Source organism: Microbacterium sp. DWRC1-3, assembly GCF_049896645.1.
Taxonomy (GTDB): Bacteria; Actinomycetota; Actinomycetes; order Actinomycetales; family Microbacteriaceae; genus Microbacterium; species Microbacterium maritypicum.
Window position 1 is genome coordinate 739832 of sequence record NZ_JAFCUS010000001.1, and the last position, 56973, is coordinate 796804.

Sequence of the window (56973 nt, forward strand, 5' to 3'; positions counted from 1 at the left end):
ATCGAAGAGGGAGAGCGTGCCGCCACCCTCGAAGCCACCGCCAAGGCGGCCGGCGTCTCGAAGGGCGGATTGCTGTACCACTTCGGGTCGAAGGATGAGCTCGAGGCCGGGCTCGTCGAGCGGCTGGACCGCCTCACGACCCTCGACCTCGAGCGCATGACAACTGCCGACGAGGGCCCCGTCGCCTACTACGTGCGCACCTCGGTGATGGAGGACGACGCGCTCGATCGGGTGCTGATCGCCACGACCCGCCTCGCACAGGGCGGCTCGATCCCCGCGGCGGACATGCTCCGCGACACGAGGCGTCGCTGGGCGGAGACGATTCGCCCGCACGTGCGCGACAGTGCGAGCCTCGATCTCGTGATGCTCGTCAGCGACGGGCTCTACTTCAACAACTCGCTCGATGTGCACGGACCGGAGCGACTGGTCCCTCGCAGCGATGAACTCGCCGAGCTGATCGCACTGGTGCTGAAGGCGACGGCCTGAACCCGTCGAAACGCGAAGGAGGGCGGGAGCATCGCGCTCCCGCCCTCCTTCGACTGTCGCCGATCAGACCTCGGTGATCTCGATCTGGCGGAAGAGGTCGGCGTCGATCGCGGCGCTCACGTCTTCGAGCAGCTCCTCCGACACGGGCGAGTCGAGCGTCAGCACGCTGAGCGCCTGCGCGCCGGCCGCCTGACGGGCGATCTGCATGCCCGCGATGTTGATGCCGGCTTCGCCGAACTTCTGGCCGTAGACGGCCACGATGCCGGGACGGTCGGTGTAGAGCATCACGACATGGTTCGTCTCGATCGGCAGCTCGAGGGTGTGGTCGTTGATGCCGACCAGCTTCTCGGTCTGCTTCGGCCCGGTCAGCGTTCCGGAGACCGAGAGCTGCGAGCCGTCGGAGAGGGCACCGCTGAGCGTGATCACGTTGCGGTACTCGTCGCTCACATCGTCCTTGAGCAGCCGCACCGCGATGCCGCGCTGCTCGGCGAGCAGCGGAGCGTTCACGTACGAGACGGTCTCGCTGACGATGTTCGTGAAGACGCCCTTGAGCGCCGCGAGCTTCAGCACGCTCACGTCGTAGTCGTTCAGCTCACCGTGCACCTCGACGTCGAGGCTGGTGAGCGGCGAGGTCGCGAGCGCTGCGAAGATCTGTCCGAGCTTCTCGACGAGCGAGATGCCGGGGCGCACGTAGGGATCGATCACACCTCCGGCGACGTTCACCGCGTCCGGCACCAGATCGCCGCCGAGCGCGAGGCGCACGGACTTCGCGACCGAGACGCCCGCCTTCTCCTGCGCCTCTTCCGTGCTGGCACCGAGGTGCGGGGTGACGACGACGTTGGGAAGGTCCAGGAGCGGGCGGGCGGTGCCCCCCTCTGCCGGGGGCTCGGAGGTGAAGACGTCGAGGCCGGCACCCGCGATCTCGCCCGCGACGAGAGCCGCGTGCAGCGCCTCCTCGTCGATAAGCCCACCGCGCGCCACGTTGACCACGAAGGCGGTCGGCTTCATGGCCTTGAACTGCTCGGCGCCGATCATGCCCGTCGTCTCAGGCGTCTTGGGCATGTGGATGGTCAGGAAGTCGGACTCGGCCACGAGCTCGTCGAGCGAGAGCAGCTGCACGCCCAGCTGCTGGGCACGTGCCGAGGTGACGTAAGGGTCGTAGGCGACGACGCGCATGTCGAACGCCGCGAGTCGGGCGGCGACGAGGGCACCGATGCGGCCGAGGCCGACGATGCCCACGGTCTTCTCGAACAGTTCGGCGCCGGTGAACGAGCTGCGCTTCCACGCGCCGGCGGACAGCGAGGCGTGCGCGGCGGGAATACGGCGAGCGAGGCTGAGGATGTGGCCGACCGTGAGCTCGGCGGCCGAGACGATGTTCGAGGTCGGCGCGTTCACGACCATGACACCGGCCGCGGTGGCCGCCTTGATGTCGACGTTGTCGAGGCCCACGCCGGCGCGGGCGACGACCTTCAGCTTCGGGGCGTGAGTCAGAGCCTCCTCGTCGATGCGGGTCGCCGAGCGGACCAGCACGGCGTCCGCGTCCGCGAGCGCCGCGAACAGCGCCTCCCGGTCGGTGCCGTCGACGTCGCGGACGTCGAAGTCGGGACCGAGAGCGTCGATCGTGGCGGGAGAGAGTACTTCGGCGATAAGCACGACAGGCTTCGGCACAGTGGATCCTTCGGGGCAGCGCGGCAGGGGCCGATGCGCCGCACACCATGGGGGCGCGATCGCGTCAACTCTACCGGAGCGGACGCGGGCCTCCGTGCCGTATGACGCGGCAGGACAGGCGGCTCAGGCGCTGGGCATGGTGAGGCTCAGCGCGATGAGACTCATCCAGAACACCGCGACCACACCGAGTCCTGCGAGGAAGACGAGCGCGAGCTCGCCCACTCGCCGCCGCCGACCGATCACATACGCGAAGGCGAACACGATGGCGGGGAAAGCGACGCCGAACAACAGGGTCGCCCAGCCGCCGCCGGTCAGCCCGGTCTGCGCCATCGTGATCAGATGCGCCACGGCATTCCAGACGGCATAGGCGTAGAAGAGTCCCGCCAGGCCGATGACGAGCCCGACGAGCCAGCGCGGAGAACCTGCAGACACCTGCGCCTCGGTCGACGACGTGGTCATGATCCGATCACCCCCACGGTGACGAAGGGCCAGGGAACGAGCAGCACGACTCCCGCGAGCAGCACGACGACGCGGATCCACGCCGCCCTCCCCCGTGTGAGCACCCAGCTCGCCAGGAACCACAGTGCGGGCGCGGCGATCGCGAGGACGAACCACGGCAGGAACATCACGTCGGAGACCAGGAACGACGCCAGCGGCTGAAGTCGCAGCCCGCCGACGATCCAGCCGATCGTGTAGAGGAGGTACACCCCGCCGACCACTCCGACCAGGAGCAGCATCGGCGTGCTCAAGCCGACCGGTTCGTCGACGGGCGCAGGAGTCACGGTGCCGTCGTCCTCGATCGTTCCCACGTCGTCGCTGCCCTTGCCGACGGCGTTCCAGCCGTGCGGGAGAGCGCGGTCCTTCGGCGTCGGGGCCTCGTCGCCGTCCCAGTTGAGGGCGTCGTCGGAATCGGAAGTCATGTCCCCCAGCGTAGGACACCAGGTCCACTAGGATCGGGGTTGCCTTGAGCCGGAACGGCGGGCACCGGAGGGGAAGGGAACACCGTGGCTGCGAGCGAGAACGCCCAGAGCGACAACACCGACACCGGCGTCGCACGGTCCGCGAAGAGCACAGCCGCGGAACCGCCCGCCGGCTGGGTCCCCACTCCCGAAGCCAAGGCCAGGGCCACGCGTTTCCGTTGGATCGCCGGCATCCTCTGGGCGGTCGCGATCGTCGGCGAGGGCGTCGGCATCTTCTGGCTCCTGCGTCAGCGCGTGTTCGTCGGCGAGGACGGCGAACTCCTCCGCAACCCCGACACCGGCCTGCTCGAAGAGCAGGGCGTCACCGCGACGTTCCCCCAGTGGGCGTTTATCGCCCTCCTCGTGCTGCTCGTCGTGATCGCGGCCCTGTCGATCACCGGCTCGGTGCTGTGGAAGAAGGCGAACCGTCTCGACCCCGCGCGCAAGGCGGACAAGACGCGGTTCTTCGTGCAGAACCAGCTCGGGGCGATCATCGCGGTCGTCGCGTTCCTTCCTCTGGTCATCCTGATCTTCCTCAACAAGGACATGGACAAGGGCCAGAAGACCACCGCCGGAATCGTCGGCGTGGTCCTCGCGGCACTGGCCGTCTTCGTCGGCGTCGACTTCACGCCGCCCTCCGTCGAGCAGTACACGGCCGACCAGTCAGCCGTGATCCAGCTCCTGGGCAAGGACGAGGTCGTCTGGGTCGACGGCGGCAAGGTCTATCACGTCTGCGATGAGGTCTCGGCCATCCAGACCGGGAGCGAGATCCGCACCGGAACGACCGCTCAGGCCGTCGAGGCCGGGAAGATCCGTCTGACACTGCAGTTCGCTTCCGAGCTGCGCGCGTGCGATCTTCCGGTGCCGGAGAACGACGAGGCGATCGCAGAGGCCCTGCGCGCGATCCAGGCCGGCCAGGTCGACACGGTGCTCCCCGCCCCGGTGTGGGCTGACCCCGCCGAGGCGCCCATCGTGGTCGAGGAAGCACCGGCCGAGTGACGACGGCTCGACGCTAGTCCGCGTCGAGCGCCTCCACGAGCCGCTCCTCCGCCGACGACAGATGCGCATCGAGGAGGGCGGCGGCGCGCTCCCCGTCTCCCGAGGCGACGGCAGCGAGGATGTCGGCGTGTTGAGCCGCGATGGCCGCCGCGTCGAGAAGGCGGCGCCCCTGCACCTGCGCCATGCACAACCGCACCTCGTCGAGGACGCTGCGGTACATGCGTCCGGTGCGCTCGCTGTCGAGCGCATCGATGAGAGCGGTGTGGAACCGCAGGTCCGGATCCACGGTCGCCGGGTCGGGGCCGGGGGGCATCGCGAGGATCTCCGCATTCGCCTCGAGCGCGGCACGCGGAACCGTCCTGGTCACGGCGAGGTCGCGAAGTGCGGCGCTCTCGAGGCGGGTCCTGGTCCGGTAGACGTCGCGCACGGCCTCGGGATCGATCCCGACCACACGCGCGCTCCGATGCGCAGTACGCACCAGGAGCCCGCTCGCCACGAGCTGCTCGATCGCCGCCTTCGCGCTCGGGCGGGCGACGCCGAACGACTGTGACACCGCGGCTTCCGTCAGCGGATCTCCCGAACGGATCTCGCCGCTGAGGATACGACCGCGCAGCTGGGCCGTCACCGCATCCACGACGCCGACGACTCCCAGCGGTGTCTCCGGTGTGCTGGTCATCCGGTCAGCCTATCGAAGCCACGCCATGTCGGTACACTTGTCAGACAATCTTCCGACGGAGCAGAGGAGCACCGTGACGACCACCCTCGCCGAGCCGCTGGATCCCGCACTGCTGGGTTCCACGACACAGGTCCACTCGCGCTCCATCGATCGTTTCGCCCGCGCTCATGATGCCTCGCACTACCTGCTGATCCCCGACGCCGTGCTCTCCCCCGCGGATGCCGAGGGCGTCGCCCGCGCCTTCGGCGCCGTCCGCGCCGCCGGACGCACCATGACGTTCCGCTCCGGGGGTACCAGCCTGTCCGGGCAGAGCGTGAGCGGCGACATCCTCGTCGACACACGCAGCAACTTCCGCGACATCCGCGTGGAGGACGACGGTGCCATGGTGCGCGTCGGACCCGGCGCGACCGTGCGCCAGGTCAACACCAGGCTCACGCGGTATCGCCGCAAGCTCGGCCCCGACCCGGCGAGCGAGATCGCCTGCACGATCGGCGGAGTCGTCGCGAACAACTCCAGCGGCATGGCGTGCGGTATCACCGAGAACTCGTACCAGACCATCGAGTCGATGACGATCGTGCTGCCGAGCGGGACGATCCTCGACACGGGTCGCCCGGATGCGAACGAGGTGCTGCGCGCGGCAGAGCCCGCGATCGCCGACGGCCTTCTCGATCTGCGGGCACGTCTGCTCGCCTCGCCCGAGCACGTCGCGTTCCTCCGCCAGCAGTTCTCGATGAAGAACACCATGGGCTACGGCCTGAACGCACTGCTCGACTTCGACGATCCGGTGCGCATCCTCGAGCACCTCATCATCGGATCCGAGGGCACGCTCGCGTTCGTGGCCGAGGCCCGTTTCCGCACGATCGAGGTGCGCCCCTCGATCGCCACCGGTCTGCTGGTGTTCGAGACGCTCTCCGCGGCCATGACCGCTCTTCCCGACCTGACCCGGCTCGGTCTCGCCACCATCGAACTGATGGATGCCGCGTCGCTGCGCGTCGCGCAGGGGCTGAGCGACGTCCCGGCGGCCATCGCCGAGATCGAGGTCCGCGGACACGCCGCTCTCCTGGTCGAGGTCCACGCCGCCGACGCGGAGGCCCTCGTCGAGGCGAGCGCTGCGGCCCAGACGCACTTCGAGGCACTGCCGCTGGCGGTGGCACCCCGCCTCACCACGGATGCGAGCGAGCGCGCCGCGCTGTGGCACGTGCGAAAAGGCCTCTACACCGCTGTGGCGGGTGCGCGTCCCTCCGGTACGACCGCGCTTCTGGAGGACATCGTGGTGCCGGTGCCACGACTTCTGCACACCTGCGAGCGCCTGATCGAGCTGTTCGCCGCGCACGGCTACGAGGGCTCGGTGATCTTCGGGCACGCCAAGGACGGCAACATCCATTTCCTGCTCAACGAGCGCTTCGACGATCCCGACAGCGTCGCGCGCTACCGGCGCTTCACCGACGACCTGGTCGACCTCGTGCTCTCCCAGCAGGGATCCCTGAAGGCCGAGCACGGCACCGGACGCATCATGGCGCCGTTCGTGCGACGCCAGTACGGTGACGAACTCACCGACATGATGTGGGAGATCAAGCACCTGCTCGACCCCGACCGCATCCTGAACCCCGGAGTGGTCCTCTCCGATGACCCCGATTCGTACCTGCACGACCTGAAGCGGGTGCCGACGGTCGAGAAGGAAGTCGACCGCTGTGTCGAATGCGGCTACTGCGAGCCGACCTGTCCGAGCAAGAGCATCACCCTCACGCCGCGGCAGCGCATCGTGATCCGCCGCGACATGGCGTGGGCCGAGGAGCAGGGCGACACCGAACTGCTCCGCGATCTGCAGAAGGACTACGACTACGACGGCGTGCAGACCTGCGCGGTCGACGGCATGTGCGGTGTGGCGTGCCCCGTCGACATCAACACCGGTGATCTCGTGCGCCGGCTCAGGGCAGAGCAGTCGAATGCGCTCGAGGGAGCCGTGTGGGGCACCGCGGCCAAGCATTGGAGCACGGTCACCCGCGCCGGAGGTGTCGCGCTCACCGTCGCCGATGCGCTCCCCGCTCCGCTCGTGCGCGGAGTGACGCACCTCGGCCGGGCGGTGCTCGGCGCCGACACCGTGCCGCTCTACGACGGCGGACTCCCCCACGGCGGCTCGAAGCCACCGCGCCCTGTGTCACCGGCCGATGCGCAGGCGGTCTTCTTCGGCGCCTGCATCGGCACCATGTTCGGCGCGGAAGGCGAGGGCCAGGGCTCTCGAGACGCGCTGCGCGAGCTGCTCGACCGCGCAGGCATCCCCGTCGTCATCCCGGAGGAGAACGGCGGCCTCTGCTGCGGCACCCCATGGAAGTCGAAGGGCCACCTCGACGGTTACGCCCTCATGTCGGACCGGGTGCTCGACTCGCTCTGGGAGGCCAGCCGCCACGGCGAGCTTCCCGTGGTGTGCGACGCCGCGTCGTGCACCGAGGGTCTGGATGTGATGCTCGCCCAGTCCGTCGCGAAGAACCCGCGCTACGCCGGGCTTCGCATCGAGGATGCCACGACGTTCGTGGCCCGTGAGGTGCTCCCCCGGCTGAGCGTGTCGGCGAAGCTCCCCACCGTCGCGGTGCATCCGACCTGCTCCACGACCGCGCTCGGAGCGACAGGGGCGCTGACGGCGATCGCCGGGGCCGTCGCCGATGACGTGTTCATTCCCGAGGGCTGGGGCTGCTGCGCCTTCGCGGGAGATCGCGGCATGCTGCATCCGGAACTCACCGCCAGTGCGACCGCCCAGGAGTCCGCGGAGATCGCCGAGGCCGAGAGCGCACGCGGCGGCTTCGATGCGTTCGTCTCGGCGAACCGCACGTGCGAGATCGGCATGACCCGCGCCACCGGCCGGCCGTACCGCCACGTGATCGAGGTGCTCGAGGAGCTCACCCGCCCCTGAGTGCCGGCGAACACAGCGAGGGCCCTCCCGAATCGTCTTCGGGAGGGCCCTCGCCTCGTCGCGGTCCGATCCGTCTCAGCCTGCGGACAGGACCGCGACAGCCTCCTCGCGCAGCCCGGCCGGGATCACCGCGACCGTCTGGTCGTGCGCCTGCCTCTCGACCACGCTGCCGTCGGTCCAGCGCAGGTCGGAGCCCAGGAGCTCCTCGGGCAGCTCGAGCGTGCCCGTGCTCGGGTCGAGGGCGTGCACGTGCACGGTCGCCCCGGTGGTCGTGTATCGACGCGGGGCGCCGGTGCGCTCCCCCATGCGGATCCACGGACGTGTGCCGTAGATCGCGTCGCCGTTCGCCTCCAGCCACGTGCCCAGCTCGCGCATCGCGCGACGCTGCAGCTCGGGGATCGAGCCGTCGGCCGCCGGGCCCACGTTGATCAGCAGGTTGCCGTTCTTCGCCACGACGTCGACGAGCAGGCGGATCAGGGCAGCGCCCGACAGCGAGTGCCGCTCGTCCTCGGCCTGGTTGAAGCCGAACGAGAAGCCGAGGCCGCGCGTCGACTCCCACGGCTGCGGGATGATCTCGGGGATGTCCGTGTACTCGCGGGTGAGGAAGCCGTGGTACGGCACACCCCAGCGGTCGTTGACGACGCCGTCCGGCACCGCGGCGAAGTAGCGCTCCATCAGGGCCGCCACCGCGTATTCGTCTCGCCCCTTTCCGCCGTCGGGCCACTCGATGTCGTTCCACAGGACGTCGGGCGAAAAGCGCGAGACGAGTTCGTCGAGCTGCGCGGCCGAGTAGCGCGCGAAGTGCTCGTCGTTGCGGCGGAAGCGGAAGAGGTCGGTGTCCGACTCGATCGGCGGGAAGTCGCTCACGTGCCAATCGAGCGCACCCGAGTAGTACACGCCGAACTTCGCCCCCGCCCGCCGGGTGGCGTCGTGGAACTCGGCGATCAGGTCGCGGCGCGGACCGCGAGCGGCCGCGTTGAAGCCGGTCGTCGCTGTGTCCCACAAGCAGAAACCCTCGTGGTGCTTCGTGGTGGGGACGATGTACTTCGCCCCCGCACCGACCAGTTCGCCCACGAAGGCGTCGGCGTCGAAGGCTGAGGCGTCCCACTGATCCGCGAGGTCCTCGTAGGAGGTCCCCGGGCCGAACAGCTGCTGATGACGCTCCCAGGTGGGGCTCCCCGCGATCCGCACGGTGTTCCCGTACCACTCGGCGTACTGGTGCCAGGCGTAGGCATCCTCGGTGGGGATGTTCACGCCTTCGCCGTGCTGCACCGCCCATGCCGGCACGGAGTAGAGCCCCCAGTGCACGAAGAAGCCGAGCTTCGCATCGCGGTACCACTCGGGCACATCCTTGGCCGGGTACACCGGAGCGTCAGCTCCGAAGTCCGGACCGGTGCGCTTCTCGAAGTTCATCATGCGTTCTGCTCCTCGGAGACTCCGCGGCGGACGACCACCGCTTTCAGGTCGGGATTCCCGTCCGTCTCGAACGGGAAGACACCCGGCTGCAGGCGGTGGTGCCCCAGACGCAGGAGGTCCTGGTCGACGCCGCCGGGTGTCAGTGCGAGGGTCCAGCCCTCGGCGAGCTCGTACAGCTCGGGTTCCAGATAGCCGATCTTCACCACGACGATGTCGGCGGTCGTGGGCTCCAGCCCCAGCATCCGGAAGTCCGAGAGGTGATGGAACGGCTTGCGACGCTCGGTGATGATGGCGTGCAACCCGCCCACCGCGATCACGACCTGCGTGCCCGCATCCGGGTCGCCGTCGGTGATGGAGAACACGGTCCCGGTGATCCTCGCAGGGCCGTGCGGGCCCGCGTCTACCCCTGCACCGGCGTCGAGGGTGACGGTGGCGCCGATTCCGGCGGCGACCGCCCGCGCGACGGCCTCGCGGTCGAAGATCGAGGCGACCAGGGTCGTGCGGCTGCCGTCGGTGAGCTCCGCACGCTGCAGCAGGTGCGCGAGCGTCCAGGTCACGTCGCCCGCACCGCCCGCTGTCGGGTTGTCCCCCGAGTCGGAGATCAGGTACGGATGCGGCGCTCCCGGGGCGAGCGCCTTCTCGAGCGCCTCATCGAGGGATCCGGTCTCGGCCACGAAGACGAAGTCCTCGCGGGCGTCCCAGAACATCCGCGCCACGCGCTCGGCCTCACGGGCGATCAGCTCCTCATCGTCACCGGTGACCACCACGTACGCCTGACAGCGCGGCTCGTCCGCCCAGGCATAGCCGATCCACACCGAGGCGTCGACGACGCCGGGGAGCACCTCGATCTCGGGAAGCTGGGCGTAGATGCTGCGCGCCGGCTCCAGCCGGGTGCTGGTCTTCTCCCCCGGCAGCAGCACGGGAACGGGCACCCATGCGGAGAACGGACGACGACGCAGCGGGTCGGCGCCGTGCGGACCCCGCAGTCGCGCGAGCAGGTTCCACACGGCCCGCTCCTTGGTGTTCATCCAGTCCTCGTGGGGCGCCATCCGATAACAGGTCAGCAGATCGACCGCGTCACGCAGCACCTCCGAGACGTTGCCGTGCAGGTCCATCGACGTCGACACCAGCGTGTCGGGGCCGAGAGCCGAGCGCACAGCGAGAGCGAGGTCGCCCTCGGCGTCGTCCATGCCGACGACGCTCATCGCTCCGTGGATGTCGAAGAAGAACCCGTCGAAGGGGCCCTGCTCGCGGATACCGGCGACGATCGCCTCCTTCATCCGTCGATAGGTCTCCGGCGCCACGGCACCGCCGGGCAGCGAGCGTCCATGCGTCAGCGGCACCCACTCCGCAGCGCCGGCGAGCTCGCGTCCGTCTTCCAGGAACGGGTAGTACCCGCGCAGTGTCTCCCCCGTACGGACCGTGAAGGCCTCGTCGCCGGAGATGTGCGGGGAGAACGTGCTCGACTCGATCGAGATTCCGGCGATGCCGATCCGGGGCTTCGACAGCCCGCCGTCGGCGATGGTGGGAAGGGGGCCCATCCAGATCTCGTGGGCTTCGGGACGTGCGGTCACGTGATGTGCTCCTTGTCGGTGCGGGTCGGACGGCGGGGCCGGACCGAGAGGTTCGGACTCAGTGTGCTCCCGCCGGCACGAGCGCGCGGCGAGCGGTCTCGATCGCGCCCAGCGCGACCGCATCGGAGCCGAGGACGGCGGGGATGATGCGCAGCGGAATGCCCGACACCGGAGAATCCGTGTCGAGCGTGCGCAGGATGGACGGCTCGAGCAGATCCCAGGCCGCGGTGACTCCGCCGCCGACGATCGCGCAGGGCAGGTCGAGGATCGTCGCCGCGCTGGCGCACGCGAGGGCGAGGGCGCGCCCGGCGGCATCGAACACCGCGATCGCCTCGGCGTCGCCGCCACGGGCACGGTCGGCGACCTCTCGCGCGTCGCGCACGGGAGCGGACGTGCGCTCCTGATAGCGGAGCGCGATCGACGTGCCGGAGGCCAGAGTCTCCAGGTGACCGATCTGGCCGCAGGTGCACACCAGTTCGCTGTAGCCGGGTGTGTGCCCGATCTCCCCCGCCGCGCCGTGCGGACCGTGGTGGAGATCTCCATCGATGATGAGTGCACCGCCGACGCCCGTGCCGAGCATGACGCCGAGCACGTCGCGATCGGTCCTGCCGTCGGCCGCCGCCTCGCCGAGAATGAACGCGTTCACATCGTTCTCGACGCGGACCGGCACTCCGAGACGCTGCTCCAGCTCGTCGGCCAGCGGGAATCCCGCCCACCCGACGAAGGTCGCCGATGCGGCGCGGATGGTGCCGGTCTCATGGTCGATGACTCCGGCCGCGCCGACGCCTGCCGCGGCGAGCGACACCTCGGCCTGCGCCGCGAGTTCCCTCGCGAGATCGGCGGCCGCATCGGCCATCGCACCGCCGCCGAGGGCGGCCGGCGCTGGCACACTGCCCCGGGCGAGGACGGCACCGTCGTCGCTCACCAGGAGCGCGGCGATCTTGGTACCCCCGATATCGATCCCGACCAGTCCCGCACCGCGGGCCGAAGAGGTGGCGATGGGCATGGTGGTCCCGTGTTCCTGACCGATCATGCTCAGCGCCCGCCCAGTCCTGCCATCGCGATGCCCTTGACGAGGTGCTTCTGCAGAACGATCACGAGGATCGTGGTCGGGACCATCGAGATGATGGCCGCAGCCATCTGCAGGTCCCACCGGGTGCCGGTGAGTCCGGCGAAGCTCGCGAGTCCCACCGGGAGCGTGCCGTGCGCGTTGTAGTCGACCGTCACGATCAGCGGCCACAGGTAGCTGTTCCAGAACGAGAGGAATGTGAACACGGCGAGGACGGCGACGGCCGACTTCGACAGCGGCAGGATGATCTGCAGGAACGAGCGCACGGGGCCTGCGCCGTCGACGCGGGCCGCCTCTTCGAGTTCGTACGGGATGCCGCGGAAGAACTGCCGCATCAGGAAGGTTCCGAAGGCGCCGAAGGCGAAGGGCAGGATCAGCGCCTGGTACGTGTCGACCCAGCTGAACCACTGCATCACCTGGAACATGGGGATGACGAGCACCTCGGCCGGCACCATGAGCGTGGCCAGGAACAGGACGAAGACGGCGTCGCGCCCCTTCCACCGCAGACGCCCGAAGGCATATCCGGCCGTGGTCGAGACGACCAGCACGACCAGCGTTCCGCCGATCGCGACGATGAAGGAGTTCATGATGTACGTCAGGAACGGTCCGTAGGCGAACACGTCGACGAAGTTGCTCCACCGCAGCTCCGAACCGACCAGCGTCGGCGGCATCGAGAACATCTCGGCGTTCGGCTTGAGCGCCGAGAAGAAGGCGTAGATCAGCGGGGAGATGAAGATCAGCGCGGCGACGTAGATCCCGACGTGGGCGAGGATGAGCCGGGCGCGGGCGCCGGGGGTCGTCGCCGCGCCGCGAGCCCGCTCGCGTTCGGTGCGGCCGGCGCGGCCGGTGGGCCGGACGAGGGTCTCAGTGCTCATAGTGCACCCACTTCTTCTGCGCTGCGAACTGGAGCCCGGTGATCGCGATGATGATCGCGAAGAGGATCCAGGCGGCTGCGGCGGCGAGGCCGAGGTCGCCGAAGGTGAATCCCTGCTCCCAGATGTACATCACCAGGGGCTTGGTGGCGTTACCCGGACCGCCACCGGTGAGCATCTGCGGCTGCACGAACACCTGCAGAGACGTGATCATCGTCATGATCGTGGCGAAGAAGATCGACGGCGAGATCATCGGGATGATGATGCTCCACACCCGTCGGAACCCTCTGGCGCCGTCGATGCTGGCCGCCTCGAGCACGCTCTCGGGAAGCTGCTCGAGGGCTGCCGAGAAGATCAGCATGTTGTAGCCGAGCCCCTGCCAGACGCTCATCACGACGACCATGATCATGGCCCATGACGGGTCTGCGAGGAAGTTCGGCAGCTCGATGCCGAACCAGGTCTGCGAGAGACCGTTGAACAGACCCTGCGGCTGCAGCATCATCTTCCACACCAGCACGTTGGCGACCATGGGAGTCACCACGGGGATGAAGAAGAGCACGCGCAGGGCGCCTCGTCCGCGGATGCGCGAACCGAGGCCGAGAGCGAGCACGAGCGAGAGAGCGACACTCAGCGGCACGTAGAGCAGCGTGTACACCGCCGAGTTGCGCAGCGCCGGCCAGAAGTCGGGGCTGCTGGTGAACAGCTTGACGTAGTTGTCCACCCCGTTGAAGGTCCGCTCGCCGAAGGTCGGCCAGTCGAAGACGCTCATCACGATCGAGAGCCCGACGGGCACGATCGTGAACAGGGCGAGCCCGATCAGGGCTGGGCTTGCGAATCCCAGCGCCTGACCGGCCTCCACCTTGGCGAGCGATCGTCGACGTCTCGTCGTGATCGTCATCTCAGTTTCTTTCTCTGTTACTGCATTGCTGCTGCGGTGGCCGGAGCCGGGTCACTCGCCGAACTGCGCCTGCGCGTTCGAGAGCAGCTCTTCCATCGTCATCTGGCCGTTGTAGACGCTGACCAGGTTCGGCTGGATGTAGCTGTCGAGCTTCTGCCAGTTCTTCGTCATGTACAGCGGGACCGTGTCGCCGAAGGCCGCCTCGAAGACGGACTGGACCTGGTCGCGGTACTGCTCGTCGATCGACTCGAAGTACAGCGGCTGCGACGACGTGCGCGCGGGGTACGAACGGCCGGACGACGCGATGTAGTCCTGTGCGTCCTCGCCAAGAAGCGAGCCCATGACCTTGAGCGCGGCCTCGGGGTTCTTGCAGTTGGCCGAGATGCCGTAGCCCGAGCCGAGGATCGGACCGGGGTTGCCGTTCGCGCCGGCGGGCAGCGGGACCATGCCGGCCGCGAAGCCGGACTCGTTGTCGAGGTAGCTCACGGCGTTCCACGTGCCGTCCACAGCCATCGCCGCGTTGGCGCCCGTGTACTGGTTCTCGCCCCATCCGGTGTCGGAGGCGGATGCCACGGGTGCGGCGACCTTCTTCTCGGTGACGAGCTCGGCGTACCAGGTCGACGCGTCGACGAAGGCCTTCTCGTCGATGTGCAGCGTCCCGTCCTCGGAAGCGGGCTGCGTCGCGGAGTACGCGATGGGCATCGACATCCACTGGTAGCCGCCCATGCCCATACCGAAGCCGTACTTGCCGTCCTTCGTCGCGGCGGCGGCGATGCTGTCGAAGTCGTCGAACGTCCAGCCGATCTCCGGGGTGGGTGCGCCGGCTGCGGTCAGCATGTCCTGGTTGTAGTAGACGAGCATGGTGGCCACGTCGAAGGGCACGCCGTAGACCTTGCCCTCGAAGCTGAGGATGCCGTCGGCACTCGGGTTGAAGTCCGCCCAGTCGATGCCGGCCGTCTTGAGGTCGGCGTCGCTCAGCTCGCGGAAGCCGCCCGTGTAGCCGCCGAGCTGCGCACCGCTCATGCCGGTGACGCAGGCCATGTTGCCGCTGGCCATGTTCGTGGTCAGCTTCGTGAAGAAGTCGCTCCACGGCGACGTCTGCAGCTTGATCTTGATATCGGGGTTCTGCTCCTGAGCGAACGCGACCTGCGCCTCGAGGGCATCCACGTCGGACTCGCTACCCGCCCACATGTCGACCACGATGGTGTCGCCGTCGGCGGAACCACCGGTGCCGCTGCCGCTCGCGCAGCCGGTCATCGCGACTGCGACGCCGGCGACGGCGACCACAGCCCCTACACGCAACTTCTTCATTGAATGCCTCCTGGAAGGGAACTGGTTATTTCGAGCTTCGAATTAACCTAGTAGGATTTCGTATGAAGTTACCGTTTCATACTTCGCAAGGGGCCGCAAGCTGAACATCCGATGTTTATCGGACCTTGATAATTCGTAACTCCCGGGAAACACGACGATCCCCCGCTACGCTGACGATGCTCCGACAGGAAAGTGCTCCCATGACCAACTCCGCAGACACCACCGTCGACGATCCGCACACGCGGCGGATCCTCGACCTCGTCGCCCGCGGCGAGGCGCGCTCACGCACAGAGCTGGCCGCACTGCTGGGGGTTGCCGCGTCGACGGTCGGGCTCCGCGTGCAGTCCCTGCTCGATGCCGGGGTGCTCAGGGAAGCGGGAGACGGCACATCTCGCGGTGGTCGACGGCCCCGGGTGCTGCAGATCGCCGCAGACGGCTTCGTGCTCTCGGCCGACCTCGGCGGCGGGCACGCCCGGATCGGCAGGCACTCCCTCAGCGGCGCGCTGCTGGACAGCGAGTCGATCGCCGTCGACGTGACCGAGGGGCCCGAGGCCACGCTCGATCGTCTCGCCGTCGTGTTCGACCGCCTCACGAGCACGGGCAGGGTCCACGCCATCGGCATCAGCCTCCCCGGGCCCGTCGACATCGCGACCGGATCGGTCGACCAGCCCTCTCGTATGCCCGGCTGGCCAGGATTCCGCGTCGGCGAGCACCTCTCGGCGCGCTACGGCGTCCCCGTGGCCGTCGACAACGACGCCAACCTCGCGGCTCTCGGCGAGCACCGTGAGCGCTTCGGACACACGGGACACAGCATCACCGTCAAGGCCGGCACCGCGATCGGCAGCGGCATCATCGTCGACGGACGGGTGCACCGGGGAGCCACCTCAGCCGCGGGTGACATCACCCACACCCGCATCGACGGCAGCGGCGACATCCCGTGCTCGTGCGGCAACACCGGCTGCCTGGAGACCGTGGCCAGCGGCGCGAGCCTCGTGCGGCAGATGCGCGAGCGCGGCAGCGACTCCGTGCACACGACGACCGACGTGCTGAGCCTCGCCCGCGACGCCGATCCGTTGGCCACCACTCTGGTGCGCACCGCCGGCACTCACCTCGGACAGGCGCTGTCCGGAGTCGTGAACTTCTTCAACCCGCACGCGGTGTTCCTCACGGGCAGCATGAGCGCCTCCGAGCCGTTCATCGCCGCCGTCCGCAGCCGGGTGTACGAGGCGTGCCACCCGCTGGCGACCCAGCGTCTGCGGATCGAGTCGGCGACCACGGGCGCCGATGCCATCCTGCACGGTGCCGCACGCCTCGCGCTGGAGGGCATGGACCTCCCCGTGGCGACGGCCTGAGCCGCCGCCACGGACCGGGTCACTCTCCGATCAGGGTCAGCTCGATCACGGGCACCAGAACGTCAGGGCGACGCACCGGAAGGTGCACGGTCAGAGTTCCCTCCGCCTCGCCGGCCGGCGTCATCAGCTCCGCCTCGCGCTCGGGATCGGACACGCTCATCTCGAGCCACGAACCGTCGTTGAGCAATCGTGCGTAGGAGAACTTGCCGGCGAGTTCGGGAAGATGCACGAAGCCCATCGGCCAGCTGAACAGGCTCAGGTAGAGGCGGTTCCCGCTGCGTGTGTACACACCCTCGCGCGGCGGAGTGAATGCCGCATGCCCGGCGCCGACCACGGCGCCACGGTGCAGGCGCATCCACTCACCGATCTCCCCCAGCGTCTGCGCATCGCGGGGCGCGATCGCCCCGCGTCCGTCCGGGCCGATGTTCAGCAGCATGTTGCCGCCCATCGAGACCGAGTCGACCAGCATCTGCACGAGCATCGTGGGTGACTTCTGGTCGGTGTTGTCGCGGTGATAGCCCCAGGACCCGTTGAGCGTCTGGCAGGCCTCCCAGGTCAGCGGCACGCCGTCACGCACGATCGGCGAGGTCGGCTGGTACTGCTCGGGGGTGACGAAATCGGCCGGAATGCCCAGGCGGTCGTTGACGAGCATGTTCGGCTGCAGCTCCCGGCACAGCGCGAGCAGCGCGGTGGCGTCCCAGTCGTCGGGTCCCTTGCCTGCCCAGCCGTCCTTCTCCTCGGGGTATGTGAAGTCGAAGAAGAGGTAGTCGATGTCGCCGTAGTCCGTGAGGAGCTCGCGCACCTGCCCGTGAAGGTAGGCGCGGTACGCCGCCATGTCGCGGCCGACGTTGAGCTCGGCGGCGCCCTCGTCATCGCGGCGCGGGTGGTTCCAGTCCACGGTGAAGTCGGGGTGATGCCAGTCGATGACCGAGTGGTAGAGCCCGACCTTGAGCCCCTCGGCCCGCAGCGCCTCCACGTACTCGCGCACGAGGTCGCGTCCGGTGTTCGCCACCGACGTGTAGTCGGTCAGCTTCGAGTCCCAGAGGCAGAAGCCGTCGTGGTGCTTCGTGGTGAGCACCACGTATCCCATGCCCGTCTCCTTCGCGGTGCGGGCGAGGGCCGCGGCGTCGAAGAGATCCGGGTCGAAGTGCTCGAAATACTGCCGGTAATCCTCGTCGGTGAGGCGTTCGTAGTTCTGGACCCACTCGTGCCTGGCGGCGCCGCTGTAGAGGCCGAAGTGGACGAACATGCCGAACCGAGCCCGGTCAAACCATTCCTGTCGCATGTCTCCCATCCTGGCATAGACATCGGATGTTTGAGCCTTGGGGTTCATCAGAAAACGAAGAACGGGCGCCCCCGAGGGGACGCCCGTTCTTTCGAGAATCGAATCAGCGAGCAGCGCTGCCGTCGACGTAGTCCTCGTCCTGCTGCTTCCATGCGAAGAGCGAACGCAGCTCCTTGCCGGTGACCTCGATCGGGTGCTGCTCCTCCTTGGCGCGCAGCGCCAGGAACTCCTCCGCACCGTTGTCCTGGTCATCGATGAAGCGCTTCGCGAAGGCGCCGGACTGGATGTCGGCCAGCACACCCTTCATGCTCTCCTTGACGCGCTCGTCGATGACGCGCGGACCCGAGACGTAGTCGCCGAACTCGGCGGTGTCGGAGATCGACCAGCGCTGCTTGGCGATGCCGCCCTCCCACATCAGGTCGACGATCAGCTTGAGCTCGTGCAGAACCTCGAAGTACGCGATCTGCGGCTGGTAGCCCGCCTCGGTCAGGGTCTCGAAGCCGGCCTGCACCAGGTGGCTCACGCCGCCGCAGAGAACAGCCTGCTCACCGAACAGGTCGGTCTCGGTCTCTTCGGTGAAGGTGGTCTTGATGACACCGGCGCGGGTGCCACCGATGGCCTTCGCGTAGGAGAGCGCCAGGTCCCAGGCCTTGCCCGATGCGTCGCGCTCGACGGCGATGATGTCGGGGATGCCGCGGCCGGCGACGAACTCGCGACGGACCGTGTGGCCGGGAGCCTTCGGGGCGACCAGGATCACGTCGACGCCCTCGGGAGCATCGATGTAGCCGAAGCGGATGTTGAAGCCGTGCGCGAAGGCGAGCGTCTTGCCGGCCGTGAGGTTCGGCGCGATCGACTCGCTGTAGATCGTGCGCTGGTGCTGGTCCGGCGCGAGGATCATGATGACGTCGGCCCACTCGGTGGCTTCGGCGACGGTCTTCACCGGGAAGCCGGCCTCCTCGGCCTTGGCGGCCGACTTGGAGCCCTCCTTGAGGGCGATCGCGACCTCGACACCCGAGTCGCGCAGGTTCTGCGCGTGGGCGTGGCCCTGCGAGCCGTAGCCGACGATCGCGACCTTCTTGCCCTGGATCAGGGACAGGTCTGCATCGGCGTCGTAGAAGATCTCGGTGCTCACTTTGTGTTTCTCCTTGTTCTTTGCGTTTCGTCTGGCTTCGCGTGCTCGATGAGCGGCGAAAACTCGGTACTCAGGTTGGTCAGCCGCGCAGGACGCGCTCGGTGATGCTCTTGCCGCCACGGCCGATCGCGAGAAGACCCGACTGCGCGATCTCCTTGATCCCGAAGGGCTCGAGCGCGCGCAGCATGGCGTCGACCTTGCCCTTGTCGCCGGTCACCTCGATCACGAGGGCGTCGGAGGCGTAGTCGACCACCGAGGCGCGGAAGAGGTTCACGACCTCGATCACGTTCGATCGCGTGGCATTGTCGGTGCGCACCTTCACGAGCATGTGCTCGCGCTGCACCGACGTGGCGAAGTCGAGCTCGACGATCTTGATCACGTTGATCAGCTTGTTGAGCTGCTTGGTGACCTGCTCGAGCGGGAGCTCGTCGACGTCGACGACGACGGTGATGCGGGAGATCCCCGGCACCTCCGTCACGCCGACGGCGAGGGAGTCGATGTTGAAGCCGCGGCGGGCGAAGAGCCCCGCGACACGGGTCAGCAGGCCGGGGGTGTTCTCCACCAGCAGGCTCAGCACGTGGGTCGACATGGATCAGTCCTCCTCGTCGAATGCGGGCGCGTGCTCGCGGGCGTACTGGACATAGCTGTTGCTGACTCCCTGCGGCACCATCGGCCACACCATGGAGTCGGCGCTCACGACGAAGTCGATCACCACGGGGCGGTCGTTCGTCTCGAGCGCGAGCTGGATGGCGGCGTCGACCTCCTCCTCCTTCTCCACGCGGATCGCGAGGCAGCCGTAGGCCTCGGCGAGCTTGACGAAGTCGGGGATGCGGATCGTGCCGTGACCGGTGTTGAGGTCGGTGTTGGAGTGACGGCCGTCGTAGAACAGTGTCTGCCACTGCCGCACCATGCCCAGCGACGAGTTGTTGATGATCGCGACCTTGATCGGGATGTTGTTGATCGTGCAGGTCGCGAGCTCCTGGTTGGTCATCTGGAAGCAGCCGTCGCCGTCGATCGCCCAGACCGGACGCTCGGGCTGCGCCACCTTGGCACCCATCGCGGCGGGAACCGAGTAACCCATCGTGCCGGCGCCGCCGGAGTTCAACCAGGCGTTCGGACGCTCGTACTTGATGAACTGCGCCGCCCACATCTGGTGCTGGCCGACGCCCGAGGCGAAGATGCCCTCGGGGCCGGTGAGCTCGCCGATCCGCTGGATCACGTACTGCGGGGCGAGGAGGCCGTCCGTGGTCGGCGCGTAGCCGAGCGGGAACTCGGTGCGCAGACCGTCGAGGTACGACCACCACTCGTCGATGTCGGGCTTGGTGCCTGCAGTCGCTCCGCGGAAGGCCGCGTCGAGATCGGTGAGCACGTCGCGCACATCGCCGACGATCGGCACATCGGCCGTGCGGATCTTGGAGATCTCGGCCGGGTCGATGTCGACGTGGACGACCTTCGCGTTCGGCGCGAACAGTGCCGCCTTGCCCGTCACGCGGTCGTCGAACCGAGCGCCGAGCGACACGAGCAGGTCGGCCTCCTGCAGCGCCAGCACCGCGGGAACCGTGCCGTGCATGCCCGGCATGCCGAGGTGCTGCGGGTGCGAGTCGGGGAACGCACCGCGCGCCATCAGCGTCGTGACGACCGGTGCACCGGTGGACTCCGCGAGCTCGAGGAGCTCCGCCGACGCCTTGCCGCGGATCACGCCACCGCCGACATACAGCACCGGCTTCTTGGCCTCGGCGAGCAGAGTCGCTGCGGCCTGGATCTGCTTGCCGTGCGCCTTCGTCACCGGACGGTAGCCGGGGAGGTCGATCTTGGGCGGCCACACGAACGGGGCGGTCGCCTGCTGCGCGTCCTTCGTGATGTCGACCAGCACAGGACCGGGGCGTCCGGTACCGGCGATCTCGTAGGCCGCAGCGATCGCACCGGGGATCTCGGACGCATCCTTCACCAGGAACGAGTGCTTGGTGATCGGCATCGTGATGCCCACGATGTCGGCCTCCTGGAACGCGTCCGTCCCCATCAGCGTCGAGAACACCTGGCCGGTGATGGCGAGCATGGGCACGGAGTCCATGTAGGCGTCGGCGATCGCGGTGACGAGGTTGGTCGCACCGGGGCCGGAGGTGGCGATGCACACGCCCACCTTGCCGGATGCCGACGCGTAACCCTCGGCCGCGTGGCCGGCGCCCTGCTCGTGCCGCACCAGGATGTGGCGGAGCTCGGAGGCGTCCATCAGCGGATCGTAGACCGGGAGGATCGCGCCGCCGGGAAGACCGAACACGTCGGTCACGCCGAGGAGCTCGAGCGAGCGGACCACGGCCTCCGCACCGGTGATCTCCGGCGCAGAGGATTGACGGGCGGGCGGCCTCGGCACGGCCGGGGCGGAATCAGCAGTCATGAGTTTCCTTCTGATGATCTGTGCAGGACGCCGGATGCCGGAGCGTCCGGGTCAGCCGGTGGTCGCGCCCTCGGCGGCGGACCGCACGAGGCGCGAGTACTTGGCAAGAACGCCTCGGGTGTAGCGCGGGGGAAGCGGCTCCCAGCCAGAACGGCGGGAGGCGAGCTCTGCCTCGTCGACGAGTAGATCGAGAGAGCGAGCTGCGATATCGACCCGTATCAGATCACCATCGCGCACGAAGGCGATAGGACCTGCGTCCACCGCTTCGGGTGCTATGTGGCCGATGCACAGGCCGGTTGTGCCGCCTGAGAATCGTCCGTCAGTCAAGAGTAGTACATCTTTTCCGAGCCCAGCGCCCTTGATGGCCGCCGTGATGGCGAGCATCTCGCGCATGCCCGGTCCGCCCTTGGGGCCCTCGTAGCGGATCACGATGACGGTGCCGGGCTCGATCTCCCCCTCGGCGACGGCGTCCATCGCGGCACGCTCGCGCTCGAAGACGCGGGCGGGACCCTCGAAGACGGCCGCATCGAAGCCGGCGGTCTTGACGACGGCACCCTCGGGAGCGAGCGAGCCGTGCAGGATCGTGAGGCCGCCCGTGGCGTGGATCGGGTTGTCGAACGTGTGGATGACCTCGCCGTCGATCGGCTGCGGGTCGAGGTCGGCGAGGTTCTCGGCGAGCGTCTTGCCCGTGACTGTGAGCGCGTCGCCGTGCAGCAGTCCCTCGTCGAGCATCGCCTTCATGATCACGGGGATGCCGCCGTGACGGTCGACGTCGTTCATGACGTACTTGCCGAAGGGCTTCATGTCGGCGACGTGCGGAACCTTGTCGCCGATGCGGTTGAAGTCGTGCAGGCTCAGCTCGACCTCGGCCTCGCGGGCGATCGCGAGCAGGTGCAGGACGACGTTCGTGGAGCCGCCGAGGGCCATCGCGAGGGCGATCGCGTTCTCGAACGCCTCTTTGGTGAGGATGTCGCGGGTCGTGATGCCCTGACGGAGCAGGTTCACGACGGCCTCGCCCGAGCGGTGAGCGTAGTAGTCGCGACGGCGGTCCGCTGCGGGCGGAGCCGCCGAGCCCGGGAGGCTGAGCCCGAGGGCCTCCGCGACCGAAGCCATGGTGTTGGCGGTGTACATGCCGCCGCACGCGCCCTCACCCGGAGCGATGGCGCACTCGATGCGCTTCAGGTCCTCCTCGCTCATGAGGCCGGCGCGACACGCACCCACGGCCTCGAACGAGTCGATGATCGTGACGTCCTTCTCGGTGCCGTCCGAGAGCTTGACCCAGCCCGGAGCGATCGATCCGGCGTACAGGAACACGCTCGACAGGTCGAGGCGCGCACTGGCCATGAGCATGCCGGGGATGGACTTGTCGCACCCGGCCAGGAGCACCGAGCCGTCGAGGCGCTCTGCCATCATCACGGTCTCGACCGAGTCGGCGATGACCTCGCGCGACACGAGCGAGAAGTGCATCCCCTCGTGGCCCATCGAGATGCCGTCGGAGACCGAGATGGTGCCGAACTGCAGCGGGTAGCCGCCGCCCGAATGCACACCCTCCTTCGCCCCCTGCGCGAGCCGGTCGAGGCTCAGGTTGCAGGGAGTGATCTCGTTCCAACTCGAGGCGATGCCGATCTGCGGCTTGTCCCAGTCGGCGTCGCCCATGCCGACGGCACGGAGCATACCGCGGGAGGTCGTGGCCTCGATGCCGTCGGTGACGACGCGGCTGCGGGGCTTGATGTCGATGGGCGCGCTGCTGGCGGGATCATGCGAGGACATGACGGAAGTCTATTGCCGTGCGGAGGTGCGTTCGTCCGCCAACGCCTCCAGAAGCTCGGCGATCTGTTGTGGAGTGTCCACACGCAGGGTCGCCACGCTCTCCCCCGGCCCCACGCGCACGCCGAGGTCACCGGGCTCCAGCACGCGCATCGCGTCCTCGTCGGTCACGTCATCGCCGGCGAACAGGATGCCGGTCGCATCGAACCGGTCGCGGAGGGCCGCCATCGCGGCATCCTTGCCCTCGGTCCGCGAGGAGAACTCGAGCACCCGGTGACCGGAGCGGCGCCTCCAGTGCGGGAAGCGCTCGGCCACGAGGGCGTCGATCTCGGCGAAGACGCGCTGCTCGGTCTCGGCATCGGCGCGACGGGTGTGCACACCCATGCCGAAGGTCTTGGGCTCGAACTCGGCGCCGTCGTAGCGGTCGATGATCGGCTGGGCCGCCGCCCAGAGCTCTTCGCGCGCACCGTCTTCTGTCGCCTCGCCCGGAGCGTCGACGTCGCCTTCGCCCGGAAACCAGTACTGCGCGCCGTGCGAACCTGCCAGGGCGATCGCGGAGTCGTCGGAGTGCTCGGTGATGACGCGGAGATCGTGCATGCTGCGTCCGGAGACGTAGGCGACGACCGTGTCAGGTAGTGCTGCAAGACGATCGACCTGGACGGCGACCTCGGGGAGCGCCCGCGCCGCCATCGGGTCGGCGACCAGCGGAGAGGCTGTGCCGTCGAAGTCGAGGGCGACCACCAGCCGCGGCGTGGCGGCCAGGGCCTTGAGGTCGTCGTCAGCGGTTCCGGGGATCCAGGGGCGCGTCATGGATGCTCCAATCACAGGGGTCGTGCGTTGTGGGCTCGGGTTCGGTGTCGCGGGTGCTCAGCGGCCGCGTACCTCGGAGAGGGCCTTCAGGAACGACGACGACCAGGCGTTCACGTCGTTGTCGAGCACACGTCGGCGAAGCGACCGCATGCGGCGACCCTGCTCGGCGGGCGGCATCTCCACCGCCGTCATGATCGCGTCCTTGAGCCCCTCGATGTCGTGCGGGTTGACCCGGACGGCCTGGCGCAGCTCATCCGCCGCGCCGGTGAACTCGCTCAGCACGAGCACGCCGCGGTCGTCGACGCGGGTGGCGACGTACTCCTTGGCGACCAGGTTCATGCCGTCGCGCAGAGCGGTGACGAGCATCACGTCCGCGGCCAGATACAGCGCGACCATCTCCTCGCGCGGGTATCCCTGGTGAAGGTATCGGATCGCGGAGTGGCCCATGGTGTCGGTGTCGCCGTTGATGCGGCTGACGGCGAGCTCGATCTCGTCACGCAGGTGCACATAGGCGTCCACACGCTCGCGACTGGGGCTGGCGACCTGCACGAGCGTCACGTCCTCGACCTTGAGCCGGCCCTCGGCGAGGAGCTCACCGTACGCCTTGATGCGGTGGCGGATGCCCTTGGTGTAGTCGAGGCGGTCGACCCCGAGCAGGATGCGCTTCGGATTGCCGAGGCTCGCGCGGATCTCCGCCGCCCTCGCACGCACGTCCTCGCGAGCGGCGAGCTCGAGGTAGGGAGTGGTGTCGATGGAGATGGGGAACGCCCGCGCCATCGCGGTGCGCGTGCCCTCGCCCTCCCCCTCGGGCACGGCGACGTGCGGACCTTTGACCTCGTAGCGCAGTCGGCGGCGCACGGCGGTGAGGAAGTACGTGGCATCCTGCGCGCGCTGGAAGCCGATCACATCGGCACCGAGCAGGCCGCGCAGCACCTGATCGCGCCAGGGCAGCTGCGCGTACAGACCGTGCGCGGGGAACGGGATGTGGTGGAAGTACCCGATCGTGACGTCGGGGCGCAGCTCACGCACCATCTGCGGCACGAGCTGCAGCTGGTAGTCGTGCACCCAGACCGTGCCCTCCGGCGCCGCAGCAGCAGCCGCCGCCTCGGCGAAACGGCGATTCACGGTGACGTAGGCGTCCCACCACTCACGGTGGTACTGCGGCGGTGCGATCACATCGTGGTAGAGGGGCCAGATGGTGTCGTTCGCGAAGCCCTCGTAGTACTCGGCGACCTCTTGGGCGCTCAGGGCGACCGGGATGAGATCGATGCCGTCGGCCTCGAAGGGCGCGAGCTCCAGGTCGGCCTGACCGGCCCAGCCGACCCAGGCGCCGTGCACGCTGCGCATCATCGGCTCGAGGGCCGCGACGAGGCCGCCGGGGGATGTGCGCCACGCCTCCTCGCCATCGGGGCCCACCACGCGGTCCACGGGCAGGCGGTTGGCGACGACGACGAAATCTGCTGCGGCCACGAGGGCTCCTCCCGGGGGTTTCCTCCAGGCTATCGAGGAACCTCGATTTCCGCGGATCGATCGTCAGGGCTTGACGGGAGCCGCTCGACGCTTCTCACCGCTGAGCATCCAGTTCGCGACTCCCGCGGCGAACGCGATGAACGCGGCGACCATCGGCAGCAGGAGCGCAGCCGGAGTCCCGACGCTCTCGGCGATCTCGCCCGCGAAGGCGGCGCCGATCGACTGCCCGACCACGACGCCGGAGCCCAACATGGTCATGACGGTGGCCGAGCGCCCGCGCGGGCTGCGAGCGGCGCCGAAGCTGTACTGCGTGACAAGTGTGGGGCCGATGCCGATGCCCATGATCGCGAGCGCCACCATCATGGTTCCCGGCGTGTCGACGAAGCCGAGCAGGAGTGTTCCCGCCAGCAGGATGCCCGAGAAGACGAGCCACCGCGCACGCATCGAGAACGCGGCGGGAAGCCACGCGACACCGAGCGCGAGAATCGCGGAGCCGACGCCCATGACGCCGTAGAGGAGGCCGGCCTGCTCTGGTGCACCGCGGTCGGCCATGAACGATGTGAGCGAGGTGAGCATCGTTCCGAAGAAGATCCCGACACCGAGGATGCCGACGACCACGATCAGCAACTGGGGCCGGAACAGCTCGGAGACGGTCGACGGCGCCTTGCCATCCGCATCCCGATCCTGCGAGACGTGCCGTCCGCTGGGGTGCAGGGCGAAAGCCCCCACGAACACCACGGTCAGCACGGCGGCTCCCACCAGCGGCGCCCACGGCGCGATCGCCGAGGCGAGGATGCCGACGATGAAGGGCCCGAAGACGAACACGGTCTCATCGGCGGCCGACTCGTAGGCCATCGTGCCCGATACCGTCTTGGCGCGGCGCCCCTCGGGCATCCGGTCGCTGATGATCGTCACCAGACGCGACCGCGAGAGCGGCGCAACCTGCGGAGCCGTGGCCCCGATGCCGACCGCCGCGAGCAGCACGAAGCCGTCGGCGGCGGTGCCGTAGACGACGAACGTGAACAGCAGGAGCATCGCCCCGTTCGCCAGGGCGAGCACCAGCAGCACGGTCCGCTGCCCGAACCGGTCGGCCGCGGCGCCCAGCAGCGGCCCGAAGCAGGCGGTGCCGAGGCCGACGGCCGCGGAGGTGAGCCCGCCCAGCGACAGGGAGCCGCGAGCGGAGACGACCACTGTCAGCACGCCGACCACCATCATGGCGAACGGCAGTCGCGCGATGAAGGCGATGAGGAAGTAGGGAAGGCCGGCGAGACGGAGAAGGCTCGGCTCGGCGAGTTGCTGCGATGTTGTTGCGCGTGTCATGGCTCTCGCGCGTCGAAGACGCGATGTCGGGTGCCGCCGCTGTCCGTCGGAATGCCGACGGCCGGTAGATACACGGTTGTGCGGCCGCGGGCGAGCCGCGACCTGGCCATGATAGCGGGTGCACCCGGGGATCGGCAGGGAGACTCCGGGTCCGTGCTCTCCGCGCGCGCTCGACTCGCACGCCGCATTCGACTCGTTCGTCTGCGGACGCTGCGCTTCATCTGCCCCTCCCTTGCCAGGATCGGGGAGGGCTTGTCAAGGCTCGGTGCGACCGGGGGTGCGGGAAGGTACCGTGGGGGAATGCGCTACCTCTTCAGCACCGGACTTGTCGCTGCGATCTCCGCCGGGGTCTCCCTGCTGCGCGGCACCCGCGAGCAGCCCGTCACCTGGCGCGCCGTCCTGTCCTGGGTGAGTTGGGCGATCACCATGGCTCTCGCCGTCGGCGCCGTGGTCGACATGAACCGCGAGCGTCGCGGAGTGCGGGTCGACGCCGATTCCCCGCAGTCGGTCAAGAAGGCGAAGAAAGCGCAGCGACTGCAGTTCCGTTCGCAGAAGGCCCTCGCCGACACGCAGGACCACGCCAAGGACGCGCGTCCCTGAGCGCGGTCCCGCCCGCGACTCCCGTCACCGGGTGAGGATGAGCGCCTCGCCCTGACCGCCGCCGCCGCACAGGCCGACGGCTGCCGTGCCTGCGCCTCGACGCGCGAGCTCGTGCGCGACATGCACCACCAGCCTGTTGCCGGAAGCGCCGATCGGGTGGCCGATCGCGATGCCGCCGCCGTGGATGTTCACGATGGCCTCGTCGAGGCCGAGTTCGACCTGCGAACGCGCGACGACCGCACCGAAGGCCTCGTTGATCTCCACGAGGTCGAGATCCGAGGGGGCGATGCCCTGCTTCTCGCACGCGCGCTCGATCGCCCGCGCCGGCTGCGCCTGCAGGGAGTTATCCGGCCCGGCCGTCTGCCCGCTCGCGCCGACGGTCACGAGCACGGGCCACCCCTTGGCCTCCGCGGTCCGTCTAGTGGTCACGACCACGGCCGAGGCGCCGTCCGAGATCGGTGAGGAGTTCCCCGCGGTGATCGAACCGCCTTCGGCGAAAGCTGCGCGCAGCCCCGCGAGGGTCTCGACCGTGGTGTCGGCGCGCACGCCCTCGTCCTTCGTGACACGCACGGGCTCGCCGCGGCGCTGGGGAACGTCCACGGCGACGATCTCCTCATCGAACACGCCCGCTTCCTGCGCGGCGGTGGCGCGCTGATGCGAGAGCGCGGCGACGCGGTCCTGCGCCTGCCGGGTGAGATCGAAACGCGCGTTGTGCCGTTCGGTGGATGCCCCCATGCTCTCCCGGTCGTACGCATCCGTGAGCCCGTCGTAGGCCATGTGGTCGAGTACCTCGACGCTCCCGTATGCCCAGCCGTCGCGCGATCCCATGAGCAGGTGGGGTGCGCGCGTCATCGACTCCATCCCGGCGGCGACCACCACCTCGGCGTCTCCGGTGCGGATCATCCGCGCCGCGTCGATGACCGCGGTCAGCCCTGAGAGGCACACCTTGTTCACGGAGTGCGCGGGGACGTCCCAGCCGATGCCCGCGCCGACGGCCGCCTGACGGGCTGCGTTCTGCCCGGATCCGGCGGCCAGCACCTGACCGACGATCACCGCGTCGATGTCTGCGGGTGCGATGGAGCCCTGCTCCAGGGCTCCACGGATGGCCAAGGAGCCGAGCTGGGGGGCGGTGAACGCGGCGAGCTGCCCCTTGAGGCGTCCCTGCGGGGTGCGAGCAGCGGCGACGATGACGACGTCGTTCTCAGTCATGGTCCATGATCCTTCCGGTGAGCAGAGCGTGGGAGACGATGAGGGGTGGTTCGGTCGCAGCGATGACCTCGTCGACCGTGACGTCGGGTGCGGTCTCGACGAGCACCAGCCCCTCTGCGGTCACGTCGATCACGGCGAGGTCGGTGATGATCCGATCGACCACACCGCGACCGGTCAGCGGCAGCGAGCATTCGTCGACGATCTTCGCCGAACCGTCCTTCGCGACGTGCTCCATGAGCACGATGACCCGGCCGGCCCCGTGCACGAGATCCATGGCACCGCCGGGCCCCTTCACCATCTTGCCCGGGATCATCCAGTTCGCGAGATCGCCGGTCGCGGAGACCTGCATCGCCCCGAGGATCGCCGCGTCGATCTTGCCTCCGCGGATCATGCCGAAGCTGGTCGCCGAGTCGAAGAACGCGGCGCCGGGAAGAGTGGTGACCGTCTCCTTGCCCGCGTTGATGAGGTCGGGGTCGACGGATTCCTCGCTCGGGTAGGGACCGACGCCCAGGATGCCGTTCTCCGACTGCAGGACGACGGTGATGCCGCGCGGCACGTGGTTGGGCACGAGCGTGGGCAAGCCGATGCCCAGGTTCACGTAGGCGCCGTCCTGCAGCTCGGCGGCCGCTCTGGCAGCCATCTGCTCACGGGTGAGTGCCATCTCAGGCTCCTTCCGCGGCGACCGTGCGCCGCTCGATGCGCTTGGGGATGTCGGTGCCGACCTCGACGATGCGATGCACGAAGACCCCGGGGAGGTGGATGCTGTCGGGATCGAGCTCCCCCGGCTCCACGAGCTGCTCGACCTGCGCGATGCAGATGCGACCGGCCATCGCGGCGAGCGGATTGAAGTTGCGCGCCGCCTTGTTGAACACGAGATTGCCGTGGCGATCTCCGCGGGCGGCGTGCACCAGAGAGAAATCGGTGGTGATCGCCTCCTCGAGCACGAAGTCCCTCGCCTCCCCGTTCACCTCGAAGCTGCGCACGTCCTTCACCGGCGAGGCGACCGCGATCGTGCCGTCCGGGTTGTACCTGCGCGGCAGGCCCCCCTCGGCGACCTGCGTGCCAACGCCCGTCTGGGTGAAGAAACCCGCGATCCCCGAGCCGCCGGCCCTGAGCTTCTCGGCCAGGGTGCCCTGCGGGGTGAGTTCGAGCTCGAGTTCACCGCTGAGGAACTGGCGCTCGAACTCCTTGTTCTCCCCGACATACGACGATGTCATCTTGCGGATGCGCTGGGCGGCGAGCAGGACGCCGAGGCCCCAGTCGTCCACTCCGCAGTTGTTGCTCACGACGCTGAGGTCTCTCGTCCCCTGCGCCAGAAGAGCCTCGATCAAGGCGATCGGGTTCCCGGACAGGCCGAACCCGCCGACCGCCAGTGACGATCCGTCCTCGATGTCGGAGACGGCCGCCTCCGCTGACTCCCACTGCTTGTCGATCACGTCGGCTCCTTCGGTTCCGTGCTTTCCTCAGCATCCGTCCGGGGGAGCCGTCCGGGAAAGCCGGATCTTGCGATGTGGCCGAACCCAGAGGTAGCGTCCACATTATGGAACCCACAACCTCGGTGCCCGGCACTCAGGCGATCGCCAGGGCCGCACGTCTTCTACGTCTGGTCACGGCAGCAGGTTCCGACGGGGCCTCACTTCAGGAGCTCGCCATAGCCGCCGACCTCTCGCGTTCGACCGCCCACCGGCTCCTGAGCGCTCTGAAGTCGGAGGGCCTCGTCGACCGCGACGGCGCGAGCACCAGGTGGATGCCGGGTCCGGAGCTGTTCCTCATGGGATCGGTGGCGGCCGCGCGGTACGACGTGACAGCACTGGCCCGGGACATCGTGCGCTCACTAGCGGTCAAGACCGAGGAGAGCGCGTTCCTCTCCGTCCGGCGCGCAGACGAGACGGTGTGCCTGCTCCGCGAAGAGGGCTCCTTCCCTATCCGCTCCTTCGTCCTCAGTGAAGGAGTGCGCTTCCCCCTCGGTGTCGCCAGCGCCGGGCTCGCCATCCTCGCCTTCCTCCCTGACCACGATGTGGATGCCTACTTGGAACGTCATCCTGAGCTCGAAGGCTCCTGGGGACGCGCCCACGGTCAGCGGCCCCTTCGGACACGTCTCGCCGAGACCAAGGAACGGGGATACGCAGTCAACCCCGGTCTGATCGTCGAGGGCAGCTGGGGCCTGGGCGCTGCGGTCTTCGATCGCTCCGGCCGCCCGGAGTGGGCGCTGAGCCTGACCGGCGTCGCGTTCCGCTTCGGCCCCGACCGCATGGCCGAGCTCGGGCGGACCCTCCTCGCGCACGCACATCAGCTCTCCGCGCGGATCTCCAGCACGAGGCGGTGATCCGATTACATACCATCGGGTATATACTCGCTGGTATGAATCGTGCGGATGTCATCCCCTCCCTCGTCCTCTCGGGATACGCACTCGGCCGCATCGCCGCTCAGGACGCCGGAAACGACGCCCCTGCGGCGCAGTGGCGGGTGCTGAGTCTGCTCGAGCAGGCAGGAGCCAGGCGAGTGGGTGAACTCGCCCACGCAGCGCGGACCACGCAACCGGGCATGACGCGTCTGCTCGGTGCGCTCGAGCGCGAGGAACTCGTGCGCCGCTCCCCCGATCCCGACGACTCCCGCGCGACCGTCGTCGACATCACCTCCCGGGGCACTGCAGCGCTCGCCTCGTGGCGCGCCGAGTTCCGCGAGACGCTCGCGCCGAGGTTCGCCGCGTTGACCGATGCGGAATGGTCTGCCCTCACCCGCGCGGCGGAGATCCTCGCCGCGCACACCGCCACTGATCGAACAGGAGAATCTCGGTGAACACCCCCGCCACCCCCTCGGTGTGGAAGCAGCCGGCACAGGTCTGGGCCGTCGCCTTCGCCTGCGTCGTCGCCTTCATGGGAATCGGACTCGTCGACCCGATCCTTCCCGCGATCGCCGAGTCGCTCCAGGCATCCCCGGTCGAGACGGAGCTGCTGTTCACCAGCTACCTGTTGGTGACTGGGCTCGCGATGCTCGTGACCAGCTGGATCTCCAGCCGCATCGGCGCGAAGGCCACCCTGCTCATCGGACTGGCGCTGATCGTGGTGTTCGCGCTGCTGTGCGCCTTGAGCGGCAGCGTCGATGCGGTGATCGGATTCCGAGCCGGCTGGGGTCTCGGCAACGCCCTGTTCATCTCGACGGCGCTGGCGACCATCGTCGGCGCAGCCTCCGGGGGCAGCAGCGCGGCGATCGTCCTGTACGAAGCGGCGCTCGGCCTCGGCATCGCCATCGGTCCGCTCCTCGGCGGTCTCCTCGGTGAGCAGAGCTGGCGCGGACCGTTCTTCGGCGTCGTCGTGCTGATGGCGATCGCCTTCGTCGCCGTGCTCGTCCTCCTGCGCGGCCCCCGGGAGAAGCGGGTCCCCGTGAAGTTCTCCGCCCCGTTCACCGCCCTGCGACGCCCCGCACTCGCGGTACTGGCGATCACGGCCCTGTTCTACAACATCGGCTTCTTCGTCCTGCTCGCGTTCTCACCGTTCCCCCTGGGCTTCGGGGCGATGGGCATCGGCCTCACGTTCTTCGGCTGGGGTGTCGCACTCGCCGTCACCAGCGTCTGGGTCGCACCGCTCCTCATGCGTCGGATGGCCCGCACCCGCATCATCCTGGTCGTGCTCCCCCTGCTGGCGATCGATCTCATCGCCGCGGGACTCCTGGTGGCGAACGCCGCCGCGCTGGTCACCTGCATCGTCGTCGGTGGACTCCTCCTCGGCGTGATGAACACCGTGCTGACCGAAGCGGTGATGGAGGCGACCGACCTCCCCCGCTCCGTCGCCTCCTCGGCATACTCGGCCGTCCGCTTCCTCGGCGGCGCGATGGCTCCCCCGATCGCGGCGTTGCTGTGGCATGCGTTCAACGCGACGGTGCCCTACCTCTTCGCCGCCGCCTCGGTGCTGCTCGCCGCCCTCACCGTCCTCCTCGGACGCCGGGCACTGGCCCACATCGACGACGAGCCCGCTGACGCCACGACGGAAGACGCCGCAGCGATCCTCGTCGGTGACGCCGCCTGAGTCGGCACGGCCGAACGCTCCTTGGATAACGTGGGGCGATGAGTGAAACGGCTTCTCTCCCCGAACGCAGCAGGATCGTGCAGCGACACCTCGCGGAAGCGGGCGTCGACACCGTGATCCGTGTGCTCCCCGATTCTGCGCGCACGGCGGCGGAGGCCGCGACGGCGATCGGATGCGAGGTGTCGGCGATCGCCAACAGCCTCGTCTTCCTCGCCGACGGCGCGCCCGTTCTGGTGATGACCAGCGGCGGACACCGCGTGGATCTCGTCACCCTGACGAGCAGTATCGGGGTGGACGAGGTGTCCATGGCCCCCGCGTCCATCGTCCGCTCTGCCACGGGCCAGGCGATCGGTGGCGTCGCGCCCGTCGGACACCCCGCACCGCTTCGCACCTACATCGACGAAGAGCTGCAGCAGCACGCGACGCTCTGGGCGGCCGCGGGGCACCCTCACACCGTCATGCCGTTGACCTTCGAACAGCTCCGCACCATCACCGACGGCACGGTCATCTCTGTGGTCTGACTGGCGCAGCACCGCGGTCCCTCGCGAGCCGCAGGCACCCGCGGAAACGGCGAGGCCGGCGCCAAGGAGCGGAAGCTCCTCGGCACCGGCCTCGTGCGATCGATCAGTCCTGGGTGACGCGCGCACGAGCGCGCACGGCTCCGAGAACGGTGAGCGCCATACCGAGCACCAGCGCCGCGCCCCCGGCCCAGAGCATCCCGGCGGGTACATTCCCTCCGGTGGTAGCCAGCGACGATCCGCCCGTGAGCGGCAGCTCGGTCGGTGGCGTGACGACGGTCGGCGGCGTCGTCGGCGGAATCACCGGCGGCGTCGTGGTGGCTGTGTTGGTGAGGGTGACTGCGAGCGTGGTGCCAGCTCCGACGGTGAGCTGGGCTCCCCCATCGGCCAGCGCGGTGACCCCGGTTCCTGAGAACACGGGCGCACCCCACTCGATTCCGTCGAGGGCCGGCGGAGTCAGCTCCGACAACGTCACCACGGTCCCCGCCGGCAGCTGGATGAGCGGCGCAGTGGCCCCGGCCGTGACGGTGACGGTGCGTTCGACGACCGGATCACCATAGCTGTATCGCACCGTGTACTCGGCATCGGCCGGCACGCCGGACGCACCGGATCCGCCGACGAGCTTGGTCACGGTGAACGCACCGGTCGCGTCGCCGTCCCCGGTCCCTCCGCCCGTGACCGTCCACGCCCTCGTCTCCTTGAGCTTGACGCCGTTGACGTCGGCCGTGTTGGCGAAGGTCGCGCCGTCCGCCTGCGAACTCGGCACGGTGAAGTACTTCACGAAGTACATCCGCGTCGGGTCGACCGGTCCAGGGATCTCGAGGTGGAAGGAGGTTCCGTCGGCGTTCCAGGATCCGGTCCAGTTCGTGATCGGCTGCGGATCCTGATCCTGCATCGTCGTGCTCCACACCACGAGCTGACCGTCTTCGTTGTGATGCTCCGCGAGCCCGTCACCCGCACCGGTGAGGGTGTCGTCGACCACGATCGACTCCGCACCCTCGAAGCTCGCACCCGGCAGCATCAGCTGCCACGCGATCCTGCCGTCAGCGGTCTGCCACGACCACTTCTGCGGGTCGGTGGGCAGCGGCGAGGACGGACCGATACCGCCACCGGGGATCTCGACCGGCGTGATGGTGCCGTCGACCGTGAACTCCACCGTGTTCTCCGTCGTCTGCTCGTCAGCTGAGGCGACGAACCACAGCGATCCGGTCACCCCGGTGCGCCCGTTCACGTAGTCGGTGAGCGTGCATGTGACGACCGGAGAGGCATCGGCGCTCACGGTGCACTCGGCGATCGCCTTGCTCGGGTCCTCGGCCGAGGGCACGGAGAACGACGTCCCGGCGCTGGCGAACTCCTTCGGGAGCGTGAATCCGAAGGTCTGACCGCCGACGGCCCCATCCGGCACCGTCCAGTCGGCGTCGACACGCACCCGGTCCCACTGCGACACGCCGCCACCACCGCCCACGGTCGTCACGGTGATCGACGACGGATCGATGGCCGCGGGATAGTCATACTCCGCCGCCGAAGCGGCCCCCGCCCCCGCGAGAGTGATCACGGTGGTGAGCACTGCAGCTGCCGCGGCGATGATCGCGGTCGTCTTTCGGCGCACGCCGGCGCCGCCTCTTCTCTCGTGCAAGATCTTCCCCAGTTTCTTGATGGCCCCACTCCTCCGGCGCGGCTGCTGCGCAGCTGTGCCTCCGAAGGCGCGAGGCGTGTGTCCCCACCTGAGAGACCACGTCGGGGCCGATCCATTACGCGATACCGCCGGATTCCCCACACGGAACCGACTCGGAACCACGACGGGATCGACGACAGCGCTGCGGGAGCGGAGGGCAACTGGCTGCACCGGACGCGACCGGAGTCGGACTCGACGTATCGCGTGACGCAGCACAGAAAGCAGAAAAGCCCCGGTAGATGGCGAGATCTACAGAGGCTATTCCGTGCACCCCCTCGGACTTGAACCGAGAACCCACTGATTAAGAGTCAGTTGCTCTGCCGATTGAGCTAGAGGTGCGTGGCCCGGGATAACCCCGACCGAGGAATTACATTACCAGCCGACCGGGTCCATGTGAAATCGAGCTCGGACCCCGGGCGCGCCGCCCCGGAAACGGCGTCGAAACATGGCCTTTCGGCCCTCCGGCGGCGTGGACCCGACGACTATTCTTAGACCGTGACCACCTCCCCCCACGCTGAAGCCCTGCGCCACGACCTCGAGCTCGCCCTTCGCCTGGCCGACGCCGCCGATGCGCAGTCGCTCCCCAGGTTCGATGCCTCGGACCTCGAGATCTCGACCAAGGCCGACAACTCCCACGTGACGGACGCCGATCTCGCCACCGAGCGTGCGATCCGCAGCATCCTCGAGACCGAGCGTCCGGAGGACGGCATCTTCGGCGAGGAGTTCGGCGCTCAGGGCAGCACACAGCGACAGTGGATCATCGATCCGATCGACGGAACGGCCAACTTCCTTCGTGGCGTCCCGCTCTGGGGCACGATGATCGCACTCGCGATCGACGGCGTCCCCCAGATCGGTGTCGTCAGCATGCCGGCGCTCGGGCGACGCTGGTGGGCATCAGAAGGACAAGGCGCCTGGACGACCGTCGAGGGCGAAGCGCGCCGGCTGCGCACCTCGTCCGTCTCCTCTCTCGACGACGCGAGTGTGAGCTTCCAGAGCATCGCGCAGTGGGCGGAGGCCGACCGCCTCGACACGCTCCTGACCGTCGCTGAACGAGTCTGGCGCGACCGCGCCTACGGAGACGTCTACTCCTACATGCTCCTCGCAGAGGGGCGCATCGACATGGTCGCCGAGTTCGGCGTCAAGGAGTACGACATCGCCGCAGCGGTGCCGATCGTCCGCGAAGCCGGCGGACGGATGACGGCTGTCGACGGAACCGAGACGATCTCCGCGCGCTCGACACTTGCCACCAACGGAACCCTTCACGGTGACTTCCTGACCCTGATGCAGAGCTGAACCGAACGACGAGGACCGCGATGAACTCCCGGATCATGTCCGCCGCTGCGGGCGTGCTGCTGCTCGCCGCAGCCCTCAGCGCGTGCTCTGCACCGGAACCACGGCCCTCGTCGACGCCTGAAGCCGTCGACCCCCGCCCGACCGAGACCACCGCCCCCGTGAGCTCTCCGACACCCGAGGCGCCCGAAACGGAGCTGACCTGCGAATCGATGATCTCGGCGGGCACGGTCGCGGCCCTCGCCGAGGCCGGCTGGACGGCCGAGACGAAGGAGTTCGTCGCCGGGGGCGTCGAGCTGACCGAGGGGCTGCTGTGCTTCTGGGCCGACTACACCGTCGGCTCCGACCACGGGCAGCTCTACGGCTGGTCGGCCATCGACGACGCCGATGCCGCCTCCGCGCAGTCCGCTCTCCTCGCCGAGGGCTGGAAGCGCGAGGACGGAGCGGACGGTGTCTACTTCACCGAAGACCCCAGATACGCAATGGGTACGGATGATGACGGCTACGGGATGACCTACCTGTTCGGCGACGGCTGGGTGCGCCTCGCCGATACTCGGCAGGGGCTTATCCTCATCGAGTGGCCTCGCTGAGGATGAGCCGACGTCAGCGCCCGCTACGGGGCCGCTGAGCCCATCGAGCTCTCGAGGATGCGTCCGAAGGTTCGCGACACCGGCGGAGTCCACAGCAGAACGATGATCCCGGCTGCGAACGCGGCGGTCAGGGCGGCTCCCCAGTCCCAGCGGTCTCCGAAGACGAGCACGATCACGCTGAGCGCGATCGCGAGCCCGAGGAAGATCGTGAGCATGAGGCGCGAGAGTCCGCTCCCCCGGCGGATGCCGGCGGCGACCGCGAAGACGAGGAGGCCGAACAGCGCGATGGCCGCCCCGGTGAGGGAGAACGCCGAGGCGCTCACATCCGGGTCGTAGCGCCCCAGGAACACCAGGACGCCGAACCCGGTCGCCAGGGCGCCGAAAGCGTACGCCAGGACGGCGACCACGGTCATGATGACGCCGGCGACGACACGGGGAGCGGATACCGGCGGTTCGGATGCGCTGGTGGCGACGCTCGGATCCTTCCGCGGCGGCGGTGACAGCACGAGGCGGCGGTGCAGCAGCCGCACGACCTCGATCGCTGCGACCATGACGATCGTGATCCCGGTGAGCGCGACGGCGAGCTCCGGCCCGGGATCGACGAGCACGAAGAACTGTCTGGCCAGCGGAATGCTGAACACGGCGATGAGCAGGATGAACATCGCCCCCACGACGGCCACCTTGAACCGATTGAGCGGGCGCGCGAGGACGGCCAGCACCCAGATGCCCACGACGGCGAGGATGACCGTGGCTCCTGTGCGCAGCTGCTCCTCGTGCACGCCCAGTCCGTGCGCGACGAACGTGTACCAGGTCAGTCCCAGGGCGACGACGATGCCCGAGGGGATCGCGAAGCTGAGCGAGCGCCGGAGGAACCCCGGGACGTAGCGCGCCGCGTTGGGCATGAGCGCGAGGAAGAACGCGGGGATGCCGATGGTGAGGCCGTCGGTGATCGAGAGCTGACGCGGCAGGAACGGGAACTCCAGGACGAATGCGCCGAAGATGATCGCCAAGAGCGTCGCATAGACCGTCTTGTTCAGGAACAGCATCGACACGCGCTCGATGTTCGCGATGACCTGGCGCCCCTCGGCGACGACATCCGGCAGGTGCGAGAACTGTCCGTCCAGCAGCACGAGCCTTGCGACGGCCTTGGTGGCCGGCGATCCCGAGTTCATCGCGATCCCGATGTCGGCCGCTTTGATGGCGAGGGCATCGTTGACGCCGTCGCCGGTCATCGCGACGGTGTGCCCGTGGCTCTGCAGCGCCGTGACCATGCGCTTCTTCTGCTCGGGGGTGACGCGTCCGAACACCGTGTGCCGGTCGAGCACGTCGGCGAGTTCGGCATCATCGTCGGGAAGCCCTCTGGCATCGAACCCTTCGGCGACGTCGAGTCCGACCTCGCGCGCGATGGCTGCGACAGTGCGAGGGTTGTCGCCCGAGATGATGCGGATGCCGACTTGCTGGCGCCCGAAGTACGCGAGGGTCTGTGCGGCGTCGGGGCGCACCTGCTCCCGGAACGTGAGCACGATGATGGCCTTGAGACCCTCAGGGAGCCGCTCGGCATCGACATCGGCCTCGGAGAGCACCGCGTCGGCATGACCGAGGACCAGCGTGCGTCGGCCGGTCTCGGCCAACGCGGTCACGGTGCGACCGAGCTGCGTGGCCGACGACGTCGCCGCATCGCCGAACACCATCTCCGGCGCCCCCATGACCCATGTCCCAGGGACCTCGGCGAACGAGACCGCGCTCCACTTGCGTGCGGACGAGAACGGGATGTAGCCCGAGACGACGACAGGCGAGATCACAGGGTAGGCCGTTCGCATCGACCGTGCGGTCGCGTTCGCATCGGGCGACGCGGCGTACCACGCCAATACCGCCGCCGCGTCCTCCTCCTGCGGCGAGGTGAGCCCGTCGAGGCGGTGCGCCTCGTCGAACCCGATCTCGCCGACTGTGAGCGTGCCGGTCTTGTCGAGGCATACCACGTCGACGCGCGCGAGGCCTTCCACCGCCGGCAACTCGTTCACCAGCACTTGCCTGCGGGCGAGCCGTGACGCTCCCACCGCGAACGCGATGCTCGTCATGAGCACGAGGCCGAGCGGGATCATCGCCGTCAACGACGCGATCGTGTTCACCACCGCCTGCACCCAGGCACCGCTCGAGAAGACCGTGGAGTAACCGCCGAGAACGATGATCTGCGCATTGAGGACGAGAAGCCCGACCGGGCCGATGATCCAGCTGACCCACTTCAAGACCCGATTGACCGATGTGCGCAGCTCACTGGAGACGAGAGAGAAGCGCTTGGCCTCACCCGCGAAGTGGTTCGCATAGGAGTCGGCGCCCACGCGTGTCGCGGTCGCGGTTCCTTCTCCCGCAACGACCACGGCTCCGGAGAGCGCGTCGTCGCCGGGCTGCTTCTCCACCGGGTCCGACTCCCCCGTGAGCATCGACTCGTCGATCTGGAGCCCCCGCGCGGTGAGGACCCGAGCGTCGGCCGGTACCTGCTCTCCGGCCCGGAACACGAGGACATCGTCGAGGACGACCTCTCCCGGCGCGACCTCGACCTCCTCACCGTCTCGGAGGACCAGCGCGCGCGGTGCGTTCATCAGCGCGAGACGGTCGAGTGCGGACTTCGCCCGGAACTCCTGCACGCACCCGATGATCGCGTTCGCGAACGCCGCGAGTCCGAAGAGGGCATCCTGCCATCGCCCGACGAGGAACAACACGAAGAAGCAGGCGAAGACGATGCCGTTGAAGAGGGTGAACACGTTCGCGCGTACGATGCTCCACGCGCTGCGGCTGGTGTCGGCGACGAACGCATTGGTCTTGCCGGCGGCGACGCGTTCGGCGACCTCGGTCCTGGTGAGACCGCTCGTGGGTGGTTCCGAAGTGTTGTCCACAGACCTCAATATAGAGCGCCCCCGGCCGTTTTCGAGTGCGTCGCGATGCCATCGCGCCGGAGGGACGGCGCGGGGTCGTTATCGTGTTGCCGCCCCGACGCAGAAAGGCCCGCCTCCCCCAGTTTCCTGGGAGAGGCGGGCCTCATTCCTGTGTGACAGCGACGTGGTGGAGCTGGGGGGAATCGAACCCCCGTCCAACGCTGAGTCTCCACGCCTTCTCCGGGCGCAGTCTGTGAAGACGTTCTACTCGGCTCCGACCTTTGTCACAGACACCTAAGTCGACAAGCCCAGCCTGGGAAGAGTCCCACGTGACGTCCAGACGCCATCACGCAGCAAGATTCCTAGATGACGCCAGGATCCGTATCGGAATCACATACGGCCTGACGGACTATCGGGCTCGCTTATGCAGCGAGGGCGAAGTCGTTGCGCTTGGTTTCGGCAACTATTGTTTTGCAGAGAGCGTTTACGAGATAACTCTGCATCCTCGGCCCGCTTCTCGTGGATTCACAGGCGCTGTCGAAACCGATCAGCCCCGTGGTCCTTCTCTCGAAGGAGCCGCTGTCACACTGTGGAATTACCAGCCCGAGCGGTGAACGCCCGAGCATCACAGACTACAACGTTCTCCGCGGCTACGCCATTCCGCATCCGGTCCGACGGCTGGCGTAGAGTCGCCCCATGAGCGAAGTCACCGTCACCGTCCGCGGCGAGCACGAGGCGCGGGTCGCCCCTGAGCGCGCCACCATCCGCGTCGGAGTGCGTGCGGATGGGCCCGAGCGCACAGCCGTCGTCGAGAACGTGATGCGCCTTGCCGAACCGGTGCGCAGCAGTATCACCGACCGTGCGGACGCGGGCAGCGTCGTCGAGTGGACGAGCAAGCGGCTCTCGGTGCGGGCCGAACGCCCGTGGAGCAACGACGGCAAGCGTCTCGCTCCCGTGTACTACGCGAGCATCGATTTCACCGCCACGTTCGCAGAGGCCTCCGACCTGTCCATCTGGGTCTCCGACATCTCCCCCTGGGACGGGGTCGAGGTGGGCTGGGTGGACTGGCATCTGACGACCGCCACGCGCGCGCAGATCGAGCGCGATGTGGCCGCCGCAGCCGTCGGTGTCGCGGTCACACGAGCCGAGGCCTACGCGGGCGCGCTCGGCCTTGATGAGGTCACTCCCCTGGAGATCGCCGACGTCGGTCTCATCTCCAGCGGACAGCCGTCACCGGGTGCTCCGATGCTCAAAGCGCGTGGTGGGGTGGCGTTCGCCGCCGACGCGGCACCGGCCATGGAATACGAACCCGAGGAGATCGTGATCTCCGCCACGGTGGAGGCGCGCTTCCTCGCCCGATGAGATCCGCTCAGCTCTGTGCGGCGAACGGAGCGAGTTCGGCGGCGAGACGCTCCGACACGCGAGCGTGCACACTAGTGCCATCCTCCGTGTGCTCCACGGAGAGGAGCATGCCGGACTCGTGGATCGCCGCGACCAGGTCGCCGCGATCGTAGGGGATCACGGCGTGCACCTCGACGGCAGGCTTCGGGAGCGCTTCCTCCACCGCAGCGCGAAGCTCCGCGATTCCCTCGCCCGATCGTGATGACACGAAGTGGGCGTGGGGCTGGAGACCGCGAAGCACGAGCCTCTCGTCCTCGTCGATCAGATCCGCCTTGTTGAAGACGACGATCTCCGGGAGGTCGCGGACGCCGACATCGCCGAGCACATCTCGCACGGTCTGCAGTTGACCTGCCGGATCCGGGTGCGACCCGTCGACGACGTGGAGGACGACGTCGGCCTCGCCGACCTCTTCCAGCGTCGAACGGAATGCTTCCACGAGCTGATGCGGGAGGTTGCGCACGAATCCGACGGTGTCGGTCAACGTGTAGACGCGGCCGTCCTCCGTCTCGGTGCGACGCACGGTCGCATCCAGCGTCGCGAACAACGCGTTCTCCACGAGCACTCCCGCGCTGGTGAGCGCGTTGAGGAGGCTGGACTTGCCCGCGTTCGTGTATCCGGCGATCGCCACGGAGGGGATCGTGTTCCGCTTGCGCTCCGCGCGCTTGGCGTCACGGGCAGGACCGAAGTCGCGGATCTGCCGTCGGAGCAGAGCCATCTTGGTGCGGATCCGTCGGCGATCCAGTTCGATCTTGGTCTCACCGGGGCCACGGGAGCCCATTCCGGCGCCGCCGGCGCCCACCTGGCCACCGGCCTGGCGGCTCATCGAATCGCCCCAGCCGCGCAGACGCGGCAGCAGGTATTCGAGCTGGGCCAGCTCGACCTGGGCCTTGCCCTCGCGGCTCTTCGCGTGCTGGCTGAAGATGTCGAGGATCACCGTGGTCCGGTCGATGACCTTGACCTTGACGACGTCCTCGAGTGCGCGACGCTGGCTCGGTGCGAGCTCGGTGTCGGCGATGACGGTGTCGGCTCCGACGGCGGCGACGATGTCCTTGAGTTCCTGGGCCTTGCCTCGGCCGAGGTAGGTCGCGGCATCGGGGTGCGGACGACGCTGCAGAACACCGTCGAGCACGACCGCACCAGCGGTCTCCGCAAGCGCGGCGAGTTCCCGGAGCGAGTTCTCCGCGTCTTCCTGAGCCCCCTGGGGATATACGCCCACGAGGACGACATTCTCCAGACGCAACTGTCGGTACTCGACCTCGGTGACGTCTTCGAGCTCCGTCGAGAGCCCCCCGACGCGTCGAAGCGCATGACGGTCCTCGAGATCCCACTGCGCGCCGTCCGAGCTCGTGTGCGATGCCGTCGATTCATCCTGCAGCGCCTGCGCAGCGCCGAAGACGTGGACGTCCGAGCGCTTCTCCGCGTTCGCGAGCACACGATCGACCGTGTGGTCGCCGGTGGAGGGTGTGGTGGTCTCCGTCATCCGTTCCTTGTCTCTGGGTTTTGTTGCGAGCCTTAACCTTAGCCCGCGCTGTCCGGTACGCTCACCGTATGGGGTCAGATCACTACTTCACTGCGGCCCCGGCAAGCCCCGAGAATCTGCGTAAGATCCGCGTATCGCTCGCAGGTCGAGAGCTGGAAGTCACCACCGCCGGTGGAGTCTTCAGCCCGGATCGTCTGGATGCCGGCACTGCAGTGCTCCTCGCCAACATGCCCCCGGTTCCCCCGGGCGGCGATCTTCTCGACCTCGGCAGCGGCTGGGGTCCGGTGACGCTCTCGATGGCCTTGGCCGCTCCCCACGCGACGGTGTGGGCCGTCGATGTGAACGAGCGCGCCCTCGATCTGGTGCGTCGAAACGCGGCAGCTCTCGGGCTCACCAATGTCAACGCATCTCTGCCCGACGATGTTCCCGAGCACGTCACCTTCCGCACGATCCGCTCGAACCCGCCGATCCGCGTGGGGAAGAACGAGCTGCACGGTCTTCTCGAGCGTTGGATCCCGCGCCTCGATGAGCGCAGCGACGCGTGGCTCGTCGTGCAGCGCAACCTCGGTGCCGATTCGCTTCAGCGATGGATCGGATCGACCTTCCACCCCGGCTACAGCGTCTTCCGCACCGCCACGGGCAAGGGCTACCGCATCCTCAAGGTACGCAAGCACGGAAACCCGCCGACGGAGCCGATCATCCTCAGCTGAGCCCGCGGCTGTCCGATTCTCGGTGGCACCCGAGTCGGGTGCTCAGGCGAGGTCGACCTCGCCCTGGAACACGAGCTGCGCGGGCCCCGAGAGGGCGACATGCTCGCCGTCCTCCGCAGGGAACATGCGCACGCCGAGCGTGCCTCCCGGCACCTCCACCTGCCAGTTGTTCGGAGCCTTCTCGCCCGCCCAGTACCGCACCGCCAGGGCTGTCGCGGCGACCCCCGTGCCACAGCTGAGCGTCTCTCCCACGCCACGCTCGTAGACGCGCATGCTTACATGGCCGATGCCGTCGCGGACGAGCGGTTCACCGGGAACGACGAACTCGATGTTGGCGCCCGCGGGAAGCAGCGGGTCGAGGTCAGGCGCGCGGTGCAGCTCCAGAGACGCGAGCTCGGCCTCCGAGGCGAGGGCCACAACGACGTGCGGGTTACCCACGTCGATACCGAGACCCGGCCGGGTGACGGACAGCCCGTCGACGCGTACGAGCGGGTCGTCACCGGAGAGCTTCCAGCGACCGAGATCCACCTGGTATCCGGTGGCGCTTCGGGTGACGTCGCGCACACCCGCCCTCGTGCCGATCGGCAAGGTCGAGCCGGGTTCGATCGTCGCGAGACCGGAGCGCACGAGGTAGTGAGCGAACACGCGGATGCCGTTTCCGCACATCTCGGCGATCGATCCGTCGGCATTGCGGTAATCCATGAACCACTCCGCCTGCGGCTCCTCATCGAGGGTCGCACCGCCTTCGGGAATGGCCGAGGACCTCACGACGCGAAGGATTCCATCAGCGCCGATGCCGAAATGACGATCACACAGCACCGCGACCTGCTCGACGGTCAGATCGAGCTCGCCGTCCGGGTCAGCGATGATGATGAAGTCGTTGCCCGTGCCGTGACCCTTGGTGAATGCGACCATGGTTCCAGTCTAGGGATCACGCCCGACCACTCAGTGCCGCGCGAGTCGGTAACGCCCGCAGAGGAAGTTGCGGTTGCGAGCCACCTCGAGCAGCTCGAGGTCGAGCCTGCGCGGAAGCAGTGGAGCGCCCGAGCCGAGCGTCACCGGTGCGTACTGGACCCACACTTCGTCGAGCAGCCCCGCGTCGGCGAACTGGCCTGCCAGGTCTCCCCCGCCCACGACCCAGAGATCCTTCCCCTCTGCCGCCTGCACCATCTCTGCATGCACCATGCTGACATCGGCCTGGGTCAGTCTGACGTCAGCACCGGCCGGCAGCTCCAGCTCACGGTGCGTGAACACCCACGTGGGCTGCGTGTAGCCCCACCGTCCCTCCTCGTGGCGCATCACCCACTCGTAGGTCGACGACCCCATCGCCAGAGCTCCGATGCTGCGCTCGAACCCCGTGTACGCCATCGGTCCGTCTTGGTCGATGTCCTGCGTGAGCAGCCAGTCCAAGGAGTGCTCCTCGGTGGCGATGAACCCGTCGAGACTGGAAGCGGTATAGAAGTGGGTCTTCGTCATGCGGCCAGCATCGCAGGAGGCACCGACATGGAGATGGTCAGGCGCGCAGGAGCGTGGCGGCCTCCGCCGGAGCATCCCACCATTCGAGGTCGGGATAGCGCTTGAACCACGACACCTGCCGGCGGGCATACCGCCGTGTGAGCGCCTGGGTCTGTGCAATCGCCTCACGTTCGGTGAGGGACCCCTCGAGCTGGGCGAGCGCCTGCGCATAGCCGATCGCACGCGGCGCCGTCGTACCGCGTTCGAGCCCCCGTGCGCGTAGCTCCCCCACCTCGGTGAGGATCCCGCCGTCCCACATGCGCTCCACGCGGGCATCGAGGCGCTCGACGAGAGCTGCGCGGTCGACGCGGAGACCGATGAGACGCGTGTGCGGATGCCAGAGGACGGGACGTTCGGGGAGGGCCGCACCGTGTGTCGCGCTCCCCTGCTCGAGCACCTCGAGGGCACGCACGACACGACGAGGATTACGCGGATCGACACGCGCGGCCGCTTCGGGATCGAGTATGCGCAGACGTTCGAGCAGCTGCGCGGTTCCATGGGTCTCGAGTTCCCGCTCGAGGCGCTCACGCAGTTCCGCATCGCGAGGAGGGAACCGGAAGTCGAAAACGACGCTCGACACGTAGAGGCCAGAACCGCCGACGAGGATCGCATCACCGCCTCTGCGGTGGATATCCTCCACCGCAGCACGTGCCCGGGGCTGGTACCACGCGACGGCCGCGTCCTCATCGACCTCGAGGACGTCGAAGAGGTGATGCGGAACGCCCCGCCGCTCGCCCATCGGCACTTTGGCGGTGCCGACATCCATTCCGCGATAGAGCTGCATGGCGTCGGCGTTCACGATCTCGGCCGGATTGCCCTGCTCCCGCAGCACCTCCGCCAGGTCGATCGCGAGATCACTCTTGCCGGTGCCGGTCGCCCCGACGATCGCCCAGAGTCGTGGTCCGGTCACACGCCGACACGCAGCGTGGGCAGCCCGAGCGAGACGGCCTTCGGCCCTCCGTCGCCACTCGGAGCGGGAACGGCGCACGACTCGGACTGCGAGCGGTCCCAGGCGTCTCCACCGCGGGTGCGACGGATCTTCAGCGGCGCCCCCGTCGGATCGTCGGCCAGCAGATGGAACGGGGCGCCGTGCGTGACGGTCACGGTGACGACATCACCGGGGCGGGGCAGCTCAGAGCCATCAGTGACCTCGAAGTGCACGAGCCTGTTGTCTTCGGCACGCCCCGTGAGGCGGTGGGTCTCGGTGTCCTTCTTACCCTCACCCGTGGAGACCAGGACTTCGATCTCGCGACCGACCTGCTTCTGGTTCTCCTCCAGAGAGATGCGTTCCTGGAGCGCGATCAGGCGGTTGTAGCGCGCCTGCACGATCTCCTTCGGCACCTGGTCCTCCATCGTCGCGGCGGGCGTGCCCTCGCGGATCGAGTACTGGAAGGTGAAAGCGCTGGAGAAACGAGCCTGCTCGACGACCCGCATCGTGTCCTCGAAGTCCTCCTCGGTCTCGCCGGGGAAGCCGACGATGATGTCGGTGGTGATGGCGGCATTCGGGGTGCGGGCGCGAACCCGGTCGAGGATCCCGAGGAATCGCTCGCTGCGGTACGAGCGGCGCATCGCCTTGAGGATGCGGTCGCTTCCCGACTGGAGCGGCATGTGCAGCTGCGGCATCACGTTCGGGGTCTCGGCCATGGCGTCGATCACGTCATCGGTGAACGCCGCAGGATGCGGGCTCGTGAATCGGATGCGCTCCAGCCCCTCGATCTCGCCGGCCGCCCGCAGCAGCTTGCCGAATGCCTGACGATCACCGAACTCCACCCCGTAGGAGTTCACGTTCTGGCCGAGGAGCGTGACCTCGATCGCGCCGTCTTCGACGAGGAGGCGGATCTCGTTCAGGATGTCGCCGGGACGTCGATCCTTCTCCTTGCCGCGAAGGCTCGGCACGATGCAGAAGGTGCACGTGTTGTTGCATCCGACCGAGATGGAGACCCAGCCACTGTGTGCAGAGTCGCGCTTGGTCGGCAGTGTGGAGGGGAAGACCTCGAGCGACTCGAGGATCTCGAGTTCGGCGTCGCCGTTGTGCCGTGCGCGCTCGAGAAGCCCCGGGAGCGAGCCCATGTTGTGCGTGCCGAACACGACGTCGACCCAGGGGGCCTTGTCGAGGACCGCCTGCTTGTCCATCTGCGCCAGACAACCGCCGACCGCGATCTGCATACCGTCCTTGCGCCGCTTGACGGATGCGAGGTGTCCGAGCGTGCCGTACAGCTTGCCCGCGGCGTTGTCGCGGACCGCGCACGTGTTGATGATCACCACGTCGGCTTCGGCGCCGTCGAGCGCACGTACGTAGCCCGCGCTCTCCAGCGACCCCGAAAGACGCTCGGAGTCATGCACGTTCATCTGGCACCCGAAGGTGCGCACTTCATACGATCGCTGTCGTCCGTCGTCGTCGACGGCTGCCGAGGACGCGCCGATGATCGTCGGTTCACTGCGCGGGATAGTCATGATCACCCCATTGTACGAGCCGCTGCCGAGCAGGGGCGTGTCGCCGCCTCAGTCGGAATCGACGAAGCGGACACCGGAGGTCGGACCGCCGAAGGAGGCCTCCCGCAGCGCGGACTTCGCGGCCTTCATCGCCACAGCTCCGTTGTAGCCGCGACGGGAGAGCTGGCCCACCAATCGACGGAGAGCCGTGTCGGGGTCAAGTCGCCCCATCGATCGCGCCTTGCCACGTGCGAACTCGAGCGCACGTTCGTCGTCATCGTCAGGCAGCTCGTCGAGAGCAGCGTCGATCACGTCGCGCGGAATGCCCCGCTGGGCGAGCGCGCGAGACAGGGCCACCCTCCCCTGGCCTTTCCGTTCCACACCCGACGTCACGAGAACCCCCGCGAGAGCGGAATCATCGAGATAGCCACGACGACAGAAGTCGTCGATCACGTCGTCGATCATGCCGCTGTCGAGCCCCACGCCCCTCAGCATCTGCCGCGACTCGGAGATGGACAACGACCGAGCCCGCAGCTTGCGCACGAGCGACTCTTCTGCGGAGACTCGGATCTCGTCGGGCGACGCCGTCTCTCCACTGTCGATGCCGTCGCTCGGCTCGTCGCCGAGCGCACGGAGACGAGGAGCGGAACCTGCCGAGCGAGACGCCGCGGCAGAGCTGCCCCTGACTCCTCGTGCGGGGTGCCGATCGCTGGGTGTGCCTGCGTCGCTCTCGTCGATACGGGAAACCCCCGCGGGCGGCGCGTCCCAGGTCGTACGCCACACGGCCGCATCGCCGGTACGTGGCGAAGGTTCTTCCGCCTCCTGGCCACGCTCCGGATTCTGAGCCGGTCGCGTCGAGGCAGGCTTCTTCGATGCACCGCCGAAGAGAGGGATGATGGGGGCGACCCGATCCGGATCGCCCCCACGAGTGTCGTTCATCAGGCCGGACGACGCTCGGCGAGCTCGTCTGCAGCCGCCGGCACAGCCGCGCCGCCGATGCCGAGCTTCTGCTTGATCTGCGTCTCGATGGCCAGCGCGATGTCGGGGTTGTTGAGCAGGAACGTTCGCGCGTTCTCCTTGCCCTGGCCCAGCTGGTCTCCGTCGTAGGTGTACCACGAGCCCGACTTCTTCACGATGGCGTGCTCGACACCGAAGTCGATCAGGCTGCCTTCGCGGGAGATGCCGACGCCGTAGAGGATGTCGAACTCGGCCTGCTTGAAGGGCGGTGCCATCTTGTTCTTCACCACCTTCACCCTGGTGCGGTTTCCGACGGCGTCGGTGCCATCCTTCAGCGTCTCGATACGACGGATGTCCATGCGGACCGAGGCGTAGAACTTCAGCGCCTTACCACCGGCGGTGGTCTCGGGCGAGCCGAAGAACACACCGATCTTCTCGCGAAGCTGGTTAATGAAGATCATCGTGGTGTTGGTCTGGTTCAGACCACCCGTGAGCTTACGCAGCGCCTGTGACATGAGTCGCGCCTGCAGACCCACGTGCGAGTCACCCATCTCACCCTCGATCTCGGCGCGAGGGACGAGCGCGGCCACGGAGTCGATGACGATGAGGTCGATGGCCCCCGAGCGCACGAGCATGTCGGCGATCTCGAGCGCCTGCTCACCGGTGTCGGGCTGGGAGACCAGAAGCGCGTCGATGTCGACACCGAGCTTCGCGGCGTAATCCGGGTCGAGCGCGTGCTCGGCGTCGATGAAGGCGGCGATGCCGCCGGCGCGCTGAGCGTTCGCGATCGCGTGCAGGGTGAGAGTCGTCTTACCCGAGGACTCCGGTCCGTAGATCTCGACGATTCGACCACGCGGGAGACCTCCGACGCCGAGGGCGACGTCGAGGGCGATGGAGCCGGTGGGGATGACGGCCACGGGGGCACGCTCATCGCTGCCCAGCCGCATGACCGAGCCCTTTCCGAACTGGCGGTCGATCTGGGCGAGGGCGGTCTCGAGGGACTTCTCGCGGTCGGCGGGTGATGGCATGATGTGCTCCTTCTGCGCGCGTGATGCCGCCTGTAGGCTGTCGCGGCTCTCCCGGTTGGGAGAAACTCTCCGACAAGGCGTAATGGCTCTTCGGCTCGTTTTCCACCGTAGGAGAGGCCACCGACATCGACGCCGCGAGCTCACATACCGTGGAGAACAGACTCCCTGAACCACTTGTGCAGAAGACTACGCCCGCTTCGAACAGATCTTCGACGACACGCCGTGGATCTCATCGCGTGTCCCGTAGGCATCGGACATCGAGGGACGGATCAGCGTCCGCGCGGCTCTTGCCTGCCGACGCCATGCCGCCTGTTCTCCGGCACATCCATCTCGGCGCACAGCGCCAACCAGATCTCGCGCGGTGGTGTGCCGTCGGCCAGCGCTTCCACAGCCGTACGGCCGCCGACGGCGCTGAGACCGAGGTCGTTCACCAGAGAGGAGGCACGCGCCTGGAACTCTGTCTCGACGGCGCGGAGAAACTCGCTACGACGCATCGCTGGCCTGACCGTGGGTCAGTGCAGAGAGAGCTGGGGTTCGATCGAGGCCACGAGGTCGTCCGGAACGACATCCGGGAACACCTGAATGCCCTCGAGCACGGAGATGCGATCTCCGACCTCGCGCATGATCGTCGAGATGGGAACGTCGAGCGCATCGGCGACAGATGCGAGGATCTCGCTCGATGCCTCCTTCTGCCCGCGCTCGACCTCACTGAGGTAGCCGAGGGCAACCGATGCCTTGCTTGCGACCTGCCGGAGCGTGCGCCCCTTCTGCAGGCGGAAGTCCCTCAGCACATCGCCGATTTCCTGTCGAACAAGAATCATCGGAACCTCCTCCCCATGTGATCGTTCGAGGTCTCCCCCGATGAGACAGCCAGTCTAGTACCCCTGGCCTGCACAGAATCTACCCCTGCACTCTGTGGTTTTAGTGTGAGCACAAGAGAGATAACCAGGCCGAGGGCGTCACTATTCCGCCACCACCGCGAGCACCTCTCGGAGTGCTGCCGCCACGGCCTGCGCCCGGATCGCGTCGCGGTCCCCGCTGAAGTGGAAGGCCGTGGTCCGCGACGCCACAGGGGTTACGACTCCGATGTGCACAGTGCCGACCGGCTGGCCGTCCGGGGAGTCCGGGCCGGCGATCCCCGTCGTCGACACGCCTACATCGGCTGGCGCGCCCCCGACACCGACCACGTCTCTGACGCCGTCGGCCATCTGCAGAGCGACCTGCGGGTGCACCGGTCCGTGTGCGGCCAGAAGAGCCGCGTCCACTCCCAGCACGGTCGCCTTCACCGGCGTCGCGTAGGCCACGACGCCCCCGAGAAGCACCGCGGATGCGCCGGGGATGGCGACGACATCCGCGCACAGAGCGCCACCTGTCAGCGATTCGGCGATCCCGAGCGTCCACCCGCGCCGACCCAGCGCTGCGAGGACCGCGGCGCTCTCTTCGCTCATGGCTTCCGGCGCGAACCCCGCACCTGCGCCACGATGTAGTCGATGCCGCTCACCACCGTGAGCACCAGGACGATGAGCATGAGGATGAAGGTGATCAGCGTCCAGGCGTCGAGACCGATGAGGTAGTGCAACGGAAGCAGTGCCCAGCCGAGCGCGACCCCCTGGAATGCCGTCTTGATCTTGCCCATCCAGGCCGCGGCGACGACATGCTCGCTGGCGACCATGAGCCGATGGATCGTGATCCCCCACTCGCGCACCAGGATGATCGCCACGATCCACCAGCTGACCTCGCCCAGGATGGCGAGCCCGATGAACCCAGCGCCCGTGAGCATCTTGTCGGCGATGGGATCCCAGAGTTTGCCGAAGTCGCTGACGATGTCGTATTTGCGTGCGAGGTAGCCGTCAACCCAGTCCGTCGAGATACCGACGATGAAGATGATCGCGGCGGCCCAACGGAGGCCGGGGTCGGGAAGGCCGTACTGGCCGCCCAGCAGCAAGAGGATGAAGAAGACGACCGCCAGCGGGATGCGCGCGACGGTGATGGCGTTGGGAAGCTGCCGAGGAATGGCCATCAGTCGCGTCCCGTCAGGCCCCAGGCGTCTTCGTCGCCCTCGGCCTCCACCTCGGGAAGCCCCTCGTACTGGGCCGCGATCGGATCATGTGACTGAGGCAGGGGCGGGACGGGCGGAGCGGCAGGGGTTGCCGATGACGACGGCGTGGCCGGCACGTCGTCGCCGCGGAGCTTCGCCATGACCTGCGGGAGCTGCTCGGCCGTGGCCAGCACGTCTCGCGCCTTGGATCCCTCGGACGGACCGACGATCTCGCGCGACTCCAGCAGGTCCATGAGGCGACCGGCTTTCGCGAAGCCGACACGAAGCTTGCGCTGGAGCATCGACGTCGAGCCGAACTGGGACGAGACGATGAGCTCGGCGGCCGCGAGCAGCAGCTCCAGGTCGTCGCCGATGTCCTCGTCGACTTCCTTCTTCTTGGTCGGCTCCATCGCCTCCTGCACATCGGGACGATAGTCCGGACGTGCCTGACGGGTGACGTGCTTGACGACCGCGTCGATCTCCTTCTCGTCGACCCAGGCGCCCTGCAGACGGAACGGCTTGGACGAGCCCATGGGCGAGAACAGCGCATCACCCTGACCGATGAGCTTGTCGGCGCCGGGGCTGTCGAGGATGACGCGGCTGTCGGTGACGCTGGTGACGGCGAAGGCCAGACGAGAGGGGACGTTCGCCTTGATGAGTCCGGTGACGACGTCGACACTCGGACGTTGCGTCGCGAGGACGAGGTGGATGCCGGAGGCTCGCGCCAGCTGCGTGATTCGCACGATCGAGTCCTCCACGTCGCGAGGGGCGACCATCATGAGGTCGGCGAGCTCATCGACCACGACCAGGAGGTACGGGTACGGCTTCAGAACGCGCTCACTGCCCACCGGCAGCTCGACCTCGCCCGCACGCACGGCACGGTTGAAGTCGTCGATGTGACGGAAGCCGAAGGATGCGAGGTCGTCGTACCTCATGTCCATCTCCTTCACGACCCACTGCAGCGCTTCCGCCGCCTTCTTGGGGTTCGTGATGATGGGCGTGATCAGGTGCGGGACACCGGCGTAGCTGGTGAGCTCCACGCGCTTCGGGTCGATCAGCACCATGCGTACATCGGCCGGGCGAGCGCGCATCAGCAGGCTCGTGATCATGGAGTTCACGAAGCTCGACTTACCAGAGCCTGTGGAACCGGCGACCAGGAGGTGGGGCATCTTGGCGAGGTTCGCGATGACGATGTTGCCGCCGACGTCTTTGCCGACGCCGATCGTCATCGGGTGCGTGCTCTTCTGCGCGACGGGCGAGCGCAGCACGTCGCCGAGCGCCACCATCTCCTTGTCGGCGTTGGGGATCTCGATGCCGATCGCGCTCTTGCCGGGGATCGGCGAGAGGATGCGGACGTCGTTCGATGCCACCGCGTAGGCGAAGTTGTTGCTCAGCTGCAGGATCTTCTCGACCTTGACGCCGTGGCCGACCTCGACCTCGTACTGCGTGACCGTCGGTCCGCGGGAGAACCCGGTGACCTTCGCATCGACCTTGAACTGCGACAGCACACTGGTGATCTGCTCGATCACCTTGTCAGTGGCCTCGGAGCGCATCACCGGCGGCGGACCTTCGACCAGGAGGCCGGGAGAGGGCAGGATGTAGGGCGTCACGGGAGCCTGCGGTCCGCGATCGCCGGGGCCCTCGGTGCCGAAGCCGTCGAGGCCGGGAAGCTCCGGCACCTCTCCGGTGTCGGAGGAGTCGTCGAGGAGCGCCGTGGTCTGCTGCTCCGCGAGGGAGTCGGCGACGGACCTCACATCGGACAGCACCTCGGTGGCCGCGTCATACGGGTTCTCGACGACGACCGCCTGGTCGTAGGCGGGAGTCGGATCGGAGGTCGTGAGCAGCGCCGTGATGTCATCCGAGCCGAGGGTGCCCTCGTCGGGATCTTCTTCCCGACCGGTCTTGTTGCGCCGCCACCAGGGCAGCACATCGGGGTCGTCGACCTTGTCGGCGTCATCGATCGCCGCAGCGTCCTTGGCAGGCTTCTCCGGGCGTTCGGCGTCGAACATCCAGGCGTACAGGTCGCCGAGGCGGGCACCGATACGGTTCGGCGGTGTCTTGGTGAGGATCAGGATGCTGAGTGCCGCAAGCAGCGACAGCACGATGTACGCGGGAATGTCGGTGAGGTAGGTCAGGGGCTGTCCCACGAGCCAGCCGAGCAGCCCACCCGATTCACTGAGCGCTGGCATCCCCTGGTTCGGATGCGGGCGGGGCCCGGCGACGTGGAATATCCCCGCGAGCGCCAGGACGAACATTCCGAATCCGATTCCGATTCGCCCGTTGTCATGAACTGACGAAGGGTGACGGAACAGCCAGCCGGCGAGCAGCAGAAGCAGCACCGGCATGATGAAGGCCACACGCCCGACGAACAGCCCGACGGAGTACGCGCTGATGTTCGCAGCGACTTCGTTGCCGATGAAGAACCACTCGTTGACCGCGCCCAGCACGGCGAGGAGCACGAGGAGGAAGGGGAAACCGTCGCGACGATCGTCTTTCTCGAGGGTCTCAGGGCCGAACGCGCGGAAGAGTCCGCCGACACCGTGCGCCAGCCCGACCCAGGCCCGGACGGCGACCGGCGGCTTGTCTGTCTCGTCGATGTACTTCTTGGGAGCGGGCTGCGCCTTGCGAGCGGGCGGGGCCTTGGGAGCCGTCTGCCGCTTCGGGCGCGACGGTGCGCTGGTCGACGCGCTCTCTGTCTTCGTGGTACTCCTGGCCATGCTCTCACGTTACGTCCACCAGCCGACATCTCCGCGTAATGACGCGGCTTTCCCCGGATCCGAGAGGGCGCAGCTACGCCGTGCCGCGCGCCATCGTGTCCCGGCTCTCGCCCTCCCTCACCACGGCGAAGCCCTCGGCGCGATACAGGTTGCGCGCGAAGTTGTCCCGTTCGACGCTCAGGCTGATGCGCGCATGTCCCTGAGAGCCGGCGAGGTGCACGATGCCGCGCAGCAGCGAGCGTCCGACGCCACGCGCACGCCAGAGGGGATGCACTCCGATGATCAGCTCCGGGACGGCGACGCCGATGAAGCCGAATCCCGGGGCGTCCTGCGGGAGCACCCGATACCACGCGGCCCCGACCGGGACGTCGTCCGAAGCGGTGGCCACCAGTCCGTCGTCGGCCATGCGCTTCCACCCCGCGAGGTAACGCCTGTGGTCGGCAGAGGTCAGCACCTCGTGCCGCGGACGCACTCCCCCGGCACGCCAATTGGCGGCCTCGACGAGCATGTCGCCGAGGAACATCGCATCCGTCTGCGCCGCCCTGCGAAGGGAGAAGTCCCTGTACATGACGCGAGCATAGGCCCGCTGTGTTACATCGACGTGACGGCCACCCGTGAGCGGGGAGCGGACTCCCCCAGCGTCACGCCTCGATGACGAGCGGAACGATCATCGGACGACGACGCAGCCGCTGGTTCACCCAGCGACCGATCGTGCGTCGAACGACCTGCGACAGCGCATGGGTGTCACGAACGCCGTTGCCCGATGCCTCCTTGAGCGCCGCGATGATCTTCGGCGTGACGTCGTCGAACACCGAATCATCCTCGGCGACGCCGCGCGCGTGGATCTCCGGTCCCGAGATGATACGGCCGGTGCCGGCATCCACCACCACGATCACCGAGATGAAGCCCTCCTCGCCGAGGATACGGCGATCCTTGAGGTCGGCATCGGTGATCTCGCCGACGGTGGAGCCGTCGACGTACACGAATCCGAGGTCGAGCTGACCGGTGACCTTCGCGACCCCGTCCTTGAGATCGATCACGGTGCCGTTGGAGGCGATGATCGTGTTCTCCTCGGGGACACCGGTGTCCTGCGCCAGCTTGGCGTTGGCGATCAGGTGCCGGTACTCGCCGTGGACCGGGAGGACGTTCTTCGGCTTCAGGATGTTGTAGCAGTAGATCAGCTCGCCCGCCGCGGCATGCCCGGAGACATGCACCTTCGCGTTGGCCTTGTGGACGACGTTGGCACCGAGCTTGGTGAGCCCGTCGATCACGCGATAGACCGCATTCTCGTTGCCCGGGATGAGGCTGGAGGCGAGAATGACCGTGTCGCCCTCACTGATCTCGATCGCGTGGTCCATGTTCGCCATACGGCTGAGCACCGCCATCGGCTCGCCCTGGGAGCCGGTGGACATGTAGACGATCTGCTCGTCGGGGAGGTCGCGGGCCTTCTTGAAGTCGATGAGGACTCCGTCCGGCACCTTCAGGTAGCCGAGCTGCTCCGCGATCGTCATGTTGCGCACCATGCTGCGGCCGAGGAATGCGACGCGGCGACCGTTGGCGTGCGCGGCGTCGATCACCTGCTGCACACGGTGGACGTGGCTGGAGAAGCTCGCGACGATGACACGACGAGGCGCCTTCGCGATCACCTGGTCGAGCACGGGACCGATGGAGCGCTCCGTCGGCGTGAAGCCGGGGACATCGGCGTTCGTCGAGTCGACGAGGAACAGATCCACACCCTCTTCACCGAGGCGGGCGAATGCGCGCAGGTCGGTGATGCGGCCGTCCAGCGGCAGCTGATCCATCTTGAAGTCACCGGTGGCGAGCACCATGCCTGCGGGCGTGCGGATGGCGACGGCCAGCGCATCCGGGATCGAGTGGTTGACCGCGACGAACTCCAGGTCGAACGGACCGACCCGCTCCTGCTGACCTTCCTTCACCGTGAGGGTGAAGGCCTTGATGCGATGCTCCTTGAGCTTCGCCTCGACCAGTGCCAGGGTGAGCCCGGATCCGATCAGCGGGATGTCGCTCTTCAGACGCAGCAGATACGGCACCGCGCCGATGTGGTCCTCGTGTCCGTGCGTCAGCACCACGCCGACGATGTCATCCAGGCGATCGCGGATCGGCTCGAAGTCCGGCAGGATCAGGTCGACACCGGGCTGGTGCTCCTCAGGGAAGAGCACGCCGCAGTCGACGATCAGGATCTTGCCGTCGTACTCGAACATGGTCATGTTGCGACCGATCTCGCCGAGGCCGCCGATCGGGACGACCCGCAGCGTCCCGTCTTCGAGAGCGGTCGGTTCTACCAGGGGAATGGACATGCTGTCTCCTCAGTCGGACACTCCGCGCGTCCGTTCGTTCGTGGCGACGCGACTCAGCGCGTCGTGCCGTGCACCTTGGGCAGGGCACCGCCCGCGGCCGCGTTGCGGTCGGGGCGGAAGTTCGAGAAGTCGGCACCGGGGACGTTCTGGACCAGGTCGAGTTCATCTTCGATGAGCGCGGCCTCCCATTCCTCGGGGCCGACCAGGGGAAGTCGGACGCGCGGGCTCGAGATGCGGCCGAGTCCGTGCAGGATGTACTTGGCCGCGACCGTTCCCGGAACGTGCGTCATCACCGCACGCACGAGCGGCTCGAGGCGCTTGTGCTCCGCGGTGGCGGTGGCGAGATCGCCCGCGTTCACCGCGTCGATGATCGTGCGGTACGGCGCAGCGGCGACGTTCGCCGTCACACCGATGAGGCCGGTGGCCCCGATCGCGAGGTGCGGGAGCACGTTCGCGTCGTCGCCCGAGAAGTACATCAGGTCGGTCTGGTTGAGCACGCGGCTCACCTCGGAGAAGTCGCCCTTGGCGTCTTTCACGGCGAGGATGTTCGGGTGCTTCGCGAGACGCAGGATGGTCTCGTACTTGATCGGCACACCCGTGCGGCCGGGGATGTCGTAAAGGATCACCGGGAGGTCGGTCGCGTCGGCGACCAGACGGAAGTGCGTGAGGATGCCGGCCTGAGTCGGCTTGTTGTAGTACGGCGTGACGATCATGATGCCGTCGGCGCCGGCCTTCTCGCTGGCCTTGTAGAGCTCGATCGCGTGGGCGGTCTCGTTGGAGCCACCGCCGGTGATGATCTTGGCGCGACCGGCGGAGACGGATCTGCCGACCTCGACGAGCTTGAGCTTCTCGGGGTCCGTCAGGGTCGAGGTCTCGCCGGTCGTCCCCGTCACGACGATGCCGTCCGCTCCCGCGGTGATCACGTCATCGATGTGCTTCTCGACGGCGGGCCAATCGACTTCACCGTCGGCCGTCATCGGAGTGACGAGCGCGACGAGAACCTGTCCGAAAGGGTTGCCCGAATGCGTCATAGACCCAAGCGTATAGGTTCGACTGCCGCTCATGCGGACGCGGTGACGCGGATGCGGTCGCAGGTGCGCCGTACGCTCGAAGGATGGCATGGGTCACACGCGACAGCGAGACGAAGTACGAGAACGCCTGGATCCGTGTGCGTGAGGATCGGGTGACAGGACCGGCCGGTGACGACGGCATCTACGGCGTCGTCACCA

The 56973-nt window shown here is 68.0% G+C and carries 52 protein-coding genes, 1 tRNA gene and 1 other RNA gene (2 of these 54 only partly in view); 14 read left to right on the top strand and 40 right to left on the bottom strand.

Annotated features, from left to right (window positions below; translation table 11 throughout):
* On the top strand, positions 1–486 hold the 3' portion of the coding sequence (locus tag ACP699_RS03580) for a TetR/AcrR family transcriptional regulator (RefSeq protein WP_055868640.1). It extends 57 nt beyond the left edge of the window; the window shows 486 of its 543 coding nt (coding positions 58–543); its start codon lies off the left edge, out of view; its stop codon occupies positions 484–486.
* Positions 487–549: 63 nt separating this feature from the next.
* Here the strand turns inward: ACP699_RS03580 and serA are convergent, their stop codons facing one another.
* From serA to ACP699_RS03595, 3 genes are all read right to left on the bottom strand, one after another.
* A complete protein-coding gene (gene serA, locus ACP699_RS03585) occupies positions 550–2154 on the bottom strand; it encodes a phosphoglycerate dehydrogenase (protein ID WP_055872667.1) in 1605 nt (534 codons plus the stop codon).
* Positions 2155–2277: 123 nt separating this feature from the next.
* Entirely contained in the window at positions 2278–2613 is a 336-nt protein-coding gene (locus ACP699_RS03590; protein WP_127482447.1) for a hypothetical protein, read from the bottom strand.
* On the bottom strand, positions 2610–3074 hold the full coding sequence (locus tag ACP699_RS03595; RefSeq protein ID WP_426169259.1) for a hypothetical protein: 465 nt from the start codon (positions 3072–3074) through the stop codon (positions 2610–2612). The genes ACP699_RS03590 and ACP699_RS03595 overlap by 4 nt, the downstream gene beginning before the upstream one ends.
* 84 nt (positions 3075–3158) lie before the next feature.
* Between ACP699_RS03595 and ACP699_RS03600 the strand changes: the two genes are divergently transcribed.
* The gene (locus tag ACP699_RS03600) at positions 3159–4112 is read left to right on the top strand and encodes a hypothetical protein (protein ID WP_055872670.1); all 954 of its coding nucleotides are present in this window, start codon (positions 3159–3161) and stop codon (positions 4110–4112) included.
* 13 nt (positions 4113–4125) lie between these two features.
* Here the strand turns inward: ACP699_RS03600 and ACP699_RS03605 are convergent, their stop codons facing one another.
* Complete coding sequence (locus ACP699_RS03605) at positions 4126–4788, bottom strand: GntR family transcriptional regulator (RefSeq protein ID WP_055872672.1); 663 nt, start codon at positions 4786–4788, stop codon at positions 4126–4128.
* A gap of 25 nt (positions 4789–4813) precedes the next feature.
* On the opposite strand from ACP699_RS03605, the gene ACP699_RS03610 reads away from it, so the two are divergent.
* Complete coding sequence (locus ACP699_RS03610) at positions 4814–7696, top strand: FAD-binding and (Fe-S)-binding domain-containing protein (RefSeq protein WP_373695452.1); 2883 nt, start codon at positions 4814–4816, stop codon at positions 7694–7696.
* 75 nt (positions 7697–7771) lie between these two features.
* On the opposite strand, the gene ACP699_RS03615 is transcribed toward ACP699_RS03610, so the two are convergent.
* From ACP699_RS03615 to ACP699_RS03640, 6 genes are all read right to left on the bottom strand, one after another.
* Positions 7772–9112 carry an alpha-L-fucosidase gene (locus ACP699_RS03615; RefSeq protein ID WP_314473469.1) on the bottom strand — a complete coding sequence of 447 codons (1341 nt, stop codon included), beginning with the start codon at positions 9110–9112 and terminating at the stop codon, positions 7772–7774.
* Complete coding sequence (locus tag ACP699_RS03620; RefSeq protein ID WP_426171522.1) at positions 9109–10653, bottom strand: M81 family metallopeptidase; 1545 nt, start codon at positions 10651–10653, stop codon at positions 9109–9111. Before ACP699_RS03620 ends, ACP699_RS03615 begins: the two co-directional genes overlap by 4 nt.
* A gap of 91 nt (positions 10654–10744) precedes the next feature.
* The gene (locus ACP699_RS03625) at positions 10745–11719 is read right to left on the bottom strand and encodes an ROK family protein (protein WP_426169264.1); all 975 of its coding nucleotides are present in this window, start codon (positions 11717–11719) and stop codon (positions 10745–10747) included.
* A gap of 2 nt (positions 11720–11721) precedes the next feature.
* Positions 11722–12630, bottom strand: a complete 909-nt coding sequence (locus tag ACP699_RS03630) for a carbohydrate ABC transporter permease (protein ID WP_055868656.1) — start codon at positions 12628–12630, stop codon at positions 11722–11724.
* Positions 12620–13525 (bottom strand): carbohydrate ABC transporter permease, encoded by a 906-nt coding sequence (locus ACP699_RS03635; protein WP_017830811.1) that lies wholly within the window; start codon positions 13523–13525, stop codon positions 12620–12622. The genes ACP699_RS03630 and ACP699_RS03635 overlap by 11 nt, the downstream gene beginning before the upstream one ends.
* A gap of 51 nt (positions 13526–13576) precedes the next feature.
* A complete protein-coding gene (locus ACP699_RS03640) occupies positions 13577–14836 on the bottom strand; it encodes an ABC transporter substrate-binding protein (protein WP_235562516.1) in 1260 nt (419 codons plus the stop codon).
* A gap of 200 nt (positions 14837–15036) precedes the next feature.
* Between ACP699_RS03640 and ACP699_RS03645 the strand changes: the two genes are divergently transcribed.
* A complete protein-coding gene (locus ACP699_RS03645; RefSeq protein WP_127482453.1) occupies positions 15037–16188 on the top strand; it encodes an ROK family transcriptional regulator in 1152 nt (383 codons plus the stop codon).
* 19 nt (positions 16189–16207) lie between these two features.
* Here the strand turns inward: ACP699_RS03645 and ACP699_RS03650 are convergent, their stop codons facing one another.
* The 8 genes from ACP699_RS03650 to ACP699_RS03685 all read right to left on the bottom strand — a co-directional run bounded on the left by ACP699_RS03650 (position 16208) and on the right by ACP699_RS03685 (position 26367).
* Positions 16208–17437 (bottom strand): alpha-L-fucosidase, encoded by a 1230-nt coding sequence (locus ACP699_RS03650; protein ID WP_426171524.1) that lies wholly within the window; start codon positions 17435–17437, stop codon positions 16208–16210.
* 139 nt (positions 17438–17576) lie between these two features.
* A complete protein-coding gene (gene ilvC / locus ACP699_RS03655; RefSeq protein WP_017830815.1) occupies positions 17577–18605 on the bottom strand; it encodes a ketol-acid reductoisomerase in 1029 nt (342 codons plus the stop codon).
* A 79-nt stretch (positions 18606–18684) separates the two neighbouring features.
* Positions 18685–19194, bottom strand: coding sequence for an acetolactate synthase small subunit (ilvN, locus tag ACP699_RS03660; RefSeq protein WP_017830816.1), 510 nt, complete (start codon positions 19192–19194; stop codon positions 18685–18687).
* Positions 19195–19197: 3 nt separating this feature from the next.
* Positions 19198–21000, bottom strand: coding sequence for an acetolactate synthase large subunit (locus ACP699_RS03665; protein ID WP_055868661.1), 1803 nt, complete (start codon positions 20998–21000; stop codon positions 19198–19200).
* A gap of 51 nt (positions 21001–21051) precedes the next feature.
* The gene (gene ilvD, locus ACP699_RS03670) at positions 21052–22770 is read right to left on the bottom strand and encodes a dihydroxy-acid dehydratase (protein ID WP_017830818.1); all 1719 of its coding nucleotides are present in this window, start codon (positions 22768–22770) and stop codon (positions 21052–21054) included.
* Positions 22771–22779: 9 nt separating this feature from the next.
* On the bottom strand, positions 22780–23577 hold the full coding sequence (gene otsB / locus ACP699_RS03675) for a trehalose-phosphatase (protein ID WP_055872687.1): 798 nt from the start codon (positions 23575–23577) through the stop codon (positions 22780–22782).
* A gap of 57 nt (positions 23578–23634) precedes the next feature.
* Positions 23635–25047, bottom strand: a complete 1413-nt coding sequence (locus ACP699_RS03680) for an alpha,alpha-trehalose-phosphate synthase (UDP-forming) (protein ID WP_055868667.1) — start codon at positions 25045–25047, stop codon at positions 23635–23637.
* Positions 25048–25110: 63 nt separating this feature from the next.
* On the bottom strand, positions 25111–26367 hold the full coding sequence (locus ACP699_RS03685) for an MFS transporter (RefSeq protein WP_055872690.1): 1257 nt from the start codon (positions 26365–26367) through the stop codon (positions 25111–25113).
* 300 nt (positions 26368–26667) lie between these two features.
* On the opposite strand from ACP699_RS03685, the gene ACP699_RS03690 reads away from it, so the two are divergent.
* Positions 26668–26967: a hypothetical protein gene (locus ACP699_RS03690; protein WP_017830822.1), complete on the top strand. Its 300-nt coding sequence runs from the start codon at positions 26668–26670 to the stop codon at positions 26965–26967.
* A gap of 24 nt (positions 26968–26991) precedes the next feature.
* On the opposite strand, the gene ACP699_RS03695 is transcribed toward ACP699_RS03690, so the two are convergent.
* The 3 genes from ACP699_RS03695 to ACP699_RS03705 are packed head-to-tail and all read right to left on the bottom strand — an operon-like array spanning position 26992 to position 29612.
* Complete coding sequence (locus tag ACP699_RS03695) at positions 26992–28176, bottom strand: acetyl-CoA C-acetyltransferase (protein ID WP_426169277.1); 1185 nt, start codon at positions 28174–28176, stop codon at positions 26992–26994.
* Entirely contained in the window at positions 28169–28837 is a 669-nt protein-coding gene (locus ACP699_RS03700; RefSeq protein ID WP_200935133.1) for a CoA transferase subunit B, read from the bottom strand. The genes ACP699_RS03695 and ACP699_RS03700 overlap by 8 nt, the downstream gene beginning before the upstream one ends.
* A 1-nt stretch (position 28838) precedes the next feature.
* A complete protein-coding gene (locus tag ACP699_RS03705) occupies positions 28839–29612 on the bottom strand; it encodes a CoA transferase subunit A (protein ID WP_055868674.1) in 774 nt (257 codons plus the stop codon).
* Between the two features lie 104 nt (positions 29613–29716).
* Between ACP699_RS03705 and ACP699_RS03710 the strand changes: the two genes are divergently transcribed.
* The 4 genes from ACP699_RS03710 to ACP699_RS03725 are packed head-to-tail and all read left to right on the top strand — an operon-like array spanning position 29717 to position 32722.
* Complete coding sequence (locus tag ACP699_RS03710; protein ID WP_127482457.1) at positions 29717–30502, top strand: IclR family transcriptional regulator; 786 nt, start codon at positions 29717–29719, stop codon at positions 30500–30502.
* Positions 30503–30537: 35 nt separating this feature from the next.
* On the top strand, positions 30538–30975 hold the full coding sequence (locus tag ACP699_RS03715; RefSeq protein WP_017830827.1) for a MarR family winged helix-turn-helix transcriptional regulator: 438 nt from the start codon (positions 30538–30540) through the stop codon (positions 30973–30975).
* Positions 30972–32201 carry an MFS transporter gene (locus tag ACP699_RS03720; protein WP_302792610.1) on the top strand — a complete coding sequence of 410 codons (1230 nt, stop codon included), beginning with the start codon at positions 30972–30974 and terminating at the stop codon, positions 32199–32201. The genes ACP699_RS03715 and ACP699_RS03720 overlap by 4 nt, the downstream gene beginning before the upstream one ends.
* Positions 32202–32239: 38 nt before the next feature.
* Positions 32240–32722 (top strand): YbaK/EbsC family protein, encoded by a 483-nt coding sequence (locus tag ACP699_RS03725; RefSeq protein ID WP_127482459.1) that lies wholly within the window; start codon positions 32240–32242, stop codon positions 32720–32722.
* A gap of 103 nt (positions 32723–32825) precedes the next feature.
* Here ACP699_RS03725 and ACP699_RS03730 read toward each other — a convergent pair whose 3' ends face one another.
* Both ACP699_RS03730 and ACP699_RS03735 read right to left on the bottom strand, forming a co-directional pair.
* Positions 32826–34328, bottom strand: coding sequence for an Ig-like domain-containing protein (locus tag ACP699_RS03730; protein WP_426169285.1), 1503 nt, complete (start codon positions 34326–34328; stop codon positions 32826–32828).
* Between the two features lie 332 nt (positions 34329–34660).
* Positions 34661–34733 (bottom strand) — tRNA-Lys (locus ACP699_RS03735).
* A gap of 156 nt (positions 34734–34889) precedes the next feature.
* Between ACP699_RS03735 and ACP699_RS03740 the strand changes: the two genes are divergently transcribed.
* On the top strand, positions 34890–35687 hold the full coding sequence (locus ACP699_RS03740) for an inositol monophosphatase family protein (RefSeq protein WP_127482461.1): 798 nt from the start codon (positions 34890–34892) through the stop codon (positions 35685–35687).
* 20 nt (positions 35688–35707) lie between these two features.
* The gene (locus ACP699_RS03745) at positions 35708–36274 is read left to right on the top strand and encodes a hypothetical protein (protein WP_055868701.1); all 567 of its coding nucleotides are present in this window, start codon (positions 35708–35710) and stop codon (positions 36272–36274) included.
* Between the two features lie 23 nt (positions 36275–36297).
* On the opposite strand, the gene ACP699_RS03750 is transcribed toward ACP699_RS03745, so the two are convergent.
* Positions 36298–39168: an HAD-IC family P-type ATPase gene (locus tag ACP699_RS03750; RefSeq protein ID WP_426169290.1), complete on the bottom strand. Its 2871-nt coding sequence runs from the start codon at positions 39166–39168 to the stop codon at positions 36298–36300.
* A 164-nt stretch (positions 39169–39332) separates the two neighbouring features.
* Positions 39333–39702, bottom strand: a transfer-messenger RNA (tmRNA) gene (gene ssrA, locus ACP699_RS03755).
* Between the two features lie 141 nt (positions 39703–39843).
* On the opposite strand from ssrA, the gene ACP699_RS03760 reads away from it, so the two are divergent.
* The gene (locus ACP699_RS03760; RefSeq protein ID WP_127482463.1) at positions 39844–40509 is read left to right on the top strand and encodes an SIMPL domain-containing protein; all 666 of its coding nucleotides are present in this window, start codon (positions 39844–39846) and stop codon (positions 40507–40509) included.
* Between the two features lie 7 nt (positions 40510–40516).
* Here ACP699_RS03760 and hflX read toward each other — a convergent pair whose 3' ends face one another.
* A complete protein-coding gene (gene hflX / locus ACP699_RS03765) occupies positions 40517–42028 on the bottom strand; it encodes a GTPase HflX (protein ID WP_127482464.1) in 1512 nt (503 codons plus the stop codon).
* Positions 42029–42096: 68 nt separating this feature from the next.
* Here hflX and ACP699_RS03770 point away from each other — a divergent pair, with 68 nt between their 5' ends.
* Positions 42097–42738, top strand: coding sequence for a class I SAM-dependent methyltransferase (locus ACP699_RS03770; protein WP_055868707.1), 642 nt, complete (start codon positions 42097–42099; stop codon positions 42736–42738).
* Positions 42739–42780: 42 nt separating this feature from the next.
* Here the strand turns inward: ACP699_RS03770 and dapF are convergent, their stop codons facing one another.
* The 14 genes from dapF to dapA all read right to left on the bottom strand — a co-directional run bounded on the left by dapF (position 42781) and on the right by dapA (position 56775).
* The gene (dapF, locus tag ACP699_RS03775) at positions 42781–43653 is read right to left on the bottom strand and encodes a diaminopimelate epimerase (protein WP_055868710.1); all 873 of its coding nucleotides are present in this window, start codon (positions 43651–43653) and stop codon (positions 42781–42783) included.
* 30 nt (positions 43654–43683) lie between these two features.
* Positions 43684–44214 carry a dihydrofolate reductase family protein gene (locus tag ACP699_RS03780; RefSeq protein WP_141388016.1) on the bottom strand — a complete coding sequence of 177 codons (531 nt, stop codon included), beginning with the start codon at positions 44212–44214 and terminating at the stop codon, positions 43684–43686.
* Positions 44215–44251: 37 nt separating this feature from the next.
* Positions 44252–45163, bottom strand: coding sequence for a tRNA (adenosine(37)-N6)-dimethylallyltransferase MiaA (miaA, locus tag ACP699_RS03785; protein ID WP_426169297.1), 912 nt, complete (start codon positions 45161–45163; stop codon positions 44252–44254).
* Positions 45160–46707, bottom strand: coding sequence for a tRNA (N6-isopentenyl adenosine(37)-C2)-methylthiotransferase MiaB (gene miaB / locus ACP699_RS03790; protein ID WP_426169300.1), 1548 nt, complete (start codon positions 46705–46707; stop codon positions 45160–45162). The genes miaA and miaB overlap by 4 nt, the downstream gene beginning before the upstream one ends.
* Before the next feature lie 48 nt (positions 46708–46755).
* On the bottom strand, positions 46756–47469 hold the full coding sequence (locus tag ACP699_RS03795; RefSeq protein WP_426169303.1) for a regulatory protein RecX: 714 nt from the start codon (positions 47467–47469) through the stop codon (positions 46756–46758).
* A gap of 155 nt (positions 47470–47624) precedes the next feature.
* Positions 47625–48671, bottom strand: coding sequence for a recombinase RecA (recA, locus tag ACP699_RS03800; protein ID WP_055868716.1), 1047 nt, complete (start codon positions 48669–48671; stop codon positions 47625–47627).
* Between the two features lie 269 nt (positions 48672–48940).
* Positions 48941–49165 carry a DUF3046 domain-containing protein gene (locus ACP699_RS03805; RefSeq protein WP_055868718.1) on the bottom strand — a complete coding sequence of 75 codons (225 nt, stop codon included), beginning with the start codon at positions 49163–49165 and terminating at the stop codon, positions 48941–48943.
* A gap of 18 nt (positions 49166–49183) precedes the next feature.
* Positions 49184–49492: a helix-turn-helix domain-containing protein gene (locus ACP699_RS03810; RefSeq protein ID WP_017830901.1), complete on the bottom strand. Its 309-nt coding sequence runs from the start codon at positions 49490–49492 to the stop codon at positions 49184–49186.
* Between the two features lie 141 nt (positions 49493–49633).
* Complete coding sequence (locus ACP699_RS03815) at positions 49634–50119, bottom strand: CinA family protein (RefSeq protein WP_141388011.1); 486 nt, start codon at positions 50117–50119, stop codon at positions 49634–49636.
* The gene (gene pgsA, locus ACP699_RS03820) at positions 50116–50691 is read right to left on the bottom strand and encodes a CDP-diacylglycerol--glycerol-3-phosphate 3-phosphatidyltransferase (RefSeq protein WP_017830903.1); all 576 of its coding nucleotides are present in this window, start codon (positions 50689–50691) and stop codon (positions 50116–50118) included. The genes ACP699_RS03815 and pgsA overlap by 4 nt, the downstream gene beginning before the upstream one ends.
* Positions 50691–53426, bottom strand: coding sequence for a DNA translocase FtsK 4TM domain-containing protein (locus ACP699_RS03825; RefSeq protein WP_426169309.1), 2736 nt, complete (start codon positions 53424–53426; stop codon positions 50691–50693). The genes pgsA and ACP699_RS03825 overlap by 1 nt, the downstream gene beginning before the upstream one ends.
* Positions 53427–53499: 73 nt before the next feature.
* A complete protein-coding gene (locus tag ACP699_RS03830) occupies positions 53500–53994 on the bottom strand; it encodes a GNAT family N-acetyltransferase (RefSeq protein ID WP_288968084.1) in 495 nt (164 codons plus the stop codon).
* Between the two features lie 73 nt (positions 53995–54067).
* Positions 54068–55744, bottom strand: coding sequence for a ribonuclease J (locus tag ACP699_RS03835; RefSeq protein ID WP_055868726.1), 1677 nt, complete (start codon positions 55742–55744; stop codon positions 54068–54070).
* A 53-nt stretch (positions 55745–55797) separates the two neighbouring features.
* Positions 55798–56775: a 4-hydroxy-tetrahydrodipicolinate synthase gene (gene dapA, locus ACP699_RS03840; protein ID WP_017830907.1), complete on the bottom strand. Its 978-nt coding sequence runs from the start codon at positions 56773–56775 to the stop codon at positions 55798–55800.
* Positions 56776–56858: 83 nt separating this feature from the next.
* On the opposite strand from dapA, the gene ACP699_RS03845 reads away from it, so the two are divergent.
* A protein-coding gene (locus ACP699_RS03845; RefSeq protein ID WP_127482471.1) for an NUDIX domain-containing protein crosses the window boundary here: on the top strand, positions 56859–56973 show its start. It continues 461 nt past the right edge of the window; 115 of the gene's 576 nt are visible here — the first part of the coding sequence; its start codon is at positions 56859–56861; its stop codon lies off the right edge, out of view.

Bases quoted from the DNA above. Each gene is read 5' to 3' on its own strand.
- ACP699_RS03590 (WP_127482447.1), bottom strand. From the start codon at position 2,613: ATGACCACGTCGTCGACCGAGGCGCAGGTGTCTGCAGGTTCTCCGCGC.
- ACP699_RS03595 (WP_426169259.1), bottom strand. From the start codon at position 3,074: ATGACTTCCGATTCCGACGACGCCCTCAACTGGGACGGCGACGAGGCC.
- ACP699_RS03605 (WP_055872672.1), bottom strand. From the start codon at position 4,788: ATGACCAGCACACCGGAGACACCGCTGGGAGTCGTCGGCGTCGTGGAT.
- ACP699_RS03610 (WP_373695452.1), top strand. From the start codon at position 4,814: ATGTCGGTACACTTGTCAGACAATCTTCCGACGGAGCAGAGGAGCACC.
- ACP699_RS03615 (WP_314473469.1), bottom strand. From the start codon at position 9,112: ATGATGAACTTCGAGAAGCGCACCGGTCCGGACTTCGGAGCTGACGCT.
- ACP699_RS03620 (WP_426171522.1), bottom strand. From the start codon at position 10,653: ATGGGCCCCCTTCCCACCATCGCCGACGGCGGGCTGTCGAAGCCCCGG.
- ACP699_RS03625 (WP_426169264.1), bottom strand. From the start codon at position 11,719: ATGATCGGTCAGGAACACGGGACCACCATGCCCATCGCCACCTCTTCG.
- ACP699_RS03630 (WP_055868656.1), bottom strand. From the start codon at position 12,630: ATGAGCACTGAGACCCTCGTCCGGCCCACCGGCCGCGCCGGCCGCACC.
- ACP699_RS03635 (WP_017830811.1), bottom strand. From the start codon at position 13,525: ATGACGATCACGACGAGACGTCGACGATCGCTCGCCAAGGTGGAGGCC.
- ACP699_RS03640 (WP_235562516.1), bottom strand. From the start codon at position 14,836: ATGAAGAAGTTGCGTGTAGGGGCTGTGGTCGCCGTCGCCGGCGTCGCA.
- ACP699_RS03645 (WP_127482453.1), top strand. From the start codon at position 15,037: ATGACCAACTCCGCAGACACCACCGTCGACGATCCGCACACGCGGCGG.
- ACP699_RS03650 (WP_426171524.1), bottom strand. From the start codon at position 17,437: ATGTTCGTCCACTTCGGCCTCTACAGCGGCGCCGCCAGGCACGAGTGG.
- ilvN (WP_017830816.1), bottom strand. From the start codon at position 19,194: ATGTCGACCCACGTGCTGAGCCTGCTGGTGGAGAACACCCCCGGCCTG.
- ACP699_RS03665 (WP_055868661.1), bottom strand. From the start codon at position 21,000: ATGACTGCTGATTCCGCCCCGGCCGTGCCGAGGCCGCCCGCCCGTCAA.
- ilvD (WP_017830818.1), bottom strand. From the start codon at position 22,770: ATGTCCTCGCATGATCCCGCCAGCAGCGCGCCCATCGACATCAAGCCC.
- otsB (WP_055872687.1), bottom strand. From the start codon at position 23,577: ATGACGCGCCCCTGGATCCCCGGAACCGCTGACGACGACCTCAAGGCC.
- ACP699_RS03685 (WP_055872690.1), bottom strand. From the start codon at position 26,367: ATGACACGCGCAACAACATCGCAGCAACTCGCCGAGCCGAGCCTTCTC.
- ACP699_RS03690 (WP_017830822.1), top strand. From the start codon at position 26,668: ATGCGCTACCTCTTCAGCACCGGACTTGTCGCTGCGATCTCCGCCGGG.
- ACP699_RS03695 (WP_426169277.1), bottom strand. From the start codon at position 28,176: ATGACTGAGAACGACGTCGTCATCGTCGCCGCTGCTCGCACCCCGCAG.
- ACP699_RS03700 (WP_200935133.1), bottom strand. From the start codon at position 28,837: ATGGCACTCACCCGTGAGCAGATGGCTGCCAGAGCGGCCGCCGAGCTG.
- ACP699_RS03710 (WP_127482457.1), top strand. From the start codon at position 29,717: ATGGAACCCACAACCTCGGTGCCCGGCACTCAGGCGATCGCCAGGGCC.
- ACP699_RS03715 (WP_017830827.1), top strand. From the start codon at position 30,538: ATGAATCGTGCGGATGTCATCCCCTCCCTCGTCCTCTCGGGATACGCA.
- ACP699_RS03725 (WP_127482459.1), top strand. From the start codon at position 32,240: ATGAGTGAAACGGCTTCTCTCCCCGAACGCAGCAGGATCGTGCAGCGA.
- ACP699_RS03745 (WP_055868701.1), top strand. From the start codon at position 35,708: ATGAACTCCCGGATCATGTCCGCCGCTGCGGGCGTGCTGCTGCTCGCC.
- ACP699_RS03760 (WP_127482463.1), top strand. From the start codon at position 39,844: ATGAGCGAAGTCACCGTCACCGTCCGCGGCGAGCACGAGGCGCGGGTC.
- hflX (WP_127482464.1), bottom strand. From the start codon at position 42,028: ATGACGGAGACCACCACACCCTCCACCGGCGACCACACGGTCGATCGT.
- ACP699_RS03770 (WP_055868707.1), top strand. From the start codon at position 42,097: ATGGGGTCAGATCACTACTTCACTGCGGCCCCGGCAAGCCCCGAGAAT.
- dapF (WP_055868710.1), bottom strand. From the start codon at position 43,653: ATGGTCGCATTCACCAAGGGTCACGGCACGGGCAACGACTTCATCATC.
- ACP699_RS03780 (WP_141388016.1), bottom strand. From the start codon at position 44,214: ATGACGAAGACCCACTTCTATACCGCTTCCAGTCTCGACGGGTTCATC.
- miaB (WP_426169300.1), bottom strand. From the start codon at position 46,707: ATGACTATCCCGCGCAGTGAACCGACGATCATCGGCGCGTCCTCGGCA.
- recA (WP_055868716.1), bottom strand. From the start codon at position 48,671: ATGCCATCACCCGCCGACCGCGAGAAGTCCCTCGAGACCGCCCTCGCC.
- ACP699_RS03805 (WP_055868718.1), bottom strand. From the start codon at position 49,165: ATGCGTCGTAGCGAGTTTCTCCGCGCCGTCGAGACAGAGTTCCAGGCG.
- ACP699_RS03810 (WP_017830901.1), bottom strand. From the start codon at position 49,492: ATGATTCTTGTTCGACAGGAAATCGGCGATGTGCTGAGGGACTTCCGC.
- ACP699_RS03815 (WP_141388011.1), bottom strand. From the start codon at position 50,119: ATGAGCGAAGAGAGCGCCGCGGTCCTCGCAGCGCTGGGTCGGCGCGGG.
- pgsA (WP_017830903.1), bottom strand. From the start codon at position 50,691: ATGGCCATTCCTCGGCAGCTTCCCAACGCCATCACCGTCGCGCGCATC.
- ACP699_RS03825 (WP_426169309.1), bottom strand. From the start codon at position 53,426: ATGGCCAGGAGTACCACGAAGACAGAGAGCGCGTCGACCAGCGCACCG.
- ACP699_RS03830 (WP_288968084.1), bottom strand. From the start codon at position 53,994: ATGTACAGGGACTTCTCCCTTCGCAGGGCGGCGCAGACGGATGCGATG.
- ACP699_RS03835 (WP_055868726.1), bottom strand. From the start codon at position 55,744: ATGTCCATTCCCCTGGTAGAACCGACCGCTCTCGAAGACGGGACGCTG.
- dapA (WP_017830907.1), bottom strand. From the start codon at position 56,775: ATGACGCATTCGGGCAACCCTTTCGGACAGGTTCTCGTCGCGCTCGTC.